Source organism: Candidatus Zixiibacteriota bacterium (assembly GCA_016933955.1).
In the GTDB taxonomy this organism is placed as follows: domain Bacteria; phylum Zixibacteria; class MSB-5A5; order GN15; family PGXB01; genus JAFGTT01.
Genome location: JAFGTT010000032.1, coordinates 57,672 through 115,342 on the forward strand (window position 1 = coordinate 57,672; position 57,671 = coordinate 115,342).

Sequence of the window (57,671 nt, forward strand, 5' to 3'; positions counted from 1 at the left end):
CCGGGAATAAAATAACAGCCACAACCCCAGCGGCAGAGCATCGTTGAGGAGAATAAAATGGAAGGTGTTGCGGAACAGGCCGCGGGTTAGGCCGTATTTGGCCCAGTAGTAATAATCGGCCCACGACAGCAGCAGGTGGCCGATCATCAATATCAGCAATCCGCCAAAGAACGTCAGCAGGGTCTTTTTCCATTCTTTGATAATTCCGGGGGTGGCCAGCACCAGAGCGGTGTATGGTACCAGGTTGCTGAAATGATCGAGCAGAAGTGAAAGCCGCCATTTTTTAACACCGACCCACTGGAAAAACGGCACGGCCACCGGTTTGAGAAAATGAGGGTACAATGTCTGCAGATAAAAATGCCAAAGCAGTCCCAGGGCAAGGCTGAAAAAGGCCAGCTTAAGAAGAAACAGCCACAGGTCTTTTTTCACGGTACACCACCAGGTACAACCACAATATCCAGATCGCGGCGATCATAATAATCAGCGTCACCTGCCAGAGATAAAGGTGCATGAATTGAAACACGGGGTATGATTTGGCCCCGGCCAGAAGCAGGGCGATAATCCGGATCACATTGAAAAGGAAAATGGCCGGCAGACCGAAGGCAACGCCGAGGAGTTTCTTGCGAATCGTGGTCGCAAACGATAACACCGCGGCCAAATAGATCAGCATCTCGAACAGCCCGGTGCATTCATCGATAATCTCGACCGAGAACCCGGCATAGTTGACAAAGACCCCGTTATGAGATACTTCGCCGGAAAAAAGCCCCAGGACATTGCCGGAAATCGACGCCGTCAGTTCCATGAGCCAGAGGACATCGTCATGGTAACGGGTGAACAGCTGCGAAAAACCTATACTTATAGCCAGCAACAGAACCAGAAACAGGATGACAAACCGGGCGACCGGGGAGATGGTGAATTTTTTATTGGCGGAGTCGGCGGATTTGTCTTTTTTCGTTTCGGGTCGTCTCTTCAAAGATTTCCCCATAGAGACAATGTATAATACAATCGCGATTAATGCAATGATATTTTAGACATGAATCCTGTCAGTCCATTTTCTATTCCAGCCAGATGCCGTAAGTGCGGCGTTTGCGGGTAATCACATAGCGGAACAACAGCCACCCGAAACCGAATCCGCCCACATGCGCCAGCCAGGCCACTCCTCCCCCGGTCAAACCTGAAGTCATGGCCATGAACAACTGGTAGATAAACCAGAACCCGAGGACAAACGAGGCGGGTACCCGGATGATCTGGATGAAAATAAATAAAAACATCAGGGTTACGATCCGGGCCCGGGGAAACAGCACCAGGTAGGCTCCCAGAACTCCGGCAATAGCCCCCGAAGCGCCAACCAGCGGAATCTGAGAATTGGGTCCGAAAAGAACAAACAGCCCCGCCGCCGCCAGACCGGAGGTAAAATAAAACAGGATGAATTTGAACCGTCCCAGGTAATCCTCGATATTATTCCCGAAAATCCAGAGGAAAAGCATGTTTCCCGCCAGATGCCAGAAGCCGCTGTGAAGAAACATGCTGGTCAAGATAGTCAGCGGCGCGGGGACGGCGATTTCCGGCCAGAGTTCCTCCATATGCACCAGTTCATAGGGAATCAAACCGAACTTGAACAGAAATATCTGAAAAGCTTTCCGTGACATGGGAATGGTGCAGGCATAAACGAGGCAGTTTATGACGATCAGGATAAAGGTGGCTATTGGAGTCCGGCGGGTCGGGTTTTCATCCTTGAGCGGAAAAAACATGGCTTATCACCTTGGTCTCGGCCGACTACTTTTTAACAAAGAAATGGCTGTTGATGACCCGGCGGTTACCGACCCGGTCGGCGGCCTCGATCACAAGTTCATGACGGCCCGGTGATAATTTCCCCCGGGGCGAGGTCTTCATTAACTCAATCTCGGGATCGTATTCCGGAATCAGCCACTGCCCGTCCAGAAGAACCCGGATAACATTATCATCTTTGATACCGGATAATTCCTCGGATATGGTACATTTAATTTCGGGTTGCCCGATGGAGATTGTTTTCCCATTTCCCGGCGAAAGGTTTTTTATTCGCGGTGCCTGAGAATCCTCGATGACCGCGAATTCTCCCATCACTCGTGATTCGGCCGAGATTTTTTCTCCGTCGATGCGCGAATCGAACCAAGTCCATTGATCTTTACTGTTCAGGCGATATATCCCGATTTTGGCCGGATCGGCTTCCTGATCGTAACGGAAAGTTATATCCAGCCGTCCCGCCAGGGGAACGGTTTCGGGATCGATACTGTAAACCGGACTGAGGAATTTCCCGGACTGAGGATATTGCCCCTGCTCGCTTTTAACTTCGATCAGATTGGGAGAATAAAAGGTGGTCTGATTGAAGGTTACGCTGATCCCTTCCGAGCCGACCAGGCTGGTTGTCCCGGGGCTGTTACCAACGAGAATAATATTAACATCTTTGCTGTCGGTCATGATATTATGAGTATCATCGTACACATCCAAGCGGATAATCCTGGTTTTGATACGCTCGTCATAATAGAAGGCGGCGAAGTTTTTCTCCGAAACCGGAACCGCCTTATGCGATGAAATATATCCGTCTTCATACACAACATCGAGCCGGGGAACCGGGGCGATTTTCTGGTCGGCGGTAATATCGACCAGAATTCCCCCATCGGCCAGGGTATAATCGAAGCGGTACTTATATTCCCGGTCGGGTTCAAGAGGGATATAGCGATCGACAATATACCATCCCGACTCCCCTTCGACATCAACTCTGATAGCTCGCATTTTGGAATCCGCAGTCGGCAATTCCACCCGATAATCGGCTCGCCCGCGCGGTTCAATTCGGGCCTGATCCATTTTCTCCCAGCCGGCACGATTGCCGAGACCATAAATCAAAATATTGTTTAAATCAATATAGTTGAGATCCTCGGAACCTGTCAGGTAAAATAGGGAATCACTCATCCATTCGATTTCGAAAAAATTTCCCGGCGGCGCAAAAACAAAATGAAAAACCAATTCCGACATATTCCCGGAAGCATCATAAATTTCGATCCGGGCCCGATGCAAACCATAACTGTACTGCGTTCGCCCGGTAAATATTCCGCCCTTTTCGTAGTATGACCGGCTTCCGTCGAATTTCTTACCCGGCGGATTGAAAAGCAGATGCCAGTCCTCCTTGTTCCTGATCGTCAGGCAATAATCATAGGACAGGTCAACCATGGCTGTTTGGTCGAAATTGTACCTGTCATAGGTCACTTCATAATACAGATAATCATCGATATACAGCCTGGCCCGGTAAATATTCAGCCGGAAACCATTGGCGCGAACTTTGTCATAGGCCTTGACGGCCACCCCGAACGGCCCCCTGACCAAAATCGCCGGTTTGACCTCAAATTGGCCGTATTCACCGCAGGATTCGGGATCCAGGAAAAGTCTTCTCTGACCGTTGTAAAAAACCGAACCGGAATCCTGATAAATCAATTCCAGCCGGGCGAATTGAGGCGGGTAAGTATCCGGTATCGGGAAACCGTTGGTCAGAGGGTTCAGCGGGAAATTATCCTGATCGCGCCGTTCAAAGTGAATATGGGGCGCTCCATAACCGGACTGACCCGAATAAGCCACCAGTTCCCCCTGGCTGACAGGAATATCACCGGGCGCGAAAAATTGATCGAACTGGTATTTCTCGTTTTTATACTGAATTTCCCTGATTGTTCTTTCAAGTTTTTCGGAGAGCCTTGACAGATGTCCGAAAACATAGATAAAACCCTGACTGTCTTTGAGATAAAGACCTTTGCCATAACCTTCGTAGGAATATTTAATCCGCCAGACATAACCATCAACCGGGGCATAAATCCGCCGTCCTTCGGTCCCTCCGGTCCGAAGATCAATACCGCCGTGGAAATGCAGTTGTCGGAAATCGCAGAAGGTGGAGGACAGGTCGATTTCCCCCTTGATCGGCCAGATTAAGTCAGTCGCCGAGACTGGTACTGCGGCCAATAAAAGAAGGCCTAATAAGGAACCTTTGATGGTCGATAAAATATTCATAATTAATGTTTTAACAACTTATGCCGGAGGATGTTCAAAGTCAAAAACATTTTCCGGGCATTTTGTATAACATGAAATATCCGACTTGCGGATTTGTGATTTTGGCATATATTACCGATTCGATAATATTTTTAGATAATATAAGGAGTTGTCCGGATGTTTGAGTTCTTAAGAAAAATGATCGGCCCTATTATGATTCTGGTTCTGGTGGCATTTATCGCAACTATTATCTTCAGCTGGGGCGGCGGCGGTTTCAGAGAAGGTCCCAAGGATACGGTCGGTATGATCGATGGCGAAAAAATTTCTATCAATACTTTCGATCGTTACTACTCCAATCTAGTTAGAAAAGAGCAGCAGAATTCCGATGAGGATATCACCCCCGAGAAATCGGCGGAATTAAGAAAACAGGCCTGGTCCCAACTGGTTGGTGATTTTGTTATAAATCGCGAAATCGAAAAGAGAAAAATTACGGTTACTCCCGATGAAGTTTACGAATATCTGAAATTCTACCCGCCTCAGGTTATCCAGGAAACACCGCAATTCCAGACTGACGGCAAATTCGATTATCAGAAATATATCAACGCCATGGTCAATCCTCAAAATGCCACCATGTGGTCTCAGCTCGAGGCCTATGTGCTTCCCGACCTAAAGCGGACCAAACTGCAAAGCCAGATTATAAATACTGTCAGGGTGACTCCTTCCGAGGTAATGAATGCTTATCTGGCCGATAATGAAAGGGTCAAAATCGGTTATATAAATATCCAGTCGATCACCCTGGAACCTAAAGTCGAGATCCCCAACGATACTCAGGTTAAGGCCTATTACGAGGAGCATAAGGACGATTACAAACAGCCGCGGAAGGCTCAGCTGAACCTGGTGATGTTTGAAAAGACACCTTCCCAGAATGACTGGGATAAGGGTTATTATGAAATAAAGGATATTTATGACTCGGCCGCAGCCGGGGTTGATTTCGCGGAATTGGCCGCCGCTTTTTCTGACGATCGGTCGGCTTCTTCGGGCGGCGATCTGGGCTGGTTTTCCGAAGGACAGATGGTGGCGCCGTTTGACAGCGCGGTGGCAACCCTGAATGTCGACGACATCAGCAAACCGGTTAAAACCCGCTACGGATGGCATATTATCAAGATGTATGAAAAGTCAATCGAGAACAAGGCGGTTCCCGGGAGCCAGGAAACCCGGCCGGTGAAGAGATACCATGCCGCGCACATTCTAATCAAGGTCGAACCTTCCCAGGAAGCCGTTGAAACCATTTATAACAATGCTCTTGATTTCGAGGAAGCGGCCAAATCCGAGGGTCTTGTTCCGGCGGCCGAGAAATACAATTACGATGTCAAAACCACTGCCCCCTTCGATGAAAGCGGCATGATACAGTATTTGGGAGATATGCCCGAGGCCGCTCAATTCGCCTTCAGTCATAAACCCGGCGATCTTTCACCGATCTTTGAGACCCGGGCGGCTTATTTTCTGACATCCGTCGATTCTCTGATCCCTGAAGGATATACTCCCTACGAAACGGCTGCCGCAAGTATTGGCAAACGCCTGGTGGCCGAGAGTGCCGAAAAGCTGGCCCTCGACACCGCGACCATCGTCTATGATAATATAAAATCGGGCGGTGGTTTTTCCGGGTCTGCCAAAAGATACGGCTTTGACTACAAGGAGTCGGACATGATCAATAGCAATTCGATGGTCCCCGGAATCGGGCGTTCCGACGAAATTATCGGGGCGGCCTTTGCCATGAAGAATATCAACGATGTCACCAGACCTGTCGAATATGAGCGAGGGGCGGTAATCATGACTCTGCTTGACAGGCGGTCGGCCAATCTGGAGACATTCAACCAGATGAGAGATTCATTACACTATGCCGTCCAGCTTCAAAAAAGCCAGGATATTTACAGCCGCTGGTTTGATAATATCATCAGCAACAGCAAAATAGAAAATTATCTGGATGAGTTCTATACCGGCAATTAAGACGTATAAAACGAACGAACAAGGGATATCGACATCACGATATCCCTTTTTTTTATTCTTCAACGGCACCGGCCGCTATTCCCTTCGCTTTGAAATCGCGCAACTCGTCAATATCAAGGATGGTAGTCATAATGGCGGTAGATAATTCCGCGTGAGGTTCGACTCTTTTCAGGATTCCCCAGGGGGCGGCCACCAATGAACGACCCTGAAGTCTTTTCCCGAACAGGAGTCCCACTCCACACGTTTTAACGATGTAGGCCAATGATTCCCGGGCGGCCCTTACATAGATATCATTATCCCTCTTAAACTTTTCCAGTTTCCGCTCCTCCGGCAGATATGATGAAATGGTCGGGATAAAAATAATATCGGGCCGGTATTCTCTCATTTTTTCAAAAAGGGCAACATTCAAAGCATCGGCGCAAATCAATATCCCCAAACGAATGCCCTCGATCTCTCTGACAAAAATCTTGTCACCCGGCAAAATACCCTTGTCTATTTCTCCGCTGACCGGATTGAGTTTCCGGTATCGCCCGATAATACACCCGCGATCAAACAGGTAGGCGCTGTTATAAAGCCCCTCCTCATCACCCTCAACCACCGAACCGCCAATCAGGCAGGTCGAAAGGGCTTCCGAAAGACCCGCCAGATAGGCCAGGTTTTCCTTGATCATCATAGCCGAACGGACAAAATCCGGCATATCCGAAGCCACCAGCGAATATTCGGGCAGGCAGATAAAATCCGGCCTTTGTTTAAAGACCAGCAACCGCTCCTCAAGGGTCAACATGTCCCCCAGCCGGGATTGAATCTGAACGATTTTAATCAGCATAAATCCCCAAAAATGACAAATCGCCTTTTTCCATTATCTTACGTATTTAATCAGCCGTGTTTCAAAAACTTATAATAACCGCCCGGCGAAATGCTTTTTCCGGTGTTCAAAAAAAGGGCGATTTATATCACCGGGATTGGAAAAGAGCTAAAATTTGTCTATCTGTCGCCCATCCGGTCGATAATTCGAATATAATAATCAATCACCGGTTTCTGCGGACATTATCAAAATGGAGGTATCCTATGTACGAATCCAACGGACCGACCATTTTCTGGCTGGCCTCACCTTTGGTCTGGCTGGGAATATATCTGTATTTTTCCCTGTGCCTGTTTACAATTGCCAAAAAGGTCGGGCATGAAAATACCTGGTGGGCCTTTGTCCCGATTCTCAATATTATCCAGATTATCCAGATGGCCGGCAAGCCTCTCTACTGGTTTCTGTTTCTCTTTATTCCCATTTTCAATATCGTTGCCATAGCCATGATCTGGATTGAAATCGCCCGGGCCCGCGAGAAATCGCCGATATGGGGAGTATGCATGATTCTTCCCTTTATCAGTTTGCTGGCTATTCTGATTCTGGCCCTGGGTGAATCCAATCGTGTCAGCGCTTATCAACATGCCCCCCAACCCGAAACCGAAAAACACCCGACCCCGACCGTTTAAAACGACACCACTCACTCCCATATAGAACGGGGCGGATCAAAATGATCCGCCCTTTCCCTTTTATTGACAGGCATATTTCACTGGTAATTCGGGAGGCACTACCAGCTGAATCCCAGGTCGAAACGAAGCATCAATCCATTTAAATCCCTGGCATTGCGGCGATAGGCGCTATTCACAGAGCCGTATATATTACCGGCATACAATCCCAGACCTATCACCGACAGGGTCACTCCCAAACCGGGCTGATCGTGATCGAAAGCCTCGATTGAGCCCCAGATGAATAAGCCGTTAACGATCAACGCCGAAAGCGCCGTTTGACCGTAACCATCATAGAGATAACCCAGGCCGGGGATAACCGCCAGGATACCCGCCAGAGCGGGGCTTTTTCTATTGAGATTTGCGGCTTCACGGGTTAATTGTACGCACTGCCGGGCCTGCGAATAATATTCCGAGGCGGGGCTAACCGCGGCAAAAACATCTCCGGCCGCTTTCCATCGGCATTCGCGGGCATAAATCAGGCCGTTTAAAAGCATGGCTCGATCCCGATAAAGCCCGGACCGGCCTTCCACCAGGTTTTCGAAACAGCGATGCGCCGCCGGGTAGTTTTCCAGACGGATATAGCCGGTGCCGATTTTATAATCGATTTCCGTTTTCCACCCCTGTATCCGTTCATGTTCCCCCAATTCTTCCCCGTATTGGACCGCCGCCAGATACCGGCCTGATTGATACAGGCAGTCATACAGGGCCATTGCCGCCCGAGGCCAATGAATGGAATGGGGATAGTAGGCCATCAGCCGCCGGTACTCGGTGGCCGCGCCGACAAAATCGTTTTCCATCCGAAGGGTTTCAGCGAATCCAAAAAGCCGATCATCTTCCCCGGCAGAATCAACCGGGGATTTCCCTGAATCCCGGTAATGGTTCAAATGCGCACGGGAATAATCGGTTTTACGGTCACCAGGTTCACCGGATAGTCCGCCGGTCCATGCCCTTCCGCCGACCGGATCCAGGTAACGGGAATAACCATCAATGATGGTTATCCGGTATTGTTCCGGGTCATGCCCGCAACGATGCAGGCGGTCGGATGTCATCATCATGGCGGTCAGGGGATCATACCGCTGAAACGCCATCCGGGCATATTCCGAGCACGACGGGGACATGGGACAATCGCCCCCTATACCCGGACTGATCAATAACCGGTAACCGGCAATCAGGCCAAGGGTCGGAAATTTGTAATAGGGATAGGCTTCGAAATCTTGTCCCGAAGCGGCCGGCATTTCTGCTGAGGAGGCTTTTATATCAGACGATGACTCGACATCAGAGGCCGGGCAATTTCCTGAGAGAAACAGGACTGCGGCCGCAAAAATCGAAATACAATATAGCCTGATCATTATTTATCTGCATCCCGGATATTCCCCCGCTTGTTTTATCGGGGCGCTAACAAGGATCCGATAGATACCGCCTATAAATTGGTATAGTTGGGACCTCCACCGCCTTCCGGCGTAACCCAGTCGATTACCTGGTAGGGATCGGCAATATCACAGGTTTTACAGTGAACGCAATTCGACGGTGTTAACTGCAGTTTCTTCTTCCCCGGACGGTTTTCATCATCAACCATCTCGTACACCTGAGCCGGGCAAAAATACTGACAGGGATTACCGTACTCCTCGGTACAACGATTGTTGCAAATATCATAGTCGGCAATGACAAGGTGCGGCGGCTGTTCTTCCTCATGCTTGGTTCCCGAGCGGTACACGTCGGTCAATTTATCGAAGGTGTACTGATTATCAAACTTGAGATTTTTTCGAGTCGATTCCTCGCCGAAACGGGCGATATAATCGCGAACCGGCATCATATGTTCATGGTCGGAATGAACCTCGCGGCGGTCGTTTAATCCCCGCCCGCCGCTGATCATCTGCAAGCCGGTATTGACCATCCCGAATAACAATCCGTTATCGAATCCGGCGTGATAATTACGCACCGCATAAAGCTGATCGCGCGCCCACGAGGACTCAAACCGTTCCTGCATCCCCCGCAGAACATTAATCGAAAAATCTTCTTTCTCCAGTGCCTCGAAAAGCGTCTCGGCCGCCAGCATCCCCGACTTGATAGCCAGATGGATACCCTTCAACCGTTGCGAATCCAGAAAGCCGGCCGAATCACCGATTACCAGCAGACCTTCATGGTAAAGGCGCGGCATCGAATAATACCCGCCCTCAGGGATGGTCTTGGCACCATAATGAAGCATTTTACCGCCCTCGAAAATCTGCCTGACCATCGGATGGGTCTTAAACATTTGAAATTTATAATGCGGATCATTGGTCGGATTGGGGCTGTTGAGACCGACTGCAAAACCGATGGCGGCCAGATTGCCACCCATATTATAAATAAATCCGCCGCCATACTCCTCCCAGGGCTGAGGCCAGCCGAAAGTATGGATTATTTCGCCCGGGCGTAACCGATCCTCGGGAATTTCCCAGACCTCTTTCACCCCGGTCAGATAGGACTGCGGCAGGCCATCCTCGAATAAACCCAGTTTCCTCCCGGCCTGTTTGGTCAGCGAACCATGAACCCCCTCGGCCAGAACTACCACTTTGGCCTTGATAATCGAACCCGGTTCGAAATTGGCCCTGGGCTGACCATGTTTATCCAACCCCAGGTCGTTGGTCCTGACCCCGATCACCCGGTCGTCCTCAACCAGGAGCTCAAAACCCCCGGTTTCGGGGAAAATATCAATCTCCAGCCCTTCGACCTGCTCGGCCAGCCAGCCGGTGAACTTGTTGAGCGAAATTATATAATGACCGTCATTGCGAAATGGTTTGGGAAGAAAAGGAAAACGATATTTGGATTTTTCACTAAGATAATACAGAGAATCAGGACCGACCTCATGCTCGATTGGCATTCCTCGGTCTTTATAATCCGGTATTAATTCCCGGATACCAAGAGGATTTAAGACGGCCCCCGACAATGAGTGTGCCCCCGGATAAGATCCTTTTTCGATAATGACTATCTGCGGGCGGGTGACTCTCCCCCCCGAATTATCAATCAGATGTGCCAGATGATAAGCGACAGAAAGCCCGGCCGGGCCGCCCCCTACGACAAGTATATCAACTTCGAGAACTTCTCTTTCAATATCCATTCTCACTCCTCAAAATTGGTGGTCACCATTCACCGATGAATATACACAAGACCGAGTGAAAATGGAATCAGTTTTTATTCTTTGGCCCTCGCTCGACCGTTGGATTGAAACCTCGGGACCATATCACCGTTAAGAGGATCGGAACCATTCGATTTGATCTGTAACATCTCTTTAATTTTGCCCAGGTTGGGACCGATCACCATCAGGCGCCCGGCCACGGTAATAGGGAATTTCATCAGTTCATTATCCCGGGCTATCAGGTCGATAACCTCGGCACGTGATGGAAGATTTTTATCCAGACCCTTCCGGAGATATGTTTTGGATGACTTATTTATAAAATGATCCAGATTCAAGTGACGAACCAATCGCGAAATTTTATCATAAGTCAACGGTTCTTTTTTAATATCACGAATTCTTAAAAGAATTTCGTTCTTCTCCAGAAATTCCTGTATATCTTCACATCCGGGATCGCCGGGAATCATATAGAAGTCAACCATCTTTCTCATTGCGCCTCCGAATCATATGATCTGCAGTGTGCTATTAGACCTGGTAAGGTGAAAACCGGAAACGGTTTCAACCGAAACCTGAACTTTATCTTTTTGCCACCCTTTTGGTTATTTTATTTATCTCGTCTTTTGCCACCCCTTTAATGGTTTCAGATTGAAAAAACCAAGGCAACTGAAAATACCTTCCATTTTTATCCGGTCATTTCAGGAAACCTCAAATAATTCAGTAACCAGAATTCGAGTCAGCAATTTAAGGGTGAAGGGCTCTTTTTTAGTCAATCAGGAGATTCCATCTATTGAACACCTGAGCCGTTAACTTTGTTCCCTCAAATAACTTTTAAAGAATCCTATCAGATACTTTATGTATTTCTGATGCCAGATATTGACACAGCTATTATTAATAAACGGCATTTTTTTAATATTTGGCAATGAGGTAAAAATACGATACTATTACGTATTAATTATACGTATTTATAGTGATTGAAGATATGAGCTTAAGTTTATATTCGCATTACGGATACCAAGTTTTCGCCGGATAATTTCCCGGTGTTTATGAACCGTCAGAATGGATACATTCAGGATCTCCGAAATCTCTTTCGATCTCAAACCATTTTTTATCATCTGGCAGATTTCCAATTCCCGTGGTGACAATCGACTATGACTGGTTCGTAATTTATCCATAAAGGGTGATGCGATTGTTTCCAGGCTGCTTTCGATGCTGTCAATATGTTTTTTCTGCTGTTCGGAACAGGTTTCTTTGAAACGCTTCAGAGAAGGAACAATTATTTTTTCGATATTGGCTGAAATCTGTTGTTTGATTCCATTCTTTTCCGCTTCGATTTGGCCCAGCACTTCTCTCAGGGCAATATTTTTTGCCTCAAGGGCTTCCTGTTCGGCTCGAAGTTCCTCGCCCGCCTTAATCAGCTCATTTTCAACTCGTTTGTGTTCGGTGAGATCTCGAAAAGCCAGGATGCGGACGGTCTGTCCCTGATACTGGCAGGCTTTGCCGATGACTTCTATTGGAAAGCCGGAGCCGTCCTTACGCCGGGCCATTCCCTGCCAGGCTATTTCTCCGTCTTGATGAGGATTGCGGCCAATAAATTCAGCATATTCCGGTTCGACCAGATCAATCAAATTAATTTTCGGCAATTCTTCGGCGCCGTAGCCAAACATGATTGTTGCCGTTTGATTAAAATCGACTATTCGTCCGTTTTGATGAGTTATAATTCCTTCCGAGGTAGCTTCCGAGAGCATTCGGAATCTCCCTTCGCTTTCCTGCAGAGCCTGCTGGGCTCGGTGTCGATCGGTAACATCCCGGAAATATCCCAGATTACATTCCCGGCCGTTTATTTTCGCCGCTGTTCCGCTGATATCGACATAGACTATTGTTCCATCCTTGCGAAGGCAGGGAATATTTTCGGAAATGTATTTTTCTCCTTTGGCCAGGGCATAAAAATCGATAACCAGATTATCCATTTCCCCGGCCGGATGGATATCGGAAATCGTCATTTGCATTAACTCCTCAATGGCGTAACCCAGGAGACGGCAGAACGCGGCATTGGCATAAAGCAGGGTAAGATCATCAATGGCCGCGATCAGGATACCCTCGGCCGCCGACTCGAACAATATCCTATAGCGTTCTTCGGATTCGCGAAGCTGTTCTTCGGTTCGACGGCGTTCGACGATTTCCCGGGTCAACTTGATATTGGTGACGGATAATTCAGCCGCCCTTTCTCTGACCAGCTCCTCCAGATGATCACGATGTTTTTTCAGTTCTTCATCGGCTTTTCTTTTCTCGGTTATATCACGCAATACGGTAATTACATGGGTCACCTGTCCGTTTTTCACCACCGGGATTTTTCTGGTTTCAGTTATCACTTTTTTTTCATTAAGAAAGGTGATTTCCTCGGTCCGCGACATCTCTCCATCAGTGAAGACTCGGTGATACTCCTCCATGACGGCATCCGAAAGGAAGGGAAACACCTCCATCAACTTCCTGCCGACGGCCTCGATTTCCCCCAGACCAAGATCCCGGCACCAGTCACGGTAGGATTTGCTGAACAGGGTGAAACGCATATCTCGATCAATGACATGGATCGGATCATCCATGGCATTCAGGGTCGAGCTATAGAGAGTCTCGGATGCCTGCAGGGCTTCATCGGCCCGCTTGCGATCGGAGATATCAACCATCACCCCGCGCAGTCCGGCCGGACGGTCATCAATCAGAATCGGCGCCGAATAAATGAGGACCGGTATTTTCCGGCCGTCTTTACCCACCAGGTTATACTCATGTTCATCGGCCGCAATGCCCGCCAGTCTCTCTTCAAATTTTCTCCGGACCAACTCCTGATCATCCGGCTCGAATAAATCGAGAAGATGAAATCCCCGCTCAAGATCCTCCCGGGAATAGCCGGTGGTTTCAAAACCTTTATTATTTGCCAGGGTTATATAACCTTCCAGATCAGTTTCAAAAAGAGTCTGCGGTAAAAGATCGGCCAGTTCCCTGAATTTTACTTCGGTATCGCGTAATTCCGCTTCAGCTTGTTTATGATCGCTGATATCCTCGGTCAGGATTATTACCCGCTCGACTTCATCACGGTCATTCTTGATGGCATAAAAATGCTGGGAGAGCCAGCGTAATTTTCCGGTACGGTGTTTTCGGGATTGAATCTCGGGAATATGAAGATAGCCGCCGTGTTCATAAATATCATGGACCCGGGGCAGCCACTCCCCGAGATAACTATCATGTTCATCGAATTGCAGGGCATGCCGGGTTCGTTTCTGGTACTCCTCGATATCATCATCCGGTATGGCCCAGATATCCCGCCAGGCTTTATTATACCCCAGCAGTAGCCCGTTCCGGTTGCGGATCGAGACTCCCAATGGAGAGTGTTCGATAATGGCCCGGTTGAATTCCTCGCTTTCCCTCAGGGCCTTTTGAACCAGCCAGCTTTCCGAGACATCGCGGCAGAGAGCTAAAACTCGATCGTCATCCTCGGTTTCGACCACCCTGGCGCTGATTTCGACAGGAATAATTTCCCCGGAGAGATTGATATAGTCAAGGCCGACATTCCGCAGGTAACCCTGTCGGATACATTTATCGAATTCCTCGCGGCTTTTTTCCATGGCCTGCGGCGCCGTCCATTCGGAAATGTTCTTGCCCCGGATATCCTTCATTTTACGGCGGCCGGTCAGCCGGAGATATTCCATATTGGCATCGACAACATTGCCAAGGGTATCCAGGATTACATAGCCGGTATCGGTGGCTTCCACCAGGGCACGATATTTTTCTTCACTGGCCTGCAGAATTTCATCGGCTTTTTTTCGGCTGGTTATATCCCGGGCGATAATCATGGCCGAGGAGTATCGGTCATCATCGTTCTTCACCGGGTGGATGGTTGTGTCGTACCATCTGATCTCATCGCGGATTTTCAGTTCGAATTCTTCATATAATTCTTCCCCGGAATCCAGAGACCTTCGAATACTGCGCATCTGGTGGTCGGCATATTCGGCCGGGAAATAATCACTCAATTTGCGGCCGATAATTTTATCGGCTTCACTTTGCATATCCCGGGCCCCGACGGCATTGACAAACAGGACTTTTCCCTCATGGTCTATCAGGGAGATCACCTCCGGGATATTATCCACCAGCAGTCGATACTTTCCCTCGGATTCACGCAGGTCATGTTCAATTTTTCCGCGCTCGAAAATTTCTTTTTTCAATCCCCGGTTGATATCTTTCAATTCCGCGGCGCGCTGACTGACAAGATCCTCCAACCGGTCTCGATATTTTTTTAATTCATCTTCTTCACTTTTCCTGACGGTGATATCGCGAATGACACTCAGGAAACCCGACGGTTTATCATCCCTGTCGCAAATCAGGGTGGCACTGAAATCGGCATAAAACCCGGAGCCGTCCTGTCTGATCATTCGATATTCCATATTGCGAACTGATCCGCCGGCAATGATCAGGCGGGCGTCAAGGATGGCCTTTTCGCGGTCATCAGGAACAATCAGATCAAAAATATCCCGGTCAATTAAATCATCACGGCTCTCAAAACCGAACAGGTTTACCGATCTTTGGTTGGCCATTGTAATCCGGCCGGAAATATCGGTAACATTGATGGCATCCGGCGAGATTTCAATCAGCGACCGATAGCGGCTCTCGCTTTCCCTCAAATCCTCTTCCGCCCGTCGTCGATCAGTGATATCACTGAAAATATGAAGCAGGGCCGGACTATTTTCCCAGGTAATACCGACTACATTGACTTCCAGTAATTTTATTTCTCCCTGCGGATTATATATTCTCACCCGGAAGGAAAATGATTCTGACACACCCGTTACAGGTTGAACATACCTCTCCAGTATCAAGGGATAATCATCGGGGTGAATCAGCTTCCGCACTTCGATTTCGGAAAGATCCGCAAAGCTGTAGCCGGTGATTTGCTCGCCCTTCTTATTGATATATGTCACCCGGTTTCCCTGGGTCACCATAATTCCCTCACCGGCGTTTTCAATAACCTTCCGATATCTTTCCTCACTCTCCCTCAGAGCCTCCTCGGCGCCAATACGACTGGATATATCCGTTATCAGGGCAAAGCTTCCCCGATATTCACCGTTGGGATCAATCAGAGGACTGGCCGAGGCGATACTGTGGAATTTGCCCCCATCCTTGCGTTTGAGAATAATCTCGTACTCCGCCCCCTGGTTTTGCCGCCTGAACTCCATTTGACCAAGGAGCGTCTTGTGGCTGTCTTCATGCACGAAATCGATTGCTGATCGGCCTATTAACTCCTCCGCCGCGTAGCCTAATTTCCGGCAGATATTATTATTGACGTAGACAAAGATGCCCTTCTCATTTTGGACCACCACCCCTTCATGCATATTCTGGATCAGGCCCCAATATTGCTGGCCGCTGTCGGGGAGGGCTTTTTCGAAGCATTCGAAGCGGGCCAGAGAATCATTCATTATTTTCAACTGGCCCCTTAATTCGGCCAATTCCTGTTCAAGCTGTTCTCTGGTTTTATCGGTATCTGTCATAATGGGCTCCGCAGACGGATATCCGGTCAAAAGCTGTCATAGACTATTTTAAGCGAATTGCCCATAATTGGCAAGACAATATGCCGCCAATCTGAATTAGCATTGACGACATTTACAAAAATAGGACGTATCCGAAAAAGCGGCTATTACCCATTCAAGTCAAACGGCATCTTCTTCATAACCAGTTCGTTGACCCGGCATCTCTGGCCGGAATAGACAATATCCACCCGTCGCCCGGCCATATCGATCAGGCGGTCTTTAACGCCGTCAATCAAAAAGTCGGGAGTCGATGCTCCGGCAGACAGGCCAACTGTTTCAACCGGGTGTTCATTTCCGGTAAACATTTCCGGCCTGATATCATTGGCCGAGTTAATCAAAAAGCTTCGGGGACAAATGGTAGCCGAGATTTTAGCCAACCGTTTGGAATTGGCCGAAGTTTGCGAACCCACCACCAGCATCAGATCCACTTCCGGTGCCAGAGCCACAATGGCGGCCTGCCGCTGACCGGTCGCATTGCAGATGGTGTTGAAAACTTCAATTCCCGGATAAAGTTTGCGTGCGGCTCGTTCGACTTCTTCGAAATCCGCGATTCGGGCCGTGGTTTGCGATGTCAGAGCCAGCTTTCCTTCAAAATCGCCTGCTTTTTTCAAAGATTCAAGGCTCTGAATCACCGTTACCTTTCCGGGAGCATGACCGACAATTCCAATAGTTTCGTCATGATCCGGATCGCCGAAATGCAGTATATGATAATCGTTCTCGGCCAGACGCCGGATGATTTTGTGAATACGAATCACCAGCGGGCAGGTAGCATCGACTATTTTCAAGCCCCGTTTTCTGCCTTTGGTAATCACCTCGGGTGAGGCTCCATGAGCCGATATAATTACTGTTCCCCTTGTAATTTCATCAATATCCGAGGATTGTCCTACCCCCGATTTCGAGAATTTCTGCACAATGGCATCGTTATGGACTATTTCGTTCAGAATGGTAACAGGTTCATCCCCGGTCATGGTTTTTTCGGCAATCGAGATAGCCCGCTTGACCCCCATGCAGAATCCGTAATGCTGGGCTATGATAATTTTCTTAATCTTTATCATATTCATAAGATACGAATCCAAAATCGAATAATACTCCGCCCGCGATATCGTCTGTAATTCATATCACGCCGGTGTCCATTACCAGATGGTCGAGGAAATATCGGGTTAAGGTCAGGTCGTCATCCAGCTCGGTATGAAAAGAGCTGACCAGGCATTTTCCTTGAATCAGCAGAACCGGCGAATTATCATGCCGGGCCAGAATTTTGACTTCCGGGCCGGCATCCATAACCACCGGAGCGCGGATAAAAGAACCCGGGAGCGAAACATCATGACCATTCAGATGGGCTTTTACTTCAGTATGAAAAGAATACACCTGTCGGCCGTACCCGTTTCGGGCAATCGAGATATCAATTATTTTCAAAGGTTTGACCCGGACATCATCAACTTCCCGAGCCAGCATAATCATCCCGGCGCAGGTCCCCCAAACCGGTTTTTCGAAACAGAAACGCTCCATCTCCGGGCGCATAACAAATCGGTCGAGGAGCATACTCATGGTAGTGGATTCACCGCCGGGAATAATAAGACCATCAAGACCGGACAGGTCTCCACCGGTTCTTATTTCCCGGCAATTGGTTTTGAGGGCCGACAGACGATACAAATGTCGTTCGAAATCGCCCTGAAGTGCCAGGACGCCAATCGTCAGATGTGAATACATAGGCGATCAATGTCAAAGATTATCTGACCTGAAGCAGATCCTCATCCGGAATGGCGGCGGCGGAAATACCCTTCATGGCTTCGCCCAGACCGCGACTACACTCAGCCACCGCTTTCGGGTCCTTATACCGGGTCACCGCCGTCACTATGGCTCTGGCTCGTTTTTCCGGGTTGGCTGATTTAAAGATTCCGCTTCCGACAAAAACGGCCTCGGCCCCAAGTTTCATAACCAGAACCGCATCCGCAGGAGTCGCCACTCCGCCGGCGGCGAAATTCGGTACCGGTAATTTGCCGAGTCTGGCGACTATCTTGACAACCGTCAACGGGGCCGCCATCTCTTTGGCCGCTCCATTAAGCTCCTCGTCGGACATCAAGGTCAGCCGTTTCATGGCCGAATTTATCTCTCGAAGGTGTTTAACCGCCTCGGAAACATCACCGGTTCCGGCTTCTCCTTTGGTACGAATCATGGCCGCTCCCTCGGCGATTCGTCGCAGGGCCTCGCCCAGATTGCGACAACCACAGACAAAAGGAACCCGGAATTTCCATTTATCGACGTGGTATTTGTAGTCGGCCGGGGTTAAGACCTCGGACTCATCAATAAAATCGACTTCCAGGGCCTGGAGGATTTCGGCCTCGGCAAAATGCCCGATTCGGCATTTGGCCATGACCGGTATCGAAACCGCCTTTTTAATAGCCTCGATAACCTCAGGATCGGCCATTCTGGCCACCCCGCCCTCGGCCCGGATATCCGAGGGAACTCGTTCCAGAGCCATCACCGCCGCCGCTCCGGCCTGTTCGGCGATTTTAGCTTGATCGGCGTTGGTGACATCCATGATGACACCGCCCTTGAGCATTTCCGCCAGGCCGACCCTGATTTTATAATCTTTATCTTCGAAATTCATAAGGCATTGCTCCCGACTTCAATTTCTTCAATTCCGCTTAAGAAATAAACAGCGACATTCAAGCCGAAATTCCGGTTTCCCGCCGAGTCAACCGGCTGAATTACGCCCTTAAAAACCGCATAAATATTACTATATTAAGGCCCAAAAATCAACCCCTATAATAGCCGGCCCATACCATCCGCGTAATAATGGATTTTGATTCTCCAGTACCTTATACGATTGGTCCGGGAGAAAATTACGTTGGGGAACAAAAAAACCGGGGGTGGTATTCACCCCCGGTCGCAATCCCAAGAAAGGGATTAATATTTAGTCTTTCAGGATGGCTTTGTATTTGGCGAAGTTGGCACGGGTCAAAGCCTTTTTGAAATGATCCTGTTCCTTGATCCAGAAGTCTCTCATACGGCAGACTTTATAATGCTCACAGCATTTATCGCCCTCAATGCAAAGGTTGAGAGTAATCGGGCCATCCATCGCTTCTATCACATCAAGAAAAGTAACATCTTTTGGCGGACGAGCCAGGCGATAGCCACCGGTTACACCCTGATAGGAAACCAGAATTCCCGCCCAGGTCAAGTCTTTTAAAATCTTCGCTAAAAATTCCCGGGGAATACTCTGGGCCTTGGCCACCGTTCCGATGGAAGCCAACTGCCCCTTGGGCAAACCAGCAAAATGCATCACTGCTCGCAACGCGTAATCAGCTTTTCTTGAAAGTTGCATATTTCCTTCCTTCTGCTTTTTTCTTTCCGGTTTATTATTCTTATACGCCTCTTTGGGCCATAATATGGACAATTGTTACACGTTTTTCAAGTGTTTTTTGCATTTATTCTCAATTAAATTGTATCTCCGTTCCGATTCCATATCAATAAAATTCGATTTAATGGATTTAAACCTCTATATAAACGAGCCGTTGGATATTCCGGCCATTTTCCGGAATCTTCTTTGGCCGATCTGATTACGATTCTTGGCGGCAGGTAATAAACCGGTTTTACTCTTTCCTGATAACCAGGTTAATATTTCTTTTCTTTAACTGACCCATAAAAAATTTCGGCTCCACCGCGACTTCCTGGGGCACTACACCGCGATGGGAAATTTTCCCGGAACAGGCCATCCAGGCTATAATCGCCACCGGGAATGCGGTCATCCGCATCATCGAGGTTAATCCGGTCCGCGAATCCTGGCGGTCGATAATTTCATGAACCAGTTTACCGGCTTCACCGGCAGATTCTCCCTCGATCGTCACCCTGACCAGAACCAGGTCGGGATCATTGAAACCCAGATTTTTCTCAAGGACTTTTTTGAAAACCTCGCGAGGCTGAACAGTAATCTCACCCACCTTCAATTCACTCCGGGAACCCAGCCCAATCTCCAGCATGGGTTTAAACATCTGGCAATGGCCCGGATAACGGATGGTTTTATAATCCAGGAATTCCACAATTCCTTTGTACGTGTCAGGAAGGGTCGAAGTTCCGGCGGAAGTATAAAAAGCCTCCAGGGCCCCGATTCCGTCGAATTCCAGTTCCTCCAGACCGGTCATCGGATTAACGGTCTTTTTTTCGCCGTTTTCTAATATCACGACCGGTTCCCAGTACTCGTTAATCAAACCCTCCGAAGAAAACACCATCTGGTAATTAAGCGGCGGTCGAGGAGTCTGTGGCAGGCCTCCGACCCTGATTTTAACCGATTTAACCTTATCGAATTCGGCGATTCCGGCCGCGGTCAGAATAGAAACCAGTCCCGGTGCCAGACCGCAATCGGGAATCACCACGATATCGGTGGCCCGGGCCTCCTCGCTCATCTCAAATTGCGCCTTGACGGCATCATTATTTCCGCCGAGATCGAAGAAATGAGTGGCGCTCTTTATGGCCGCCCTGGTTAAGCCGGGATTGTACTTATAGGTTACGGCCGATATACAGGCATCGTATTCTTGTAAAAGCGATGCGGCATGGTCCTCATCACCGGCATCGAGTCTTCCGGCGATAGTAATTTCCTGTCCGTATTTTCGCGCGATTTCCTCAGCCAGTTCCAGATCGAAATCGAACAATCCGATTTTTTTAACTCCTTCGACACGGCTCAAGTCGTAAACCGCCGCCCGACCCATCAAACCCGATCCAATCACTGCAATTTTCATGGTCACTTTCCTCTTCTCATAAACAGAGCCCATTATAATATGGAGAGAGTAATATATCAAATATTTATTTTGATGCTCCTATTAAAAGATTTTGATCCGATTGATCGTTGGACGGCAATTGCCTTAGTACATGTTACGCCGCGATGGAATATTAAATCAGCTGCAATCGTTTACGAATAAACCACTCCAGCCCCAGCGCCAGAATAAAGATTGCCAGGAGCCAGAATTTATTCCAGAGGACAATTTCATTCTGGACCGTGACGGTGATTTTATCATGGGGCACCACCGGATAAAGAGAATCGATGCCGTTAACAGGATAAAAGCGGCCGCCGGTAAGCCGGGAGACGGCGTTCAAATTTTCAAAATCCGGGCGGCGCCGGAATTCCTCGATCGAATAACCCTCAATCGCCACCTGGCCGGAACTTTCCTTAATCCTTCGGCCATCTTTCTCCGCCACGGCAAAATAATTGTAGCGAGCCGATGGCAGGATCTCGAAATCGGCCCGGTATTTTCCCTCACCCATATCAATCAGTTGAACCAGGGAGGTATCCTTGCCATTCTCGGCGGCCATGGCGACATACCCGCCTGCCCCCTCAATCGGGCGAAACCCAAGATCATAGGCAAAGGCGGTGAAACCGACTTTTTCGCCCCGGGTGTAAACTGCCTTGTCGGGTATTATGCGAACCGGCTCGGCCTCCTCGCGGACGGAAAGCCAGTTGACCAGACCATCGAAAAACCGACCGTACTCTCCGGGCTCCTCACCAAAACCATAGCCGAAAAAGGCCCAGTGCCAGAAGGGCAAAGCCGCGGTGGCCAGCACCCGCCCGCCACCGAAATGGCGGTAGCCGATTATCGGCGCCGTCATAGCCGCCCGGCCCAGATCGGCTGTTACCAGGATTTCGGAGTTGGGTGCAACCGAATCAATCGGCACCAGTGCCTCGAAATTCGGCAGATTGCGCCAGGCTTCCCTGATATTCTGCCGGTTGTCGGCGATTCTCACGGCGGGATGGAAAAGATAATTCTCCGCCGGTGCACCGTTAAACTTCAGATAGACCAGCGAACTTCCCCGGCGGGTATTTATGAACGGAAGATAATCATCAAGCCAGCGCGGCCAGGTTTCCATCAGGTAATTTTCACCCAGCAAAACCAGGATCGAACCACCTTTATCTTTCAGAAAAGAATCAAACAGGTTCTTGCGGGATTTAAGAGCCGATGGTTTTATGTCGCAGAGAATAATCAGGTCATATCGGTTAAGTTTGGTTTGTTGATCGGGAAAAGAGCCGGTTAAATAATCATTATCCTTGAAGACTACCCGGGTCAAATCGACCGACTCCGACCGGGATAAAAACCGATTCAAAAAGGCGTATTCCCAGTCCAGGGTCGGTGCCACCAGAAGCACTTCCATCTTGCTTTTTAACACCGTCACCGAAAATGATCGGCTGTTGTTATCAGCGGATATTTCATCCGGAGATCCCGGAATCACAACCCGGAAAGTCTGTTGTCCCGGTTTTTCGGGAACGAATTTCAAAACGATATCATCCTTCAAATCGCCCGGCGGCAGTTTGATTTCCTGTTCGGATAAAACTTTCTCGCCGCTCCGGACCTGGATTTTCGCCCGATCGTTGTCCATACCCTGCCATTCAAGATGCACCGTTACCGCAGTCGGTTTGCCGGCAAACACGATTTGATTATAATCGAGTCCGGCCAGAGCGATATCCTTTTCCGCCGCGGGGATTCCGACCCCGATTGAAAAAATTGGGGTTTTTATACGAGCCGAGGCTTCCGCCGGGGCAATTCCGCTGTTGGAGATACCATCGGAGAACAGCAACCAGGCTTCGGCCGGGGCGGCGATCTGCCGGTCGGCCATTGCGGTCAGGACTTCACCCAGAGCGGTCCGATCGCGGTCGAGATTATCATTATCCTCTCCGGCGGCAAGACCGGCAAATGGCACCGTTTCATAGTCGAAATTACCGATAAAATCCCGGAGTTCTCCGCTCTCCATAACCGAATCGACCCGGGCCGAACGACTCAGATCGTTTTCCATGATATCCATACTTTTCGAGTGATCGACCAGGATAGTAAGTCTCGCTTTTCTTTCATACTCCCGACGGTACGACAGCACCGGTTCCATCAAGGCCAGAAAAACCGCCACCACAGCGACAATCCTGAGACCGGTCAGCAGTATTTTCATCCCGCGCGACAAGGGTGGATTGGTGCGCCGGTAGAGATAAACGGCAAAGATGACAAACAAGATAAAAAACAGAACCGTGACCACCGGCCGGCCGGTTAGAAAATCTATGGAAATCTCGGTGATGCCAAACATATTCAGTTATACAGGTAAATCATTATTCCGACCGAAATTGGGAGGCAGAAGAAACCCGGCTATGCGGCTCGTGAGGTGGAGAAATCGACCATCCCGGTCAGTGATTTATAATAAACCGATTTTTTCAGTCCGTTGACCTTTTCCAGCCCCTCGCTGCCAATCTGGGTCGCCCGCCGGTACGCGTATTCGATACCGCCCGATTCATGGACATATTTTAATATTCTCTCAAAACCGCCCTTGTCAATCCCGTTACCAAGAAGTCTCAATATTTCCCGGCTTTTGTCTTTTTCGCCGTTACGGAGAGTGTAAATCAGCGGCAGGGTTACTTTACCGTTGACGACATCGTTGCCCGGCTCTTTCCCGGTAACATCGGCATCGCCGACATAATCCAGAAGATCATCGGCAATCTGGAAAGCCAGTCCGACTTTTTCACCGAAAGCGGCATACTGGTTCCGGGTCTGCCCGTTCCGGCCCGCCAGAATCGGCCCGGCCTCGCATGATACGGCGAAAAGCGAGGCGGTTTTATCGGCGATAATTTTAAGATACTCCTCCTCGGAGAGATCATAGTTGGCGGTTTCCTCGACCTGGCGCAATTCCCCCACCGAAACCCGTTCGGTGGCCTGCGATATAGCCTCGACCAGATCGATCGACTGGGCCGAAACCATCAGCCGGAAGGCCTTGGCAAACAGGTAATCTCCCATCAGAACCGAAACCAGATTGGTCCATTTGCTGTTGACGGTTTCCATCCCGCGCCGCATATCGGCATCATCGACGACATCGTCATGCAGAAGAGTCGCGGTGTGAATCAACTCGATGGAGAGCGAGGCATCGATAGTATATTCGGTAAAAAATTCCCCGGCCCGCGAAACCAGGAACATAAGAGCCGGCCGCATTCTTTTCCCATGCGAGCGCATCAGGTGCTGGGCGATGGCGGAAATCAGCGGGGTATCGCCTTTGAGTATCTCCCCCAAGCGTTTATCGAAAATCGTCAGGTCGGGTTCGACCGGTTCGATAAGTGTTTTAAGACGGTTCTGATCCATTTATTACCATTTACGCCATTACACGCCAATCTTTTAACAAGACTTCGAGACTTCAATTATATCGCAATTGGTATCTGTTGTCAATCCAATTTATCACCGGTCCCTTAGCGCTATTTTTATTTGGATTGAAATTGAAACCATTCACTTTAATAGGGCGGAAAATCATGTCATATCTATTCGGGGAATAAATATGGACTTTTCTATTGATATGCAATCTTATGGGACACTTTCATTCCGGACGACACGCATCCAGGTTGTGTTATCGGGTTATTTTGCCAAGCTATTTGCCCGTCCGGTGGGGGAGGTAGTTTTTCGGCCTTAGGATCGTGTTGCGTTTCCAAGTATCCAGGGTCTCGGGATAATCCACAATATAATGCAATCCGCGCGATTCCTTGCGCCGCGAAGCCGCCCGGATTATCAGATTGGCCACCAGGGCGATATTACGCAGTTCCACCACCGCATACGAGGCCGGCTGACTGAGATAATATGATTCGATGGCCTTGTGAATAACCCGGGTGCGCTCCCCGGCCAGGGCCAGACGGTCCTCGGAACGGACAATCCCCACGAAATCCGACATCAGCTTTCTCAGGCTCAGCCGGTCGTGCGACACCACGATTTTCTCTTTTTTCAAAGTGATCGAGGATTGCAGCCAGTGTTCGGCCGCCGGGGATTCGGGGAATTTTTCTCTTTTCAGGAATTCGACGGCATCATCGGCGGCGAAATCGGCCATCACCACCGCTTCCAGAAGCGAATTCGAGGCCAGCCGGTTGGCCCCGTGCATCCCGGTGCAGGCGGTCTCGCCGCAGACATACATCCCCTCGATATCAGTCCGGCCGTGCAGATCGGCAATCACCCCGCCGCACATATAGTGCGCCGCCGGAACAACCGGGATCGGCTCGCGGGTGATATCGACTCCCCGTTTGAGACACTCTTTGTAAATATTGGGAAACCGTTTTTTGGTGAAGCGGGAATTGAGGTGACTGATATCGAGATAGACACAATCGTCGCCCGATTCCTTGAGCTGGCTGTCGATGGCCCGGGCCACAATATCGCGCGGGGCCAGTTCCTTGAGCGCATGATAACCGCGCATGAACCGTTTCCCCTCGGAATTGATTAAAATCGCCCCCTCGCCGCGAACCGCTTCGGAAATAAGAAACGGTTTGCGTCCCGGATCATACAATGTGGTCGGGTGAAACTGCACGAATTCCAGATTGGCCACCCTCGCCCCCGCCCGGTACGCCATTGCGATCCCGTCGCCGGTGGCGATATCCGGGTTAGTCGTGTTATAGTACACCTGCCCCACTCCACCGGTGGCCAGAAGTGTCACCGGGGCGTAAAAACTGCTGAACTCGCGATTTTTGCGGGTGAAGGTGTAAACCCCGCCGCAACGGCGGCGGCCGTTATGAATATAGGTTATCAAATCAAGAACAATGGTTTCCCTGAAAATATCGACATTCTTCTTGCGCCGGCATGAGGTCAGAAGGGCCCGCTCGATCTCGCGCCCGGTCAGATCGGCGGCATGCACCACCCGATTGGTGGAATGGCCCCCCTCGCGGCCGAGATCAAAACGCCCCTTTTTCCGGGTGAAATTCACTCCCACCTCGACCAGTTTTCCAATCGCGGTCGGCCCGTATTTAACAATCTGGTCGACCACTTTCTTATTACACAGCCCGGCCCCGGAAACCAGCGTATCCCGGACATGCATCTCAAAACTGTCGCTTGGAGCGATCACCGTGGCGATTCCGCCCTGGGCGTAGTTGGTGTTCGAGGCCGTTTCGCTTTTCTTGGTAATTACCGCTACCCTCCGATCGGGCATCATGGCGGCCACTTTCTGGGCAAAAAACAACCCGGCAATTCCAGAACCGATTATCAGGAAGTCGTAATGTCGTTCCATTATTTCTTTACCACTTGATCGAGTTTTTCCAGCAAATCCTGTTCACCGGATATGAATCGAAGCTGTAAATCAAGATAATATACGATTCGACCGAAATCAAAATTTCTTATTTTTACATAATCTTTATGAGTAGTTAAAACCAGATCCGGATTAATTTTATCTATATCCTTTGTCAATTCGGCAACCGTTTCCGGAGAATAACAGCAATGATCGGGAAACTGTCGCTGTTCGGCAATATTGCCGTACATACTTCTGACATAGTTCAAAAGAGTCGAAAATCCGCCGATTCCAGCAAAGAAATAAACCGATTGCCCGGTCGTTTCGTCGATGGGAATTCTTTTCCCGCCCGCAACAATAGACTCGTTGACAAATTCCACTTCGGCCACCGGTTTTCCCGGAAAATTCCCCCTGATCCAGTCAACATAACCGGGCGCGGCTGTGGAAATATTACCTTTGGTCAGGACTGCTCCTTGGGCCCGTTCGAGAGCATGAATACTCTCCCGGAGTCTTCCCAGAGGAAAGATATGTTCTTTGCGCAAATCGATCCCGGAGTCGATTATGAGGAGATCGAAATCACGGCCCAGCCGATGGTGCTGATAACCATCATCGACCAGGATAATATCAGGATGGTATTTTTCATCCATTCGCCCGGCCGCCTCATATTTCGATTTGGCCACCGTAAAATAAATATCCGGAAGGGTTTCGGCCATCATCAGAACCTCGTCCCCGGTCAGATCGACCGCCAGGGAGGCAATCTCCTGACCTGTTCCATCGATATTTTTTTTGGATCTTCTTCCGTATCCCGAGGAGATAATCCCCACCTTTTTATTTCGGCTTCGAAAGTATTCGGCCAATCTGATTACCATTGGCGTTTTGCCGGACCCGCCGACCGTGATATTCCCGATTGATATGACCGGAATCGAAATCCGGGCAGGTGCAGGGCTGAAAATACGACGAACATGAACCCCGATATTATAGAGGATAGAGACCAGCCATAGAATAAAAACCGCCGGCCAGTATCCGGGTTTGTTTTTATTATTGATTATTGTCAGCCACAGTTTTTCCATCGGCTACCGCCGGCCCCAGAATTTTTCGGGCGGTTTGAAAGGCCCGCGAGTTCTCATCTTCATTTCTGTTTTTGGTCCTGAAGGTCAACTCCCCCCTGAAATATCCGACCAGATGGCGGTATAAATCATCGCCATCGGTCACCATTTTGCCGAATCGACCGCCAGTGATATAGGCCGAGCTGTCACGTACGTTGAAAATCGAGGGACCATAGAGTACCGGTATTCCGGCCCAGACCGGCTCCAGTATATTCTGGCCGCCAATATCGACCAGTGTCCCGCCGACAAAGGCGATATCGGACACCGAATACAGGTCGTTGAGAACCCCCATACTGTCAACCACAAGAATCATCGGGTCATCTTTGGTAATCCCCTCCTGGGAAAACAGTCGGTATTTGACTTGAGCCGTATCGCAGAGTAAACGAATACTGCCGACTCTTTCCAGGTGACGGGGAACCAGAATCAGGCGGACATCGGGAAACTCGCCTGCCAGCTTTTTAAAAACATTAATGATGATTTCATTTTCACCGCCGCGGGTCGAACCGGCGATAAATAATTTCGCCTTAACTCCAAATGGCAATGAATTTTTCAGTTCCCTGATACGTTCATCGCTCAACCGGGTCATCGGCGCATCGAATTTTAAATTGCCCAGCACGTCGATCCCATCCAGTCGGGCCCCGACGGATATAAAACGTTCCCGATCTTCCTCCGATTGGACCATCATGGCGGTGTATTGCTCAAAAACCCGGCCCAGTCCAGATCGTACCAACCGATACCGTCCGGCGGCTTTTTCGGAAAGCCGTCCGTTGGCCAAAAAAACCGGAATTCGGCGATGTCCCAGCGCAGTGATAATGTTGGGCCAGATTTCGGTTTCGATAAAAGCCGCCCGGGCCGGATTGACGGTTTTCAAAAAGCGATTAATGGCCGGCCGGCTGTCCAGAGGAATATAACCGACGGCGGTATTTTTCGATACCAGATCAAGTGCGCTCTGGTAGCCGGTATCCGTCATGACGGTGATATAGAGGGAAAGATTCGGGTCAATTTTCCGCAACTGCCCGATCAGAATCCCCATAACCTTCACCTCACCCATCGATGATGCATGCAACCACAGTTGGCATCCCTGCCGATCACAGGGCTTATACCCGTATCCCAGACGATGTCCCCATTTGAGGGAACCCGCCAGATAAGCCGGAAATATCACCGGTAAACTGATATAGTAGAGAATCATCGTGAAGATTTTATACAGAGTCAGCACGAGATATACTCCATGATAGCCTCAGCCGCCCGCGCCGAGGCACCTGTCGTTTCCAGCCGTTCACAGATTTCATTCAACCGTCGGACAATATCCAGACAGAGTGTTTTGTTTTCAAGCATTCTTTTCGCTTCACCGGCGATGGCTTTCGGAACGGCCCGGTTTTGTATTAATTCCGGGACGATTTTCTCACGGGCGGTAATATTAACAAGGGCGATTTTATCCAGCGTGACCAGGTGTCTGGCAATCAGATAAGTCAGCGTCCCGGTTTTATAGATAACAATCATCGGCCGCCCGATTATTCCTGTTTCAAGGGTGGCGGTACCCGATGAAGTAATCACCAGCCGGCTTTCAGCGATTAACTCCCGCGTCCCCCCTTTGACCAGTTGCACCGGAAATTCAATCTCGTTCAGATATGAATTATAGTCGATCTCTCCCTCGACCGCGGCGATGGCGAATCTCCAGCGGTTATCCCGATTCAGTCTCGCGGCCGTTTCAAGCATCGTCGGCAGCATTCGCTGGACTTCCTGAGAGCGCGAACCCGGCATGAGCAGGATCAGATCAGAATCCGGATTGTACGGGGACCGGATAAAACGGTTATCCATATCATCCAGCAGATAATGACCGACGAATTGATTTTTTATCGAGGCCTTATCATATATTTCTTTTTCGAAAGGAAGAATAAGAAGCATCAAATTCACCAGTCGCCTGATCTGGTGAATACGCTTGCCGCCCCAGGCCCAGACCTGGGGAGACACATAATAAATAATGGGGATTCCAAGGGGCTTGATCCGCTTGGCCAGACGCAGGTTGAATCCGGGATAATCAATCAGAATCACCGCCCGGGGTCGTATCTTTTCGATTTGCACCGCCGCTTGATTTATTAGCCTTTTGAAAAACATGAACTTTCGGGCCACTTCCCAGAATCCGAGGACGGCCAGACGCGATCCTTCAATCAATTGTTCTTGACCAGCCGCTTTCATCCGTGATCCACCCAGCCCCAGAAAAGACAGGTTGTCATTACGGATAATTAACTCCTGTATTAGATGATACCCGGCGATGTCCCCCGAGGGATCGCCGGCCGAGAGAAATATCGGGATTGTTTTATCGGACATCTCCGGAGAGAACCCCATTTATGCCGATTTTATCGATTTCAATGGCGACCCGCAGGGCTTCGGCCGCCTCCGCCGCCGAAACCTCGGGCGCCGAGTTATCCAGAACCGCCCGGGCAAAGCTGGTCAGTTCGCGGCAAAGCATATCTTCATCCCTGGAGCCATCCTTGCTGTAAAGGAGATCATGGCCCGATTTGCCCAGAGGAATCCGCATCCCGGGTTCGTTATCGGAGCCGTCGTCAGCCAGGCGGTATATATCGGCTCGTTTTTCGGCCAGATCGAGCGAATAGTACCCGGATTTCTGGAATATCCGCAGTTTTCTCATGGCATGAAGTGAAATACGGCTGGCCGTCAGGTTGGCCACTGCGCCGTTGGCAAAAGTCAGCCGGGCATTGGCGATATCGGCCTTATCCGAAATCACCGCCACTGCCGAGGCCTCGATACGTTCGACTTTCGATTTGATCAGATGCAGGGCCAGATCGACATCATGAATCATCAAATCGAGAATTACCGCCACATCGGTTCCGCGAGGATCGAAGGCGGCCAGGCGATGGGCCTCGATAAAACGGGGTGCGATATTGAATTTTTTCAGCGCCGTCACGGCCGGATTGAATCTCTCGATATGTCCCACCGATAAAATCACACCATGCTGTTCAGCCAGTTCAATTAACCGGTAAGCCTGATCGACCGTAACCGTAATCGGTTTTTCGATCAGGCAGTGAATTTTCTGCTCAATAAACCGGCGGGCGATTTCGAAATGGGTTGTGGTCGGGGTTGCGATCGACACCGCCTCCGCCCGGTCGAAGATGTCGGTCATTTCCTTAAAAGCTGTCACCCCCAGTTCCTCGGCCACTTTGCGGCATTTCTCCTGATCGGCATCATAGACCCCGATCAGTTCCGATTCATTGATCGTCTTGTACCATCGGGCATGATGTCGTCCCAGATGACCCACCCCGATAACAGCCGTTTTTAATTTATCCATAAATAATATCAGTCTATATTCGATACCACTGGCCGGATTACTTGGTTATCCCCCTGGTGGAACGATCGATAAAATCGAGAATGATCTGAATTTCCTTGATCGGCTGGATTTCTCCTTTTATCCGCTCAACCGCCTGCGATGTGTTGAGATTGGAAAAGAATAAAAACTTGAAGGCTTTTTCCAGCAGATGAACTGCCTCCGGGGCAAACCCGCGGCGTTTGAGTCCGATGGCATTAATACCGATAACCTTAAGCGGATACCCGCCGACCAGTGAATACGGGCAGACATCCTGGGGAACCCGGAAACCGCCCCCGATCATGCAATGGGCCCCGATTTTAACAAACTGATGAATCGGAACGACCCCGCCGATAATGGCATAATCGCCTATTTCCACATGGCCCGCCAGGTTGACGGCATTGGCCATAATGACATTGTCACCCAGGTAACAATCGTGGGCAACATGCGAATAAGCCATCAACAGGCAGTTTTTTCCAACCACCGTTTGACCGCTGTGCTTGGTGCCGCGGTTCAGCATGGCATACTCGCGAATGGTTGTTCCCTCACCGATAATCAGACGGGTTTTCTCGCCGCCGAATTTCAGATCCTGGGGTACCGTTCCGAGAACGACGCCGTGGGACAGGGTTACACTATCCCGTAATTCGGTGTACTGGGCAATCAGGCAATTGGCGGCGATACTGACATTGTTTCCGATTATAGTCTCTTTTTCGATAATCGTATTGGGACCGACCGTAACGTTGTCGCCCAGAACGGCGCTTTTATCGATTATCGCCGTGGAATGTATATTGTTCATCTTTCCTTAACTATAGCCATGAGTTCTGCTTCCGCCACGACCGTATCGCCGACAAAAGTTTTGCCTTTCATCTTGCAGGTGCCGCGACGGAACATTAGCATATCCAGTTCGAAACGAAGAGTATCGCCTGGTGTTACCATTCTGCGGAATTTGACATTATCGATGGCCAGGAAGAAAACCAGCTTGGTTTCAGGTTTCTCCACCGCTTCCAGAAGCAGGACGCCTCCCGCCTGGGCCATAGCTTCAATAATAAGCACCCCCGGCATCACGGGCTTTCCAGGGAAATGCCCCTGGAAAAAAGGCTCATTCACGGTGACATTTTTGATCGCCACGACTCTTTTTTCCGGTTCCAGCTCGAGAACCCGGTCAACCAGCAGGAAGGGATAACGATGCGGCATAATACTCATGATACCGTTGATATCAAGAAACGGTTCGGCCTTGGACTTCTGAAATTTGCTGGCCAGTTTTTTCTTTTTATAGAGAGCCCGCAATTTTCGAACCAGTTCCACATTGGCCTTATGACCCGAACGGGCCGCCAGGATATGCCCTTTAATCGGCACCCCGATCAAAAACAGGTCGCCGATCAGATCCAGGGCCTTATGCCGGACCGGCTCGTTATAAAAACGCAGGGGGATATCATTAATAATCCCCGTCTTCCCGACAAAAGCCTCATCCGTCAAATTTAAAGCCCTCTTAATCCGGTCCACCTCGACCTGCCCCTTGTCGGAATCATAAATTACAATAGCCGAATTCAATCCCCCGCCCTTGATCAATCCTTTATCGCGAAGCATCTCCACCTCGGAAAGAAAACAGAAAGTTCTCGCCGGGGCGAATTCATCGACAAATTCCTTCTCCAGATCGATCAGGGTAGTATATTGCGTTCCCAGAGCCGGATTTTTATAATCGACCATGAAAGTTATGCGAAAAGTATCCGATGGTGTCACCACGATATCGACCGCCCGATCCGGTTCGGAATACGACATGGTCGTATCGACTTCCAGGTACTCCCGTTCGGCATCCTGGGTCTCGATTCCGGCCTCAAGCAATTTATCGACATAGGGGCGGGCCGAACCATCGACCACCGGCGGTTCATTGGCCGTTAATTCCACTTCCAGATTGTCGATCTGGAGTCCGGATATGGCCGCCAGAACATGCTCCACCGTATATACCCGGGCATCTCCGTTGGCCAGGCTGGTACCTCGCGAGATATCGACCACATGGTCAATATCAGCCACCACCGATGGCCGGCCGGGAAGATCGGTCCGGGTAAACTTCACCCCGCTGTCAGGGGGCGCCGGTTTGAATGTCATCCTGGAGGGATTCCCGGTATGCAGACCGATACCTTGCAGTGATATTTCTCGCCTTATGGTTCTTTGGTTTTCCAGCATAGTTTCCACCTAAAATGGGATAATACGAATATCGTTATATCTTTACAAGCTAAAAATTCCCATGTAAAAGCCCTATATGTCTTTTAAGTTTTTCACCTGTCTGAACTTACGGAAAAGCTGGACATATTCTCTGACCATCTTCTCCTCGGCCTCGGACACACCTTCCATAACCGGGATACCGATTTTCAATACCGCCCGGACAATGTCGGCTACGGTTCGATCATGACGTTCCGCCAGGTTTTTTAATTTTTCTTTTAGCTCAAAGGAAACAAAGATATTCAGGCAGTGTTCTCCCCGGGTTTTCATTTTTCTATCTGTCATCGTACCCTCCTTAATTTAATGATATTTATGGTGACCGATCAGTATTTGCGGGGTTTGGATAATGATTCCGTATTTTTCCTTCAAAATCCGGATAATATTTTTCCAGGTTTCTTCTTTTGTTTTGGATTCGATAAGGGCATCGATTTCGACCCGATACGGCGATATACAAAGCGGGCATTCTGCCTTTATTTTGTTTTCCAGATCGAATTCGGTTTTAACAAAGCGGGCCAGTAATTTTCTAAGACGGCCGACAGTTCGCCGATGCAGACTTTCCATCCGTCCGAAACGGCGATTCAGGGCCAGGGCTATTTTTCGATAAGACTCTCCCTTGAAATAGTAGCGCTCAATAAACTCCCTCTCCAACGGCGAAAGATGCTCCAGGGCTTCCCTGACGGCCCTGACGACCCTTTCATTGGGCTGGATATTATTATTCAGATAGGGCAGGCTGTAACGATGCCGGGGATCGACCCCGATCTTGACAATCCAGTCGCAATAGACCAGTCTTTTTCCGGACATACACAATTTCCTTTTTTATCCGGAAAAAAACGGTTGATCCCGCAGCTGTCCACCATATGGGGATCACAAGAAATCGTGTGAGACAGACTCCGGGTGTATCACAAGAATCACATTGACCCGAAACTTTAAATTTAAATAAATAAATTGTCGATTGGCCGGACTGAATATAAGGGGTTTAGAAAACCTCGACTGGAATCCCGGTTCGTTCCTCGGTCAGTTGCTTGATTCTCAATAATCCATCTTGATCAATCACCGTCAAGTTATCATCGGGCGTGCCCCGATCCAGGGAATAAATATGACAGCCTGCGGGCCGGATTTGACCGATGGTCTCCACCCAGCGGTCAATGGCGTAATCATTATAGTTGCCATTATCTCCCCCGGCGAAGAGGGCCTGAATTATCACACCTTGAAGTTGTTTCAGGCCCGCCACGATATCATCGAAATTAATATCCCGGTGAGGCCGATTGAATTTAATGAATAATTCCCTGTAGCCGGCGTCAAGTTTCATAAAACAGACATCCAATCGGCTCAGGGTTTCCCGGATTTCCCGCTTCCAGACAAAGGCCGAGTTGGACAGAATAGCCAGCCGGGCGTTTGGAACAAGACGTTCTTTGATTTTTTTTACCTCGGTGACAATATCGGTAAAATGGGGATGTAGAGTCGGTTCGCCATTACCGGAAAATGTCACATAGGCCACATCGGGATTAGCCTTTAAACCGGCCTCAAGAGCCATAGCCACCTGATGAACTTTGGGCATATTACGGCCATCGGAGTCGATCACATAGCCCTCGTGTAAGGTAAAACCGTACTGGCAATAAATACAATTGAAAGGACAGGCCTTATATTCAATCGGCAGAATATTAAGCCCGAGTGATGATCCCAAACGCCGGGAGTTGACCGGTCCATAAATTATACCATTTTGAAGGCCAAGCAAAAATCTGCTCATAATTTTATATCCGCCAGAATTCCCTTTTAAATATCCAACTTTTTTTTAAATTTAGCATAAACAGAGATAAAGTCAATTGCTACAGAATAAAGAGGAAGAAAATATTGTCATTAATGGGAAAATCACATGAATATCACAAGTGAAAGCCGGCACAAGGATCATCACGGCCACGTTACCGGCGGAATTATACTGATCGGCCTTGGAATTATCTTTTTGATGATCAATTTCGATATTATGCCGGGTATCGAAAAAAGCTGGCCGGTCATAATAATTATCGTGGGACTGGCCCTGATTCTGAAGGGATTTTTCGAAAACAGGAAATCCGAGTAACCGACGGGAGTACTGCTCTGGACGATTTCAACCCCGAAAGGGATTCCGCCTACGAGGCCGATAATCCGACCGGACAATCGGAAGGGCCGTCGATTTCCGAATTCAGAAAAAGCCGCCTGTCCTATATCACCCTGTTTATACTGCTGGTTCTCTGGCCCGCCCAGGCCCTGGTGGCGATCGATGACCCGACTGCCATCCTGGAGAAAATGTCCCTGTCTTTGATTTTACTGGTCTATCTCCCGACCATAATCATGCAATGGCTGTTTTTTGCCCTGATTTTCCTGACTGTTTATCGCGAAAAAACCGGAATGACAGGTATCGGATTTAAGAGAATCCGTCCGATAGATTTCCTGTGGGCGATTGCCTTCCTGCTGGTGGCCAACCTCTTGATGGCTGTCATTGCTCTCCTCTTCAGCTTGATAAATATCGAAATCCCCGGGGAACTAGGATTGATTCTGCCCACCGATTCCACCGAGCGTATTTTCTGGGTGATTCTGTCCCTGACCGCGGCAATATGCGAGGAAACCGTTTTCAGAGGGTATCTTTTAACCCGGTTAAAGATATTCGCCGGAACCCGGGGATGGGTTCTGCCGATAATTCTTTCCTCGCTCTCGTTCGGCGCCGGACATACCTACCAGGGAATCGGCGGATTTGTATTGATGTCAATCTACGGTAGTTTTTTCGCTCTGCTATATATCCGGACGGGGTCGATCTGGCCGGCCATCATCGCCCATTTTTTCCAGGATTTTTCAGCCCTCTTCTATCCTTACCAACCCTGATAAATTGGTGCGGGCGGCGGCCCGTCTTTATACAGATAATTAATTAAATAAGTGACATCGAGAATATTAATCGATCCGTCGGAATTGGCATCACCGGCATAAAAATCAGGAGCCTGTCCGCCAAGGTACAGGTAACGAATCAGGAAAGTCACATCCAGAATATTTATAGCCCCGCTACCATCGGCATCACCCTTGATCACATAATTATTGGTGATGTAACCGGTCTGGACCACGGGCTGATAATTGATATAGTCGGCGTTTAGATTAAGATACTTCGCCGAAATGGTGGTCGTGTCGAGAATATTGGTTCCGCTTCCTGACTGCCGCAGAAAATAGAAATTCAGAATTCTTCCATAGCCCGGTGCCAAAGGCGGTTTTGTGCCAGAGAGACTGGCGGTGAAATTGAAAGCCAGTTTTTTCCCGGTCGGATCCGAAGCCGTTCGATTGACCAGATCGAAATAATCCGTGACACAGGAATCGGTATCATAGCCGAAGTATCCAAGGTCCAGCGACCCGCTGTAAACAAGCGGAATGGTGAACGCGTATAGCGGGTGGCAGTTCTTCAGGTAAAGAGGAATCTTGACCGTATCGCCAGAAAATATCACGTTCGGGAAATAAAGCGTATCGGCAAAGGTGATTATCATCATCTTCCTGGTTCGGTTATGCGGTCCATCGGGCAGAACGGCATCCAGGCGAACATCAAAAACCCCGCCATTCTGATAAACATGGAAAGGATTCGGTTCGGTCGCGCTGTCGCCGTCATCGAAATGCCACTGCCAGTCCGATGATCCGATCGAGCTGTCGCTGAATTGTACCGCCAGCGGGACGGGGCCGTACGAGGTGTCGGCGTAAAAGTCAAGATACGGCCGGCTGGTATTACCGAAAGCCATGTTAAAGGTATCCCAGTTGGAAACGGTCAGATCATTCTTGAATGAATACTGGTAATATATGGCAACACTGTCATACGGTTCCTGTCCCAGAGATACCCAGCCACTTATCAAATCAAAACAATAGGCATCAATATCGATGGTCACCCCGTCAATTGCGACCGAATCGATCGCCTGAAGAGGGTGGTGCAATGTGTAAAGCAGCCTGCGTCCGTCCATGACATAAAAGGTGTCGGCCCGCTGTTCGACACCATCGCCGTCGATATCGATCCAAGCCATTTCTTCCACTACGGTTGATCCATCGGCGCGCCAGACCGGTTCATAACTGAATTCGGTTCCGGTGTTTTCATACACCCGAGGTCGATCCCACCATCGCCCGGCCGCCAGGTCATCGTCGCCGTCATTATCATAATCATACATCGAGACAGCCGATCCATAGCCGCCATCGGCCGATTGCCAGGCGGGGAAATTCTGCAAGGTCCCGGTGCCGTCATTGAAATGCACCCGGTAGTACCCGTGCCCGCTGTTTTGGTAGTTATAGGCCACCACCAGGTCAAGCCAGCCATCGCCATTGACATCGCCGAAAATCAAGGTATTGGCCGATTCGTCGACCCATGAAGACCACGACGGAGTAGTCTCGATTGCCCCGCCATTATTATAGAATACCTGGGCCGGGCGGTCATCATAACAGAAAGCCAGGTCAAGATCGCCGTCATTATCGACATCGCCCCAGGTGACATCCATTCCCTCGGTCGGATCCGCGGAAACCCAGCCGGGGGTGGTCTGCAAAACACCGTCGATATTAAAATAGATACCATCATATTCCTGGGGACCGCCGTAACCCTGACCGTTGACCACCGCCAGATCCAGATCGCCGTCACCATCGGGATCGCCGAAGGCGCATGAAAAAGTAAACATGGTATCATCCGTGTGCCAGTCCGGGGTGGTATTGAGGCGACCATTGAAATTCAGATATAAATCCGATTCTACCGCGGTGCTGAACCCCCCGTGGCCGATGAAATTGGAGACCGCCAGATCGGGATAACCGTTATCATCGACATCACCCACGGCACAATGCCCGGAATAATCGTTATTGGCCGAATACCATGAAGCCACCGACGGCATTGTCCCGTACTTCGAAAGGTAAACATAATTGGGAGCCATGACAATATCATTGCCATTGGAAAAAAAACCATCGATGCAGCCGTCATTATTACAATCCCGCCAGATCATTCCGGTGGAATACATATCTTCTTCGGATGTTTGCCAGAAGGGGGTGCTTTCAAGAGGCACCTGGGCGAACACCCCGGCTGATGCCATAAATGACCAAAGAAGAATGACGGCCGTAATTAGCCTTACATTCATAATCACCCTCCTTCCCATGGAGTGATATTTATTTAATCAGAATCATCTTTTTGGAAAAAGACTGTGATCCCACGGACATCTTATAGAAGTATATCCCGCTTGGAACCTGGTTGCCCCGCTCATCCCGGCTGTCCCAGGTGACTTCATAACGCCCCGCATCATAAGTCCGATCGGTCAGAACGGCCAAGTTCTGTCCCAGAATATTATAGACAGTAATCGTTACCCGGTTCCGGGTCGGAACATTGAAGACAATCCTGGTAGAAGGATTGAAAGGATTGGGGTAATTCTGCTCCAGAACGAATTCGGCCGGAAGTAAGCCGGGATTATCATTGTCGTCAACATCGACTGTCGTGTACGACATCTGGCTTAGATATATATTCAGACCATTACTCCGGGGATCGCTCCAGGCGATCCACCCGGTTCTATTCAATGCCGCGACATCGGGGGTCATGGCGAATTCCGCAACCGCCGATGATATCGGGGTATTAACCCCGGCCGGATAAAGATTGTAGTCAAAAACCTGGGAGTAAACCCGGCGTTTTCCGGAACGGCTGTCAATCCAGGCGGCCACCACAAAGCGCTCGTTATCCACCGCCAGCGACGGTTCCAGATCATAATCGGAAGCAACTTCAGTGACTTCAAACGACGGCGTCACGGTCGCCCCGCTTCCCGATAATACCGCCAGATACAGATTTTTTTGATCCGACAGACCTTCCCACAGGATAAATATATCGCCGCCAAGCGGCACCGCCACGGCCATATCGTTTATCTCCGCCCCGGTTATGCCCCCCTGGAAGACAAAACGATTGATCAATCCTCCCGAAGTATTGTACCGCGCGACAATAACCGCCGGTCCCCCGGAATAGCCACGTGACAGCCAGGATATGATAAAATTGCCGTCCGGATCGGTCACCAGATTAAGACAATCATTAATCAGATCGGTGGCCGGTGAAGAGACCATAAATTCCGGTCCGGTGGCCACTCCAGAATTGCCATAATGCCGGGCATAAATCTGGGCGGATCCGCTGCGGTAATCAATCCAGGCCACCATGGCGGTATTGCCTGACAGTATGGCCACGGCCGGGTTTCTTTTGGCCGCAGTCACGGCACTATCGGAAATACAGAAGTCCTCGCCATCGGGAATTCCATCAAGCGTCATAAAACGGCCGAAAATGCGGGATCCGGTAACACCGGCAATGGCCCTGCTGTCATTCCAGACCGCCAGGGCTCGCCCGGCCGAGACCGCAATCCGGGGCTCACTCTGTAAATCACCGACATCGTTACCGTTAACCCGGGTATTGCCGCCAGCCAGGGTACCGTCATTATTGACCAATTGCACATAAATATCACCGTCATCGTTACGTTCATCGGCAAAGACCACCAGAACCTTGCCATTATCAATCACAGCCAGATCGGGATTAGTGGACTGGGCTCCGATAGTATCATCATTGACTTTTTTATCATTGGCGAAAAGCCGGGAACCGCTCGAGGATAACAACTGGGCATAAATATCGCCATTGCCGGAACGAAAATCAGTCCAGCCGCAAATCATTTTATCGGAACTGCCGACTTTTAAAACTGTCTCCCAGCGCGAACCGGTACCATAAGCGCTGACTGTTCCGATTGAACCATTGAGCGCAAAATCGGTCGTAAATTTCTGGAGGAGTATTTTATTTTCAAGACCGACCGAAGCCCAAGCCAAAAACAGATTACCACCGGAATTGATATCCATGGCAATATCCCATGATGTGGTCAGACTGTCATTACTGGAGATTTTAATATTCGTACCGCTCAGACCGGTTCCCGGAATATATCTCTGAACATAGACTTCCTGTCTCTTGCCCCGCTTATCCAGCCAGCTGATGGCATACCCGTCACGCGACGAGAAGGCCACCCGGGGCATATACTGAGCCGAATCATCATAAGCCCCCTCGACCACACCCAGGTTGGGACCGCTGTAGGAACCATCGGCGTTAATCAATTGCATGAAAATATCGGCATTACCGTGCCGGTAATCCTCCCAGACCACCGCCATCCCGCCTCCGGCATTAACCGCCACCGAGGGAGCCCAGTGATTGGCCGGAAGTGAATCCCGGTTGATCTTTATCACCGATCTGAGCGCTGTCCCGGAGGAACTGAAAATTCTAAGAGAAATATCGTTGGCAACCCCGTAATCTTCCCAGACCACCGCCAGACGGGAGTCCAGATAGTTATCAATATCATATGGGCCGGCATAATTGGCCGCCGGGATATCATTAATCACAAAGGGATTAACAATACGCGTCATCGAGGAATTATATCGGGCGGCATAGATTTTTCCGCTTGATTCATCGCGCCAGGCCAGATAAAATCCCCCTGATCCATCAGTAACCGCTTTGGGTTCAATAACATTAAAACCATCCTCACGGCCCACCAGAAGTCGGTTGGTACCGACAGCATTCCCATCGCCATCGAAAAGCTGGCCATAAATCTTCCGACTGCCGTTTCTATCATCCTCCCAGACCAAAACATATTGCCCGCCACTCAGGGCGGCCAGAGACGAATAGGCCTGATTAAAGGTGGCCGGAGAAACCGATTCAGAAATGGCTATATCGGAAAAATCCGAAATCTTCTCGGACTTTATCGAGGGAGCAAAATATGATATTGGTCCGGAGACCGGAACCGCTATTCGGGCTTCATGACGCAGAATCCGTTCGGATTCAGGAGTAGTTTCCCCTCCAATCGCCATGGATCTCCATAATAATGATAATAACAGGATAAAACCAACTGATCTGGCGAACACAGACATCAACTTATTTCCCCTCAGCTTTATGCTTATCGACGGGCATCAATGCAAAGCTCATGCCATAAGCATATACAAAGGCGATCATTAAGCTGGCAGTGAGGTAAGGTGAGGTATTTACCCGACTTATATGATATTCGAAAAGTCCTGTCAGTCCAACCGGGAGTCGAAATATCCCCATCATTTTCAATCATTCACTTCGCGTTCCGCCAATCAGGCAATGATTTTCACAATTTCTGAAACAGCAATCCAATTGCGGTAAATAACGGGGTTTCCACTTGCCCGATCCGTGGGCCTTCAGCCATCCCAATATAGACTTAAAACAGAATAATGTCAAGGAGTTATACGGCCCGGCAAAGCAAAATATGGTTTCCCGAAAGGTTTGTTTAAAGGAGTATTTCGCCGAAACCTTTGGCGGGTTTCTGCGTATGTCTAATTACCGAAAGCAATTATAATGAATTAACGATGGGATTGAGTGACAGAATTTGTCAGTATTTAATTTTTAGGGATTTAAGGACAAATCATTCTTATTTGGTTATTATATAACGCTAATATCTGAACCCCTCGATACCCCTACCTAAAAGGCCGGCTTATCAAAGCCGGCCTTTGTCATATTTTTATCGGTGAGAAGGACCTTCGGAATTTTTGAATCCTGAGGTTAATCCTTTGCTCAGCCTCTCCTAACAGGCTATTGTTGCGACAATGGCCACTGCCGTTGATCCGCTTTAATTCTTCAAGGATATAGGAAATATTTCCGGTTCCTTCGCCGATAATTTCTTTCAGTCTTTCGGCGGCACTCTGGATTTCCCCATTCATGGAAACAGATTCCGCCTCCTGCGACAGGGCCAGCATAGCCTGATTGACATCGTTGATGAACAGGCTGAATCTCTCGATAAGTTCCCTGACCATATGGCCGGAGTTATCAACGGCGTGCCCTTCGGCCATTTGCTGCTGAATATCCATGTTCTGTCGAAGCAAATCCTCGGCAATAAGGTACTGCTTGTATAAAAGCCTGTTGGCTTCACGAAGGATTTCTTCCATATTTCCGATGTCGATTTCCAGAAATCCCGATTCCCGAACCACATCGCTAATGAGGTTTTTCTCGATTTCCGCCAGCGCCGAATTGGAAATATCCAGACCGGCGGCCATGATTCTTTTGCTTTCAAGGAATTTCGGACCCGGAGGGGTCATACTGTTAATACGGAATTTCGAAATCAGGTTTGCCAGATTGACGACATTATCAAGCGGGACACCTTTTTTTTCGTCTTCCTCGGCAAAAACCTGGTGATGATTCCCGACTGCCTGGCAGATATTTTCCGGGATATTCCACTGGGCCAGAAGAAACTGCCCCACCCGGGCATGGTTGGTTCCCCATATTTCCTGTTCGGCTTCAATCAGATTATCACCACTTTCGATTTTCTTCCATACTTTGCCGAAATCTTCGGGGAATGAAGCCTCCATTACCAGCATTCCGATATCGTGAAGCAGGCCGGCTACAAAGGCCTCATCGGGCGATTCCAATTTAACGGATCGGGCAATCATCCGTGACGCCAGTGCCACCTCGAGTGAATGCCGCCAGAATTTTTTACGATCAATGGTTGTATGAACACTGCCTATCAAGCTGTAAATCGAAGTCGCGACCGTAACTGCGGTAACGGTCCGGACCCCGAGATTGACCACCGCCTGTTTAACCGTGCTGATTTTCGATGCCGGTGCATAGTAAGGAGAATTGACCACCCGCAATAGTTTGGCTGTCAGCCCGGGATCCTTCATCACGACTTCGGCCAGATCAGCCGCGGAGGTGTCGGAACTGCCTGAAACCCGGATCACTTCGGCCACGACCTGGGGAAGTGACGACAGCTCTCTTTGATCGGTCAGGATTTTTTGAAAAATCTCTTTATTCATTAAATATACCCCATTACCGCTATTATCGGCCCCTTAAAATCAATAATTTAGGACAGGATATAATTAAGATTTCCCGGTCAGACGATTGATTCGTTTCTGAACATCGGCCGCCAGGGCCGGGCGCGCGGGACATATTTTTCGGGCCTCAAGCGCCTGATACAGGGCTTTTTGGGGGTCCCGAAGGCGGTGCTCGAAATACTTGGCCAGTTCAATTCGGGCGGCGAAGGCCTCCGGGCAATCCCGGTTGGCTATCTTATCCCATAAGGCCGCGGCCTCGGGCCAGCATCCCCGCCGTTTATATGCCAGCGATTGAATAAGCAAAATATCATACCGCCTGTGATCGGCCGCCAGATCCCGGAAATCCTCTAGAACTCCGCAGATATGTTCATGCTCCCGGCGTCGTTCCAGAATCCGGGCCAGCGATAAAACATCGTCCGGTTCCCTGATATTTCCGGCCGGATCGACCTGGACCAGTTGAAGATGATGCATCAGGAAAAAAAGAGAGATAATATCGTTCAAATTGTGTTCCGCTATTTTATCAATCAAATCGGTGCTGTCGGTGGCCAGCCAGTTGAAATAAACCGACGGAACCAGATGCCCCGGCAGATCATCCTCGCGGTAGAATTCCAGAATGTTTCGCTCGATATTGGACAGACTGCAATCTTTTAACCGGCGCCGGTATAGCCTGCGAACAGTGTGGAGCAGATCGATATGATCGGCCGCTTTGAGATTTCTTTCGACCCTTTGAATAATCATCCGGTCGGCCAGAATCGGCATATCAAAGGCCTTGCCGTTGTATGTGACCAGGACCGTATCAGCCTTTATTTCCTCGCGAACCGCCTCCAGCATGGCTTCCTCATCGGAAAAATCCGGCAGAAAATACTGCCGCACACGAAAACCATCCTTCGTTACCGAGCCCACCCCGACCAGAAACGCCACCGTCCCCGACCCGCCCAACCCGGTTGTTTCGGTGTCGAGAAAAAGCAGTTTTTCGACTGCGTACTCCGATGGATCATCATAGCCAAAATGACGGGTCTTAAAAACTGCGGATGGATCGAGGTCCATCAACATGGTTCGCCCGTGATTATAGGTATCCCGGAATTCGGAGATTATTCTGATAAAGGTTCCATTATTATTGATATCCAATTCCCCTCCGAGAATATCCGAGAGACGCCGGTATCGTTCATTTGGATAGTCGTTCTTTGAAGACTTATTGGAGTGAGTGACATGATCGGAAAGGCGGTGCAGTTTATCGCGCAGCATATTTCTCGATAGCCCTCTTGATGAAAAACAGCACCATGGGATCCTTTTCCATCTGCGCCAGTATTTCGACAAATCCGCAGGCCGAATGACTGCCGCTGTGATAAATTCCCTCGACCGCCAGGGCCCGGCGAATCGGCGAGGGCGAGCCTATCTGCAATCCAAGAATGACCGCGGCCGAGTCGCCGCCAATCATCCCGAGGGTGGTACAGCCAAGGTTTCCCAGGAGTTCATCGGGTGAATTCAGAGAATCGGTGATGGGGCCGATTGCCGTCTCGCCGAATCCGACCAGAGTCTCCGAGGCACACATTCTCGCCCCGTAAAAATCATCACTCAGCATATGAACCAGATGGGGGATGGCCTCTGCTATTTTAAGTTGCCCGCAGGCCACCGCGGCCGATTTACGAACGGCAGCATCGTTATCGGTTAAAGCCCCGGCGACTGCTTTGTCGGCCCGGTCATCTTTGATTTTCCCCAGAGCCTCGACAGCGCTGGAACGTCCCCGCCAGTCGGAATCGGAAGCCACCCCGACCAGGCTTTCCACCGCCGAGGAATCCTTGATATTGCCGAGAGTATAACAAATCCGACTGGTCTTTTCGCCATCGGCATCAGCCATTGTTTTTATTAAATAGGGAACCGCCACCGCCCCGATCTTGACCAGGATTTCATCGATGGCATGACGCTCGCGGGCCACCTGTGTATCGAATTTCTCGATCAATCGAGGCACCGCGCTCTTGCCCATCGCCGCCAGCGAATCTTTGGCCGGGGTCACCAGGTCCCGGTATTTGAGTTCTCCCGACGAAGCCAGAATAAAAAGCGAATCGACCTTCTTTTCGGTTGCCGTAATCGGAGGTGAAGCGGCCGATAAATCGACATATGTAAACAAGCAAATGATCTGAAGCAATACCATGGTTAAGACGGAGCTCAGATAATTTTTCATCGGGCGGCCTCCCCTTCCGAAATCACCGGAGTAATAAAATCCTGGTCTATACCTCCGCCCCATTTCGAAGGGCTTATCCAGTAGGTACTGTCGCCTCCCTGCCCGGTATAACGGTCGCGGCCGGCCAAATCGACAAACAGGCCGATCGAGCCGAATTCACGGCGCGGATTACCATAACCCTGGGTATTGGCATCACTGCGGACATAATACGTGTCATCGCCTCGGGTGTTAATCAAAATCCCGATCCCGTTGGCCGACCCGGCCGCCTGGGAAAGATCCTCGGCCTGGAAGATATCCTGGCCGCTCCTGTCGAGCATCAAGCCACACCCGTAATCGTGACCGCACCCGTGCATCAAACCCTTACCCCGATAGAAATCATCGCCGTCAAAATCGGCCAGAATCCCGACCGACATATGAATCCCGGCGCCCTGGGCATACTGGTAGGCCACATACTGATCGTTGCCGGCCGCATCACCGATAATCCCCAGTCCCCACCAGTAGCTCGAGCCCTGAGCAAAAATATCGGCGATATAATTGTCATTACCGCCGTAATCCAGGATCATTCCCACCCCTCCCGAAGTGTACGGCCGCAATCCCTGTCCGAATCCCTGCGAGAGCGACAGGTAATGAACATTGCCTCCGGCCAAACCGTATGTTTCGGTGTACTTACCGCCCGCCAGGTAATTATCATTACCGGCATAATCGGCCACCAGGCCGAAACCCTCGACGCCGCCGAAACCCTGTCCGAACAGGGCCGCCGAATACAGGTCGGAACCGCCCCGGTCAATCAGCAACCCGGCCCCGAACGTTCCGGCACCCTGGGTGTGAGTGTCGCCGTAATACTTATCACTGCCCGAAGCATCATACAGCAAGCCGAATCCGAAATACCCCGAACCGCATGAAAAACTCCCGGCATTGTAGATGTCGTCACCCTGAAAATCATACAGCAAACCGACCGAAAGACAGCCGGAGCCGAGCGTGAAATCCGTCTGCGATGTATAAATATCATCACCCGAAAGATCGATTATGATGGTCCCGTGAGGACTGACCGGATTGTACCACAGATCGTAATGATCATTACCGCCGAAATCGAATATGAACTGATACTCGCCCTGATAATAATCATCACCCGGGCCGCCGATAATCCAGGTCTCGTCTTTGCCGAGGTATCTGGCAATACCGGCCCGTTCCGGTATGACCGAGGTGTCGGTTAAAATATTTTCAATCGTGAGTTGGCCGGAATTGATTTCTTTTAACAGCAGATCGATTTCATTATAAATATCAAGAGCCATATTGAGGCCCATCGAGAGCATGAAATCCTTGCGAACACCGCCCCCGAATTCCACAAACTCGCGGATATACCCCTCCTCGACCTGCTGGATAGAATCAAGGACATCAACCGGTTTGTTGACATCGGCCGTGTCCTCGCTCATGATCTCTTTATATTGATTTATCAAAAACAGCCTCTGGCTTCTGGTTAAGGCCAGAAAGGTCGAATCATAGGAGGCTTGCTGGATATCCCCAAGATAGGCCCGCGCTTTCATCAACAGACGATTGAATTCGATGGAATTGTAAAACAAATTGATTCCATCCGGGTTGATCTCCGCCACGGGCTGGCGGATTTCCCTCACGTACTGAGACTGGTTTTCCCGTTCGAGCCGGTCGAAGGCATAGTTTAAAATATCTTTGAGTTTTCCGCCCCGGCATATTTTGAGCGCTTCTTCGGAATATTTTATCATCCCGTACGGGGCTTTCATCATATCGGCCACGGCCGTCAGGCGAAATTGATCTTTTTCGGTATAGTCATCGCGAAAAGATATATCCGACAGTTTCAGATTCAGCAGAGACATGATTCTATCCAGCCCCTCGCGTTCCAGGACCGAATCAGGTTTCTCCTGACCGGATACTGTCAGGGCTGTCAGGCAAATTATAATCCCGAGGAAAAAACTTTTCATAGGTGTAATAAAGAACAGTTGATAATCCCGGTCAATGGCTTTTTGATTCAGACCGGCTTACTTTTTCTTCGTTATAACCCAGACCCAGGCCGGCAATAACGGATAAAAAAGAGAGAAAATTCGTTCCGGCAGATGCGATATTATATTTCCCGACCGGACGACATCATCGGCCCGGAAGGCCTCCGGATGCTGCAGAATCAGCCCGGTATAATCGTGACGCCAGAAATTCCGGGTCAGCCGGTTCAGTTTCGAAAGCGACATCAACCGGACATCGTATCTCCCTTTCTTCCCGGCCAGCTTCATATAAATATCGGCCAGTGAATGCGGTAACCAGGATAAAAACGGCAGAAAATAATGTCCCTCGATCAGAACATAACGATTGCCGGCACCGAAATAACAGAATCCATCATATTTCAGGACCCGATAGATTTCCTCCATCAGCCCTTCCTGATTATCGACGTGTTCATAAATCTGGTTACAGATAACGACATCGACACATCCATCCGGGAGCGGTAATTCGGTCCCATCGGTGCAAAGATAATCGACATTGGCACCCTTGATATTTTCCCTGGCCGATTCCAGACCGACCCGGTCAAGATCGATGGCTACGACCTTTTTGAAATGTTCGGCAAAATGTCCGGTCATTATTCCGGTCGAGCAACCCAGATCAAGACAGACCAGGCTTTCCAGAGGCCGGAAGGAAAAATGACTGCAGACGGCGATCACTTTGGCGGCTTTCTTTAGACGTCCGTCGGTCTCATAGAGCACCGGGAAACGCTCCGAAAAGGTTCCCATGTTCTCGTTTATCCTGGTCCGATTGGCGACGGTCATGAATCCTCCAGATTGTAAATCGATGAAATGGCAAAAAGCCCCGGCCACCACTGCGCCAGCGGAGTAAAAACTGCCGATAGGATTTTCCATCGCGGCGGTATGATCGGGATATACCTCCTTCCGGTTATTTTCAAACCGCTTTCGGCGAACAATTCCCGATCCCGCCTGGACGAAAAAAGGCGAATATGCGAATGATGAAAATGGCCCAGGTGCGATAACCCGATTATCAGTCTCAGACGGGCGATCAGATGAAATTCATTGGGGACCGAGACGACTAATTCCCCGCCGGTCGTTAAGGCTTTTTTCATTTTTCGCAGAGCTCCGACAGGATCATGTAACTGCTGAAGAACTTCAAGGCAGAGGATTATATCGTATCTATCATCAAGCTCCGCGCTTTCGATATCATGCTCGAAAATCCGATAACCCGATTCCCGAACCTTTTTAACCATTTCCGGAGAAATCTCGGCCCCGAAGACATCATAGCCCTTATCGGCGAAATGGGCCAGGGTCACGCCACGCCCGCAACCGAAGTCAAGCAGTTTACCGGATTTTGCATTCAGCATCCGGGAGACAATTTCGGCCCGTTGATGCGAGCGGGGATCGGTTTTAGTTTCCGGCTGTTCCTGCCAGTATTGATTGAAATATTCTTTTTTCTGCTCAAGCGTTGGCATGCTGAATATTCACCTCCGGCCGGTTATTCATATGAGTATCCAGCCATCGCGAGATTTCCCTTGCGGCGTTGGCGATATCAAGTTCTTCCCGGACCGCCTTGCAGTTGGCCGAAAAATCATCGACACTGTCCGCCATCCGGGCCAGACATTCGGCCAGCCGGCCGACATCTCCCGCCGGGAAATGATAACCAACCCGGTGGGTATCGATCAAAAACGGCATATCGCCGATGTCGGAACAGACCACCGGAATCCCGGCCTGCATGGCTTCCCCGAAGGTCAGTGGTAAAGAATCGGTATGAGAAGGGATGATCGCGGCTCGTGAGCCGGCCAGAATCCGGTTGACTTCATTCCGCGGCAGATAGCCGTTAAAACTGACGGACACTTCCGGATTCAGTGATCTGGTTTTCTCAGCCAGTTCTTTTTCATCCCGTCCGCTTCCGATATATATCAGTTTCCAGTCGGGATGCTTTTGGGAAAAAATTTTAAAGGCCTCAAGCAGGTCAAACACCCCTTTGTTTTTTTCAATTCGTCCGACACAGCAAAAGATTTTATCTTTCGATTCAGCTTTGATCTCCGGAAGAGTGATGGCATGAAAACTGGGAATAAAACGGCATTCCCGTTCCACCAGGTTTCGAATCCTGGTTGCCAGTTCGTATCCATCGGCATAAAGAGCATCGGCATCGATCAAGACCCGGCGGATCATGCGCCCCGCGATCGGTAAATTAGCCCAGCTGTTGATATCGGACCCGAGGGCCCAGACGGCATATGGAATGCCGCATTGCCGACGGATTTGCATTGCCATGTACCCCGATGGCGCCGCCCAGAGAGCGACAACCCCGCTGTACTTTTTTTTCTGAGTCAGGCCCAGGGCGGCCCGGTAGCCATTGCGGAAATACCGCCTTATCTTGATAAAAGTCACCGGATTATAAAGCGGTAACTGCGAAATCACCCGCGATCCATCCGACCAGGGAAACAAATGTACATGCTCGTCCAGGTAATCGTTGTTATCGGCATAGGTTCGATAGTACGGCGTGACAATATCAACCTCAATATTGACACGTTCCAGGGCAAGGCGAAAATCGTAAACGAAGGGCGAAGCCGCATCGTCGGGACCGCCCGGGTAACGATTAGTGATGATTAACAGTCTTTTCCGGGGTTCCATTATTATCCCTGAGATTGGCCGATTCCCATTCCGGAATATCGTCAAAGGAGCGTGATTGATCGGCGATGGAATTCAGGTGCTCATCCAGCCGGTTTTGGTTGCGCTGAATTTTATAGATTTCCTTGCGCAGACCGACCATCTGGGTCCCCAGGAAACCGAACAGAATTACCTGCAGACCGGAGACCAGCAATAATACCATCAGGGTCATGATAGGCCGATTGGGATTGAGAGTTTCTGTCTGCCACAGATACACGATGTACAGCCCCAGCACCAGACCGACTCCGATTAATGATAAGCCGGCCAGACCGAATAAAAGCGATGGGCGCTCGAAAAAGGAAAAAACCAGGTGCGACAGGGCCGTAGCTTTGAACTTGAATTTCGAATTGCCCTTCTTGCGCGAGGTTAACACCGCCGGAAATTCCAGCGGGGTATATCCTGAGGCCAGGGCTTTTGAGAGAATCTCAAGATGAATTTCCTTGCCGTCCGATTCCAGATCGAGCCGTTTGACCACCTCAGCCTTGTATCCCCGCAGGATACCGGTCGAGGTTTTGATTCGACCCCGCATGGCCGAGGAAAGGATAATATTCCCGATTTTTGAAATCCAGAGCCGTTTAAAGGGGACATTCTCGGTCCCGCCATCATTCATATAGGGTGAACCGATTACGAAGTCAATCTCCGGATTATCCTTTAACAGACGATACATCACCGTCAGGTACTCCTCGGAGTACGATAGATCGCAATCGATCGAAAGAATATATTTTCCCCGGGCGGCTTTGATTCCGGTCCGAAGCGCTTTCCCCCGTCCGGCATTATGCCGGTATCCGGCATACCGGATCCGCGGGTCTTCCTGAGCATATTGCCTGATCTTTTCAGCCGTATCATCGGTCGAGCCATCGTCAATCGGAATGATCTCGAAACTCTGATTGGTGATGGTCAGGGCCGCGGCTATTTTTTGAAGGCTCGCCGGTATATTTTCCGATTCATTGTAAATCGGGACGATTACGGAAATTTCTATCATTTAGTGGCTACCGCTTTCTGTTTGTTGAGAGCTTCCACGATTTTCCGGCCCAGCTCGAGACTGGCCGGATCCTGGGAATCTATTTCCAGAGCGGCCGACACATATTTCAGGGCCTCACTGTACCGTCCGGCCATGGCCAGGGCGGAGGCCAGTCGGATGCGCATATCGATATTTTCCTTATCGATATCAAGGGCGGTATTAAACAGGGCCCAGGCGTAATCGCCGCTACCGGTTCGGTCGCAATAAACCCCGATCGTAAACAGCCACCGGCCCACGAATTCGCATGTCCGCGCCTCAAGGGCATTTCCGGCCAGGATTTCGGCCGCCAGGGCCAGATGACGATCATATATTTGAGACGATAACTTGGTATCATGCTTGCCGCCGACATATTTGAAAACAATTCCGGCCGGGGCAATTTCATGGTATTTAATGCCCGGTACCCCGAACTGGAGATAAATATCCCGTTCCGGAGCATTTAGACGGCAGAGCTCAATGGCCAGGCTATCCGGTTTACCCGGCCGATCGCTTTGGAAAGCCTCGGAATACTGCAAACCCGGATAATTGGCCATAAATTGCCTCCGATTAATCGGGTTGACCATTGCCCCCGGCGAGAGGACCCGGATATGCTGGGCGCTGGAATCGACATAAGCATGGTACCATAGCGGCAGAAGCAGATCATCCTCGGCCGTCAAAAAAATCGAACCGGCCGGAAGTCCGCTGATTATCTCGCGGCAAATCGTATCGGGACCATCGATGGCCGACATATCCGCCTCGGCCATATTCCTGTCAAGGGCAACATAGGCGAAGGCAATCACCACGACACTGATAAACAGAGCCGCTTTGGAAGGATTGAAAATCGTTCGTAAAAGATACATCACCCCCGGCAGTCCGATCACCAGAATTAAGGCCGCCAGAGGAGCCAGGTAGTTGACCATGTCGTAATTGCGACGGTTGAATTCCGCGGCCCATAAAACAATCGCCAGATTGCCCAGCAGTGCCAGGATAAGAAACGGAAATAATTTCCAGGAAATTTTAAACTGCCCCCAGAACCCCAGAACGACCAATCCGATCAGCGGCCAGCCGATCTGACCGGCCATAAAAAAGCCTATTTTTTTCAACCGCATCAGGTAATCCGGGGCGGCTGTCATTTCGGAGAAATTAACCATATCGGCCGAACGCGTGATGGCGGCCAGGAATGTTTCCAGGCTGTCGGGGCGTCCCCAGTTGATGGCCGGATCAAAAGCCGCCCGCAGGGGCAGATATAAATAGACGCTGAAGGCCATCATAAAGAAAAGCGCGGCCAGCCCGAGTGTTTTCAGCTTCTGCCCGCAGGTTGCAATATGATAAATCGTCAGGTATAAAAAAGCCGGAGCAAAAGCCAGGGATAAAAGCGGATGATTGGCAAAAGAAAGGGCATACAGCCACAAGCCAATCAGAAATGATTTTCGATAACCATATCTGTTTCCGCGGAAGCCGAAAAGCAGAGCCGCCATGATCAGGCACAAGTGAAGTGAATAGACTTCAGCCCGCACCGCCGAAAGCCAGACCGGCAATATTACGGCAAAAAGAGCCGTGATTAAAAGGGACGGCAAGAGAATATACATCGGCTGCGTGATCGATTCGAATTCGGCCAGGTTGATAGCCTTATCCGGAGCGGCCGCCGGTACCCGTGAAATCCGCTGGGCCATCCGCCGCTGAAGAGCCTTGGAATAAATGACCGGCACATCAATGAACTCACGGATCAGCAAATAGAAAAACATCACTGCCAGTGAGGCCAGGACCGCCGACATCAGGTTCGAGGCAAAGGCCGGTGTAATTCCCGGGATCAGATTGAAAACGCGGCCGATCAGCGTATAAAGCGGAAATGATGGCGAATGCGGCAACCCCAGAATAAAATTGGTTGCGGCAAAGGCGGCTGAATCACCCCAGAAGACCGAGGGGGCCATGGTTTTGATATATAAGGAAAACGACCCGAACAAAACCACCACCGGAGCCATCCAGACCGAGTATTGCCCGAACTTGGTTGGTCGTACATAATTGTAGTCGGTTTCGTGTTTGACCATATTAAAAACCTTCCTTTAGTCTTACCTCGCCGAGGCTAAAAGGCCATTCGGCATAATATTAGAGAGGTTCAACACATATCCTTATTTTCGGCCGTTCCCGGCAAAAACTGATTGTTTTTTTTAACAATCTAATATAAAGCGACACCGCCTCTTACCTCATTTCCGCAGGAAAATGCCCTTAAAATCTGTCGGGGGAGATTCTAAACCGGTAAAAAAAGGCGGCCCCGATGGGGCCGCCAGACTGAAAAACATTCTAACCATCCAGCTTAGCTGGTGGCGTCGTCAGAGGTGCAGGTTAAAACACCGTTCTGGTTAATGGTCCAGGTGTCAACCGTAGCATCATCGTCAAGAATACCACAGGTACCGGTGGCAAGCAGAGTGGTCGCATCGGCCGTGGTTATAGTATAAGTATAGATGGCCGAGGCCGGAATTTCAACACCGATGGCGGCAAAGGCGTTCTGAGCGGCGGCACTGGCCGGACCAGCGGCGGCCCAGTAAGTGTTATTCTGCTGACGATAGGTCCGCTGCATGGTATAGATCTGCTTGAGAATACCCTTGACCTCGGACTGCTTCGATTTGGTGGTCGCACTCATGAACCGCGGAATAGCGAGCGCGGCCAGAATACCAATGATAACGACCACGATCATCAACTCGATAAGGGTGAAACCCTTCTGGCGATTGTGAAACTTGGAAAACATTTGGAAACCCTCCTAAAGGTTAATTTGGTTTGGTTGCTATTTCCTTTCCCCCATCCCAATGGCAAATTGTCTGCCATAATTAAATATTGATGCTTTTCCGGCCTCCCGGGAGGTCTAAACGAATGCGGCACAAGGTGAAAATATTTTTCTGGCGGTGGCGTATGTGGTTTAACCCCAATAGCTTTGGGGATACTCCCATATCACCCCCTTTTGGATTTTGCGGTAAACCATGCATTTTGCCTGATCCGATGTGTGGGATTTATTCAACAGAAGGGTCCGTTGTCGGAAATTCCGTCCCGGTCTTATCCGGGCATTATCCATCAAGTCGTATCCTATCCGGACTCACCTCAATTTCATGGGGAGGATAATTATTCAGGAAAACGAAAAGGGCGCGCTCAAATTGGCGCGCCCGATCTATAAATGAAAAGAAGCCTGCCGCTTATGACGAAGCATCATCACTGACGCAGGACAAAATACCGGTATGATCGATAGTCCAGGTATCGACCGTGGCATCGTCATCCAGAATACCCGAAATGGCCGTCGCGGTGAACTGGTTGACATCGCCCGCGATGGTATAAGTATATCGGGCCGAGGCGGCGATTTCCACCCAGATAGGCGCAAATCCCTGGGGCGAGGCGGCACTGGCCGGGCCTCCGCCGGGAATCCAGTAACCGGTTCCCTGTTGACGATAGGCCCGCTCATTGACATAAATCTGCTTTAATATTGATTTGGCTTCATTCTGCTTATGCTTGGTGGTGGTGGCCATAAATCGGGGTATGGCCAAAGCGGCCAGAATACCGATGATGACGATGACAATCATCAATTCGATCAATGTAAAGCCGGAATCGGTAGTTTTCTTTTTCACAACATACCTCATATTTTGAAATAATTCATTTTTCTCTTTTGTCCTGGTACCATGCAACCGGTATTCCGGGCATAACATTATTTATGTTTATTCAGATAAATATCGAAACAGAAACGATCGTGGTCGATTTGTTCAAAGAATCAACACCGACCAATTATCCATAAACGGCAGATTTGTTAATGGTCCTCCTCGCCGGTCATTTTGTACCGCTGGAGTTTTCGATATAACGTTGAGCTGTCTATTCCCAGCATCTTGGCCGCCCGTGATTTTTTGCCGTCGGCCTGGTTCATGATATAATATATATAAGCCTTTTCGATCGATTCCAGAGTCGGGGTTTCCGGTTCATCGCGGGAAATCACCGTTTGCGACCGCCCCTCGATTACTTTTTTCGGAAAATCGGAAATCCCGATCGATTCCGCTCTTGAAAACAATACCGCCCGCTCGATACAATTCTCCAGTTCCCGGACATTGCCGGGCCAGTCATATTTATGCAACGCCTCCATGGCCTCCGCACTTAGAACCTTGAGATCAACATTGTTCCTCTGGCAGTAACGCGCGACAAAATGATTGGTCAGAATCGGAATATCCTCAATTCTCTGGCGCAACGGGGGAATATGAAGTGGGATAACATTCAACCGATAAAACAAATCCGAGCGAAACCGTCCCGCCTTGACATCCTCTTCCAGATCGGCGTTGGTAGCCGCAATCAAGCGGACATCAACCTCGATCGGCCGGGTATCACCGACCGGAGTAATGATTTTATCCTCCAGGACACGAAGGAGTTTTACCTGAATGGCCGGTGAGGTATTCCCGACTTCGTCAAGGAAAAAGGTTCCGCCATCGGCGATTTTAAACAGCCCATCTTTATCCTTGATAGCGCCGGTGAAAGCTCCTTTGCGATAACCGAACAGTTCCGATTCCAGAAGCGTCTCCGGGAGTGCGGCGCAGTTGATAGTGACAAACGGACCGGAAGCCCGGTCGGAGGCATTATGTACCGCTCTGGCGATCAGGTCCTTACCGGTTCCGGATTCTCCCCGGATCATGACAGTCGAATCGGTTACCGCCACCTTCCGAGCCAGCTTTTTCAATTCAATAATATCTTCCGACTGCCCGATAAAATTGTCGAATGAAAAATCCCGTTTGATCTGTTGCTTGAGCATCTCATTCTCTTCCTTGAGATGCCTGCGGCTGACCGATTTTTCAATGACCAGTTTGATCTCATCGATTTTAAACGGTTTGGTGATATAATCGAGAGCGCCCTCTTTCATAGCCTCGATCGCCGTTTCCACCGAGGCGAAAGCAGTCATAACGATAAAATCCTGTTCGGGTCGACCCCGCTTGACCTTCTTGAGCAGTTCCAGTCCCGACATCTCCGGCATCATCATATCGGCGACAATCAGGTCATAGTTACTGGCGGCCGCCTGCTGTATAGCTTGCATGCTGGAAATGGTCGTATCGACCTGGTAACCCTCTTTGGTCAGCATGATTTCCATGAAATCACACATCGACTGCTCATCGTCGACAACCAAAATCCTGCGCGGCATTTGATCTCCTCACATAAGCCGTAAAAAGATGCGGCTCAACATGGTACTTATTCGGCAAAGTGGCCCATCCTCTGCATACGGGTCATCGGCAATGTTCATTAATTACACAGCAAATATTCTTGCCCCGATCTTAGTATTTTCTTTAATTAAATAAATCTAATCTTTATGAGGGGATTATCATGTTTCAGAAATTGGATGAAGCCCTGACCAAGTATGTCAAACCCGGATCGTTCCCTCTGGCCATCCGTTTTCTAAAGGAGGGCGACGACTACTCTTTGCGAACCAAACGGCCCCAACGGGATATGGGAATCAAAGTGTCGGTGTGTCAGACCTTTTCCATGGCCCGCCGCTATGGCTGGCAGGTGGCTGTCGGCGAAGAGGATATCAATTGTCCCCTGGCTCTGACCGCCTTCGGATTTAAAAAAGAAACGGGGAGTTTTACCTGCGGCGAAATGTGCGCCGGGATGTTCACAGAAACCAGGCAGGTCGGCGCCAAAACCGAGGCCGAGGTTCCCAAATTTTCTTTCAAGGAATATCGTTATATCCTTACGGCGCCGATCTCCCGGGCCGATTTTGTCCCCCACCTGTTTCTGATATATGGCGATTCGGCCCAGGTTATGAGACTCCTTACTGCCGTCCTGTATCGCAAAGGCGGTTATCTGATCAGTAAATTTTCCGGCCGTCTCGACTGCGCCGATATCTGTGTCGAAACGATGAAAACCGGTCAGCCCCAGATTATTTTACCCTGCTACGGCGACCGGGTTTTTGGCCAGACCCAGGATCACGAAATGGCCATGTCATTTCCGGCCGGAATCGAGGAAGACCTTATCGCCGGACTGGAGGGGACACATCATGGTGGTATTCGGTACCCCACGCCCTCATTTTTGGGCTATACCCCGGTATATCCGAAACACTATTACAAACTCGAAGAGGATTGGAAAAAAGAAGAATAAATGATCGGAGAAAAGCTGTCGCATCGGGAACGTCTGGAGAGAATAATGGCCGGGGAAAAGCCGGATCGATTCGCCGGTTCGGCATGGAGACATTTTTACCACCGGGAATCCACCGCCGCTGATCTGGCCGAGGCGATGCTGGCTTTCCAGAAAAGATTCGATTGGGATTTCATGAAAATCAATCCCCGCGCCAGTTACCACGTCGAGGATTGGGGCAACCGCCTGGAATGGTCAACCGATGAATGTACCAAACATCGCAAGATCGAATTCGCAGTCAGGCAAATTGATGACTGGGATAAAATCGAACCGCTTCCCCTTTCGGCACCGATTCTGGCTGACCATTTAAAAGCCATCCGACTGATTCGCCGGGATTCCGATCCCGATCTGCCTCTTCTGATGACCATCTTCTGTCCGCTCGGGATTGCCCGGTACCTGGTTGGATCGACCGAAAAATTAAAATGGCATCTGGCCGAATCTCCCGATAAGGTTATCCGGGCCCTGGATAATATCACTCTCACCTTTGAAAAATTCGCCCTCAAATGTCTCGATGCGGGCGCTGACGGTATCTTTTATGCCACCCTGGAATGGGCCTCGTCGGAGAATATGACCTTACTCGAGTATGAAAAATACGGTCGGCCATATGACCTGAGAATCCTGAAAGCGGTTAATGAGAGTCGGTTTAATATGCTTCATGTCTGTCACAGCAATAACTTCCTTCGCTCCCTGGCCGACTACCCGGTTAGCTTCATCAACTGGGATGACAGCCACCCGACCAACCCGCCGCTTGATCAGGCTTTTGGATTTCTCGGCGACAAAGTAATCGCGGCCGGGCTCGATGATAAAGGCTGGTTATGGCATAGCCATCCGGCTGAGATTGAGCATGAAATCGCCAGGTTGAAAGAAAAAACCACTGGCCGCAGATTTGTCTTTGCACCCACCTGCGCCATCGCCCCGGAGCTGCCCTTCGAAAATCTCGAGGCCGTGCGGCGGAACCTATAGGGAATGACATTTATATTGACACCGATTCAAATCACATGAATATTCCGTA

Annotated in this window: 46 protein-coding genes (1 of these 46 only partly in view); 6 read left to right on the plus strand and 40 right to left on the minus strand. The window is 49.8% G+C overall.

Going from position 1 to position 57,671, the window contains the following annotated elements:
• The 4 genes from JXQ28_11550 to JXQ28_11565 all read right to left on the minus strand — a co-directional run.
• Nucleotides 1-429, minus strand: partial view of a hypothetical protein gene (locus JXQ28_11550; GenBank protein MBN2278367.1) — the 5' portion only. 69 nt of this gene lie to the left of the window's left edge; only the first 429 of its 498 coding nucleotides appear in the window; the start codon lies at nucleotides 427-429; the stop codon falls past the left edge of the window.
• Nucleotides 398-973 (minus strand): exosortase H, encoded by a 576-nt coding sequence (gene xrtH, locus JXQ28_11555; protein MBN2278368.1) that lies wholly within the window; start codon nucleotides 971-973, stop codon nucleotides 398-400. The genes JXQ28_11550 and xrtH overlap by 32 nt, the downstream gene beginning before the upstream one ends.
• Nucleotides 974-1,055: 82 nt before the next feature.
• A complete protein-coding gene (locus JXQ28_11560; protein ID MBN2278369.1) occupies nucleotides 1,056-1,751 on the minus strand; it encodes a rhomboid family intramembrane serine protease in 696 nt (231 codons plus the stop codon).
• Nucleotides 1,752-1,776: 25 nt separating this feature from the next.
• Nucleotides 1,777-3,984, minus strand: coding sequence for a M23 family metallopeptidase (locus tag JXQ28_11565; protein MBN2278370.1), 2,208 nt, complete (start codon nucleotides 3,982-3,984; stop codon nucleotides 1,777-1,779).
• Nucleotides 3,985-4,188: 204 nt separating this feature from the next.
• Between JXQ28_11565 and JXQ28_11570 the strand changes: the two genes are divergently transcribed.
• Nucleotides 4,189-6,018: a peptidylprolyl isomerase gene (locus JXQ28_11570; GenBank protein MBN2278371.1), complete on the plus strand. Its 1,830-nt coding sequence runs from the start codon at nucleotides 4,189-4,191 to the stop codon at nucleotides 6,016-6,018.
• Between the two features lie 52 nt (nucleotides 6,019-6,070).
• On the opposite strand, the gene JXQ28_11575 is transcribed toward JXQ28_11570, so the two are convergent.
• Nucleotides 6,071-6,844, minus strand: a complete 774-nt coding sequence (locus JXQ28_11575; GenBank protein ID MBN2278372.1) for a carbon-nitrogen hydrolase family protein — start codon at nucleotides 6,842-6,844, stop codon at nucleotides 6,071-6,073.
• 242 nt (nucleotides 6,845-7,086) lie between these two features.
• On the opposite strand from JXQ28_11575, the gene JXQ28_11580 reads away from it, so the two are divergent.
• Nucleotides 7,087-7,506, plus strand: coding sequence for a hypothetical protein (locus JXQ28_11580; protein ID MBN2278373.1), 420 nt, complete (start codon nucleotides 7,087-7,089; stop codon nucleotides 7,504-7,506).
• A gap of 98 nt (nucleotides 7,507-7,604) precedes the next feature.
• Here JXQ28_11580 and yidD read toward each other — a convergent pair whose 3' ends face one another.
• The 21 genes from yidD to JXQ28_11685 form a co-directional block, all read right to left on the minus strand.
• The gene (gene yidD / locus JXQ28_11585) at nucleotides 7,605-8,894 is read right to left on the minus strand and encodes a membrane protein insertion efficiency factor YidD (protein MBN2278374.1); all 1,290 of its coding nucleotides are present in this window, start codon (nucleotides 8,892-8,894) and stop codon (nucleotides 7,605-7,607) included.
• 71 nt (nucleotides 8,895-8,965) lie between these two features.
• A complete protein-coding gene (locus JXQ28_11590) occupies nucleotides 8,966-10,642 on the minus strand; it encodes an electron transfer flavoprotein-ubiquinone oxidoreductase (protein MBN2278375.1) in 1,677 nt (558 codons plus the stop codon).
• A 74-nt stretch (nucleotides 10,643-10,716) separates the two neighbouring features.
• On the minus strand, nucleotides 10,717-11,148 hold the full coding sequence (locus JXQ28_11595; protein ID MBN2278376.1) for a hypothetical protein: 432 nt from the start codon (nucleotides 11,146-11,148) through the stop codon (nucleotides 10,717-10,719).
• A 471-nt stretch (nucleotides 11,149-11,619) separates the two neighbouring features.
• A complete protein-coding gene (locus JXQ28_11600; GenBank protein ID MBN2278377.1) occupies nucleotides 11,620-16,188 on the minus strand; it encodes a PAS domain S-box protein in 4,569 nt (1,522 codons plus the stop codon).
• Between the two features lie 146 nt (nucleotides 16,189-16,334).
• On the minus strand, nucleotides 16,335-17,288 hold the full coding sequence (ispH, locus tag JXQ28_11605; GenBank protein MBN2278378.1) for a 4-hydroxy-3-methylbut-2-enyl diphosphate reductase: 954 nt from the start codon (nucleotides 17,286-17,288) through the stop codon (nucleotides 16,335-16,337).
• 52 nt (nucleotides 17,289-17,340) lie between these two features.
• Nucleotides 17,341-17,937, minus strand: coding sequence for a pyridoxal 5'-phosphate synthase glutaminase subunit PdxT (gene pdxT / locus JXQ28_11610; protein ID MBN2278379.1), 597 nt, complete (start codon nucleotides 17,935-17,937; stop codon nucleotides 17,341-17,343).
• A gap of 19 nt (nucleotides 17,938-17,956) precedes the next feature.
• A complete protein-coding gene (pdxS, locus tag JXQ28_11615; protein ID MBN2278380.1) occupies nucleotides 17,957-18,838 on the minus strand; it encodes a pyridoxal 5'-phosphate synthase lyase subunit PdxS in 882 nt (293 codons plus the stop codon).
• Between the two features lie 306 nt (nucleotides 18,839-19,144).
• Nucleotides 19,145-19,555, minus strand: a complete 411-nt coding sequence (locus JXQ28_11620) for an Rrf2 family transcriptional regulator (GenBank protein ID MBN2278381.1) — start codon at nucleotides 19,553-19,555, stop codon at nucleotides 19,145-19,147.
• A 268-nt stretch (nucleotides 19,556-19,823) separates the two neighbouring features.
• Nucleotides 19,824-20,966: a saccharopine dehydrogenase NADP-binding domain-containing protein gene (locus JXQ28_11625; protein ID MBN2278382.1), complete on the minus strand. Its 1,143-nt coding sequence runs from the start codon at nucleotides 20,964-20,966 to the stop codon at nucleotides 19,824-19,826.
• Nucleotides 20,967-21,117: 151 nt separating this feature from the next.
• Nucleotides 21,118-23,289, minus strand: a complete 2,172-nt coding sequence (locus tag JXQ28_11630; GenBank protein MBN2278383.1) for a hypothetical protein — start codon at nucleotides 23,287-23,289, stop codon at nucleotides 21,118-21,120.
• A 59-nt stretch (nucleotides 23,290-23,348) separates the two neighbouring features.
• Entirely contained in the window at nucleotides 23,349-24,329 is a 981-nt protein-coding gene (locus tag JXQ28_11635) for a polyprenyl synthetase family protein (protein ID MBN2278384.1), read from the minus strand.
• A gap of 280 nt (nucleotides 24,330-24,609) precedes the next feature.
• Complete coding sequence (gene nadB / locus JXQ28_11640) at nucleotides 24,610-26,223, minus strand: L-aspartate oxidase (protein MBN2278385.1); 1,614 nt, start codon at nucleotides 26,221-26,223, stop codon at nucleotides 24,610-24,612.
• A complete protein-coding gene (lpxK, locus tag JXQ28_11645) occupies nucleotides 26,223-27,290 on the minus strand; it encodes a tetraacyldisaccharide 4'-kinase (GenBank protein MBN2278386.1) in 1,068 nt (355 codons plus the stop codon). Before lpxK ends, nadB begins: the two co-directional genes overlap by 1 nt.
• Nucleotides 27,259-28,542, minus strand: coding sequence for a hypothetical protein (locus tag JXQ28_11650; GenBank protein ID MBN2278387.1), 1,284 nt, complete (start codon nucleotides 28,540-28,542; stop codon nucleotides 27,259-27,261). Before JXQ28_11650 ends, lpxK begins: the two co-directional genes overlap by 32 nt.
• Nucleotides 28,536-29,654, minus strand: coding sequence for a lipid-A-disaccharide synthase (gene lpxB, locus JXQ28_11655; GenBank protein MBN2278388.1), 1,119 nt, complete (start codon nucleotides 29,652-29,654; stop codon nucleotides 28,536-28,538). Before lpxB ends, JXQ28_11650 begins: the two co-directional genes overlap by 7 nt.
• A complete protein-coding gene (locus JXQ28_11660; protein ID MBN2278389.1) occupies nucleotides 29,644-30,633 on the minus strand; it encodes a Gfo/Idh/MocA family oxidoreductase in 990 nt (329 codons plus the stop codon). The genes lpxB and JXQ28_11660 overlap by 11 nt, the downstream gene beginning before the upstream one ends.
• Nucleotides 30,634-30,670: 37 nt before the next feature.
• Entirely contained in the window at nucleotides 30,671-31,444 is a 774-nt protein-coding gene (lpxA, locus tag JXQ28_11665; protein ID MBN2278390.1) for an acyl-ACP--UDP-N-acetylglucosamine O-acyltransferase, read from the minus strand.
• Nucleotides 31,441-32,832: a bifunctional UDP-3-O-[3-hydroxymyristoyl] N-acetylglucosamine deacetylase/3-hydroxyacyl-ACP dehydratase gene (locus JXQ28_11670; GenBank protein MBN2278391.1), complete on the minus strand. Its 1,392-nt coding sequence runs from the start codon at nucleotides 32,830-32,832 to the stop codon at nucleotides 31,441-31,443. Before JXQ28_11670 ends, lpxA begins: the two co-directional genes overlap by 4 nt.
• Nucleotides 32,833-32,904: 72 nt before the next feature.
• Nucleotides 32,905-33,153, minus strand: coding sequence for a hypothetical protein (locus JXQ28_11675; protein ID MBN2278392.1), 249 nt, complete (start codon nucleotides 33,151-33,153; stop codon nucleotides 32,905-32,907).
• Nucleotides 33,154-33,168: 15 nt separating this feature from the next.
• The gene (locus JXQ28_11680; protein MBN2278393.1) at nucleotides 33,169-33,669 is read right to left on the minus strand and encodes a hypothetical protein; all 501 of its coding nucleotides are present in this window, start codon (nucleotides 33,667-33,669) and stop codon (nucleotides 33,169-33,171) included.
• Nucleotides 33,670-33,844: 175 nt separating this feature from the next.
• On the minus strand, nucleotides 33,845-34,615 hold the full coding sequence (locus JXQ28_11685; GenBank protein ID MBN2278394.1) for a radical SAM protein: 771 nt from the start codon (nucleotides 34,613-34,615) through the stop codon (nucleotides 33,845-33,847).
• Between the two features lie 126 nt (nucleotides 34,616-34,741).
• Here JXQ28_11685 and JXQ28_11690 point away from each other — a divergent pair, with 126 nt between their 5' ends.
• The gene (locus JXQ28_11690) at nucleotides 34,742-34,945 is read left to right on the plus strand and encodes a hypothetical protein (protein MBN2278395.1); all 204 of its coding nucleotides are present in this window, start codon (nucleotides 34,742-34,744) and stop codon (nucleotides 34,943-34,945) included.
• Between the two features lie 170 nt (nucleotides 34,946-35,115).
• Nucleotides 35,116-35,724, plus strand: a complete 609-nt coding sequence (locus tag JXQ28_11695) for a CPBP family intramembrane metalloprotease (protein ID MBN2278396.1) — start codon at nucleotides 35,116-35,118, stop codon at nucleotides 35,722-35,724.
• On the opposite strand, the gene JXQ28_11700 is transcribed toward JXQ28_11695, so the two are convergent.
• The 14 genes from JXQ28_11700 to JXQ28_11765 all read right to left on the minus strand — a co-directional run bounded on the left by JXQ28_11700 (nucleotide 35,712) and on the right by JXQ28_11765 (nucleotide 55,670).
• Nucleotides 35,712-37,976, minus strand: coding sequence for a VCBS repeat-containing protein (locus JXQ28_11700; GenBank protein MBN2278397.1), 2,265 nt, complete (start codon nucleotides 37,974-37,976; stop codon nucleotides 35,712-35,714). The genes JXQ28_11695 and JXQ28_11700 overlap by 13 nt on opposite strands.
• 28 nt (nucleotides 37,977-38,004) lie before the next feature.
• Nucleotides 38,005-40,704 carry a T9SS type A sorting domain-containing protein gene (locus JXQ28_11705; GenBank protein ID MBN2278398.1) on the minus strand — a complete coding sequence of 900 codons (2,700 nt, stop codon included), beginning with the start codon at nucleotides 40,702-40,704 and terminating at the stop codon, nucleotides 38,005-38,007.
• Between the two features lie 663 nt (nucleotides 40,705-41,367).
• Entirely contained in the window at nucleotides 41,368-42,663 is a 1,296-nt protein-coding gene (locus tag JXQ28_11710) for an HDOD domain-containing protein (GenBank protein MBN2278399.1), read from the minus strand.
• Between the two features lie 63 nt (nucleotides 42,664-42,726).
• Complete coding sequence (locus JXQ28_11715) at nucleotides 42,727-43,926, minus strand: ribonuclease H-like domain-containing protein (GenBank protein MBN2278400.1); 1,200 nt, start codon at nucleotides 43,924-43,926, stop codon at nucleotides 42,727-42,729.
• A complete protein-coding gene (locus JXQ28_11720) occupies nucleotides 43,913-44,863 on the minus strand; it encodes a HEAT repeat domain-containing protein (GenBank protein ID MBN2278401.1) in 951 nt (316 codons plus the stop codon). The genes JXQ28_11715 and JXQ28_11720 overlap by 14 nt, the downstream gene beginning before the upstream one ends.
• Nucleotides 44,860-46,818 (minus strand): hypothetical protein, encoded by a 1,959-nt coding sequence (locus JXQ28_11725; GenBank protein MBN2278402.1) that lies wholly within the window; start codon nucleotides 46,816-46,818, stop codon nucleotides 44,860-44,862. The genes JXQ28_11720 and JXQ28_11725 overlap by 4 nt, the downstream gene beginning before the upstream one ends.
• Before the next feature lie 57 nt (nucleotides 46,819-46,875).
• On the minus strand, nucleotides 46,876-47,649 hold the full coding sequence (locus JXQ28_11730; GenBank protein MBN2278403.1) for a class I SAM-dependent methyltransferase: 774 nt from the start codon (nucleotides 47,647-47,649) through the stop codon (nucleotides 46,876-46,878).
• Nucleotides 47,646-48,320 carry a class I SAM-dependent methyltransferase gene (locus JXQ28_11735; protein MBN2278404.1) on the minus strand — a complete coding sequence of 225 codons (675 nt, stop codon included), beginning with the start codon at nucleotides 48,318-48,320 and terminating at the stop codon, nucleotides 47,646-47,648. The genes JXQ28_11730 and JXQ28_11735 overlap by 4 nt, the downstream gene beginning before the upstream one ends.
• Nucleotides 48,307-49,482 (minus strand): glycosyltransferase, encoded by a 1,176-nt coding sequence (locus JXQ28_11740; protein MBN2278405.1) that lies wholly within the window; start codon nucleotides 49,480-49,482, stop codon nucleotides 48,307-48,309. The genes JXQ28_11735 and JXQ28_11740 overlap by 14 nt, the downstream gene beginning before the upstream one ends.
• Nucleotides 49,448-50,500 (minus strand): glycosyltransferase, encoded by a 1,053-nt coding sequence (locus tag JXQ28_11745; protein ID MBN2278406.1) that lies wholly within the window; start codon nucleotides 50,498-50,500, stop codon nucleotides 49,448-49,450. The genes JXQ28_11740 and JXQ28_11745 overlap by 35 nt, the downstream gene beginning before the upstream one ends.
• A complete protein-coding gene (locus tag JXQ28_11750) occupies nucleotides 50,497-52,563 on the minus strand; it encodes a DUF2723 domain-containing protein (GenBank protein MBN2278407.1) in 2,067 nt (688 codons plus the stop codon). The genes JXQ28_11745 and JXQ28_11750 overlap by 4 nt, the downstream gene beginning before the upstream one ends.
• Nucleotides 52,564-52,829: 266 nt before the next feature.
• A complete protein-coding gene (locus tag JXQ28_11755; protein MBN2278408.1) occupies nucleotides 52,830-53,261 on the minus strand; it encodes a prepilin-type N-terminal cleavage/methylation domain-containing protein in 432 nt (143 codons plus the stop codon).
• A 439-nt stretch (nucleotides 53,262-53,700) separates the two neighbouring features.
• Entirely contained in the window at nucleotides 53,701-54,138 is a 438-nt protein-coding gene (locus JXQ28_11760) for a prepilin-type N-terminal cleavage/methylation domain-containing protein (GenBank protein ID MBN2278409.1), read from the minus strand.
• A gap of 164 nt (nucleotides 54,139-54,302) precedes the next feature.
• Nucleotides 54,303-55,670 carry a sigma-54-dependent Fis family transcriptional regulator gene (locus JXQ28_11765; protein ID MBN2278410.1) on the minus strand — a complete coding sequence of 456 codons (1,368 nt, stop codon included), beginning with the start codon at nucleotides 55,668-55,670 and terminating at the stop codon, nucleotides 54,303-54,305.
• Nucleotides 55,671-55,849: 179 nt separating this feature from the next.
• Between JXQ28_11765 and JXQ28_11770 the strand changes: the two genes are divergently transcribed.
• Nucleotides 55,850-56,623: a DUF169 domain-containing protein gene (locus tag JXQ28_11770; protein ID MBN2278411.1), complete on the plus strand. Its 774-nt coding sequence runs from the start codon at nucleotides 55,850-55,852 to the stop codon at nucleotides 56,621-56,623.
• On the plus strand, nucleotides 56,624-57,622 hold the full coding sequence (locus JXQ28_11775) for a hypothetical protein (GenBank protein MBN2278412.1): 999 nt from the start codon (nucleotides 56,624-56,626) through the stop codon (nucleotides 57,620-57,622). It begins immediately after the preceding gene.
• Nucleotides 57,623-57,671 lie beyond the last annotated feature (49 nt).

Coding starts and splice junctions, on each gene's coding strand:
- JXQ28_11575 (MBN2278372.1), bottom strand. CDS start 6,844: ATGCTGATTAAAATCGTTCAGATTCAATCCCGGCTGGGGGACATGTTG.
- JXQ28_11700 (MBN2278397.1), bottom strand. CDS start 37,976: ATGAATGTAAGGCTAATTACGGCCGTCATTCTTCTTTGGTCATTTATG.
- JXQ28_11685 (MBN2278394.1), bottom strand. CDS start 34,615: ATGAGCAGATTTTTGCTTGGCCTTCAAAATGGTATAATTTATGGACCG.
- JXQ28_11600 (MBN2278377.1), bottom strand. CDS start 16,188: ATGACAGATACCGATAAAACCAGAGAACAGCTTGAACAGGAATTGGCC.
- JXQ28_11740 (MBN2278405.1), bottom strand. CDS start 49,482: ATGGAACCCCGGAAAAGACTGTTAATCATCACTAATCGTTACCCGGGC.
- JXQ28_11595 (MBN2278376.1), bottom strand. CDS start 11,148: ATGAGAAAGATGGTTGACTTCTATATGATTCCCGGCGATCCCGGATGT.
- JXQ28_11760 (MBN2278409.1), bottom strand. CDS start 54,138: ATGAGGTATGTTGTGAAAAAGAAAACTACCGATTCCGGCTTTACATTG.
- JXQ28_11745 (MBN2278406.1), bottom strand. CDS start 50,500: ATGATAGAAATTTCCGTAATCGTCCCGATTTACAATGAATCGGAAAAT.
- JXQ28_11710 (MBN2278399.1), bottom strand. CDS start 42,663: ATGAATAAAGAGATTTTTCAAAAAATCCTGACCGATCAAAGAGAGCTG.
- pdxT (MBN2278379.1), bottom strand. CDS start 17,937: ATGTATTCACATCTGACGATTGGCGTCCTGGCACTTCAGGGCGATTTC.
- JXQ28_11770 (MBN2278411.1), top strand. CDS start 55,850: ATGTTTCAGAAATTGGATGAAGCCCTGACCAAGTATGTCAAACCCGGA.
- JXQ28_11730 (MBN2278403.1), bottom strand. CDS start 47,649: ATGACCGTCGCCAATCGGACCAGGATAAACGAGAACATGGGAACCTTT.
- JXQ28_11775 (MBN2278412.1), top strand. CDS start 56,624: ATGATCGGAGAAAAGCTGTCGCATCGGGAACGTCTGGAGAGAATAATG.
- JXQ28_11560 (MBN2278369.1), bottom strand. CDS start 1,751: ATGTTTTTTCCGCTCAAGGATGAAAACCCGACCCGCCGGACTCCAATA.
- lpxB (MBN2278388.1), bottom strand. CDS start 29,654: ATGTCCGATAAAACAATCCCGATATTTCTCTCGGCCGGCGATCCCTCG.
- JXQ28_11570 (MBN2278371.1), top strand. CDS start 4,189: ATGTTTGAGTTCTTAAGAAAAATGATCGGCCCTATTATGATTCTGGTT.
- JXQ28_11690 (MBN2278395.1), top strand. CDS start 34,742: ATGAATATCACAAGTGAAAGCCGGCACAAGGATCATCACGGCCACGTT.
- JXQ28_11675 (MBN2278392.1), bottom strand. CDS start 33,153: ATGACAGATAGAAAAATGAAAACCCGGGGAGAACACTGCCTGAATATC.
- JXQ28_11630 (MBN2278383.1), bottom strand. CDS start 23,289: ATGTTTGGCATCACCGAGATTTCCATAGATTTTCTAACCGGCCGGCCG.
- JXQ28_11720 (MBN2278401.1), bottom strand. CDS start 44,863: ATGAAAAATTATCTGAGCTCCGTCTTAACCATGGTATTGCTTCAGATC.
- ispH (MBN2278378.1), bottom strand. CDS start 17,288: ATGAATATGATAAAGATTAAGAAAATTATCATAGCCCAGCATTACGGA.
- JXQ28_11735 (MBN2278404.1), bottom strand. CDS start 48,320: ATGCCAACGCTTGAGCAGAAAAAAGAATATTTCAATCAATACTGGCAG.
- JXQ28_11580 (MBN2278373.1), top strand. CDS start 7,087: ATGTACGAATCCAACGGACCGACCATTTTCTGGCTGGCCTCACCTTTG.
- JXQ28_11635 (MBN2278384.1), bottom strand. CDS start 24,329: ATGGATCAGAACCGTCTTAAAACACTTATCGAACCGGTCGAACCCGAC.
- JXQ28_11625 (MBN2278382.1), bottom strand. CDS start 20,966: ATGAAAATTGCAGTGATTGGATCGGGTTTGATGGGTCGGGCGGCGGTT.
- pdxS (MBN2278380.1), bottom strand. CDS start 18,838: ATGAATTTCGAAGATAAAGATTATAAAATCAGGGTCGGCCTGGCGGAA.
- JXQ28_11750 (MBN2278407.1), bottom strand. CDS start 52,563: ATGGTCAAACACGAAACCGACTACAATTATGTACGACCAACCAAGTTC.
- JXQ28_11705 (MBN2278398.1), bottom strand. CDS start 40,704: ATGGCGATTGGAGGGGAAACTACTCCTGAATCCGAACGGATTCTGCGT.
- JXQ28_11765 (MBN2278410.1), bottom strand. CDS start 55,670: ATGCCGCGCAGGATTTTGGTTGTCGACGATGAGCAGTCGATGTGTGAT.
- yidD (MBN2278374.1), bottom strand. CDS start 8,894: ATGATCAGGCTATATTGTATTTCGATTTTTGCGGCCGCAGTCCTGTTT.
- JXQ28_11725 (MBN2278402.1), bottom strand. CDS start 46,818: ATGAAAAGTTTTTTCCTCGGGATTATAATTTGCCTGACAGCCCTGACA.
- lpxA (MBN2278390.1), bottom strand. CDS start 31,444: ATGAACAATATACATTCCACGGCGATAATCGATAAAAGCGCCGTTCTG.
- JXQ28_11715 (MBN2278400.1), bottom strand. CDS start 43,926: ATGCTGCGCGATAAACTGCACCGCCTTTCCGATCATGTCACTCACTCC.
- JXQ28_11670 (MBN2278391.1), bottom strand. CDS start 32,832: ATGCTGGAAAACCAAAGAACCATAAGGCGAGAAATATCACTGCAAGGT.
- lpxK (MBN2278386.1), bottom strand. CDS start 27,290: ATGGAAAAACTGTGGCTGACAATAATCAATAATAAAAACAAACCCGGA.
- JXQ28_11755 (MBN2278408.1), bottom strand. CDS start 53,261: ATGTTTTCCAAGTTTCACAATCGCCAGAAGGGTTTCACCCTTATCGAG.
- JXQ28_11620 (MBN2278381.1), bottom strand. CDS start 19,555: ATGCAACTTTCAAGAAAAGCTGATTACGCGTTGCGAGCAGTGATGCAT.
- nadB (MBN2278385.1), bottom strand. CDS start 26,223: ATGGAACGACATTACGACTTCCTGATAATCGGTTCTGGAATTGCCGGG.
- JXQ28_11680 (MBN2278393.1), bottom strand. CDS start 33,669: ATGTCCGGAAAAAGACTGGTCTATTGCGACTGGATTGTCAAGATCGGG.
- JXQ28_11590 (MBN2278375.1), bottom strand. CDS start 10,642: ATGGATATTGAAAGAGAAGTTCTCGAAGTTGATATACTTGTCGTAGGG.
- JXQ28_11660 (MBN2278389.1), bottom strand. CDS start 30,633: ATGGATAAATTAAAAACGGCTGTTATCGGGGTGGGTCATCTGGGACGA.